Origin of the sequence: Mesorhizobium sp. LCM 4576 (assembly GCF_001854815.1) — a bacterium.
Classification (GTDB): domain Bacteria; phylum Pseudomonadota; class Alphaproteobacteria; order Rhizobiales; family Rhizobiaceae; genus Mesorhizobium; species Mesorhizobium plurifarium.
Genome location: NZ_MDDT01000030.1, coordinates 1 through 57,671, shown reverse-complemented (window position 1 = coordinate 57,671; position 57,671 = coordinate 1). Strand labels below are relative to the sequence as shown.

Annotated in this window: 51 protein-coding genes and 1 pseudogene (1 of these 52 running past the window's edge); 25 read left to right on the top strand and 27 right to left on the bottom strand. The window is 61.7% G+C overall.

Translation table 11 applies throughout. The features are described from left to right. A protein-coding gene (locus LCM4576_RS19320) for a TAT-variant-translocated molybdopterin oxidoreductase (RefSeq protein WP_071033899.1) crosses the window boundary here: on the bottom strand, nucleotides 1-2,399 show its 5' portion. 559 nt of this gene lie to the left of the window's left edge; the window shows 2,399 of its 2,958 coding nt (coding positions 1-2,399); the start codon lies at nucleotides 2,397-2,399; its stop codon lies off the left edge, out of view. Continuing rightward, nucleotides 2,383-3,039: a cytochrome c3 family protein gene (locus LCM4576_RS19315; protein ID WP_041005282.1), complete on the bottom strand. Its 657-nt coding sequence runs from the start codon at nucleotides 3,037-3,039 to the stop codon at nucleotides 2,383-2,385. The genes LCM4576_RS19320 and LCM4576_RS19315 overlap by 17 nt, the downstream gene beginning before the upstream one ends. Before the next feature lie 689 nt (nucleotides 3,040-3,728). Between LCM4576_RS19315 and LCM4576_RS19310 the strand changes: the two genes are divergently transcribed. Next, nucleotides 3,729-6,116: a membrane-bound PQQ-dependent dehydrogenase, glucose/quinate/shikimate family gene (locus LCM4576_RS19310; protein ID WP_198540269.1), complete on the top strand. Its 2,388-nt coding sequence runs from the start codon at nucleotides 3,729-3,731 to the stop codon at nucleotides 6,114-6,116. A gap of 142 nt (nucleotides 6,117-6,258) precedes the next feature. Here the strand turns inward: LCM4576_RS19310 and LCM4576_RS37740 are convergent, their stop codons facing one another. The 3 genes from LCM4576_RS37740 to LCM4576_RS19300 form a co-directional block, all read right to left on the bottom strand. Continuing rightward, nucleotides 6,259-6,447, bottom strand: a complete 189-nt coding sequence (locus tag LCM4576_RS37740; RefSeq protein ID WP_407067385.1) for a ComEA family DNA-binding protein — start codon at nucleotides 6,445-6,447, stop codon at nucleotides 6,259-6,261. Nucleotides 6,448-6,559: 112 nt separating this feature from the next. Beyond that, nucleotides 6,560-6,721, bottom strand: coding sequence for a hypothetical protein (locus LCM4576_RS36550; protein ID WP_157900459.1), 162 nt, complete (start codon nucleotides 6,719-6,721; stop codon nucleotides 6,560-6,562). Between the two features lie 348 nt (nucleotides 6,722-7,069). Next, nucleotides 7,070-7,276 (bottom strand): hypothetical protein, encoded by a 207-nt coding sequence (locus LCM4576_RS19300; RefSeq protein ID WP_071033897.1) that lies wholly within the window; start codon nucleotides 7,274-7,276, stop codon nucleotides 7,070-7,072. Nucleotides 7,277-7,630: 354 nt separating this feature from the next. On the opposite strand from LCM4576_RS19300, the gene LCM4576_RS19295 reads away from it, so the two are divergent. Beyond that, nucleotides 7,631-10,465 (top strand): EAL domain-containing protein, encoded by a 2,835-nt coding sequence (locus LCM4576_RS19295; protein WP_071033895.1) that lies wholly within the window; start codon nucleotides 7,631-7,633, stop codon nucleotides 10,463-10,465. Nucleotides 10,466-10,880: 415 nt separating this feature from the next. On the opposite strand, the gene LCM4576_RS19290 is transcribed toward LCM4576_RS19295, so the two are convergent. The 4 genes from LCM4576_RS19290 to LCM4576_RS19275 form a co-directional block, all read right to left on the bottom strand. Then, nucleotides 10,881-12,425 carry a Do family serine endopeptidase gene (locus tag LCM4576_RS19290; protein WP_071033893.1) on the bottom strand — a complete coding sequence of 515 codons (1,545 nt, stop codon included), beginning with the start codon at nucleotides 12,423-12,425 and terminating at the stop codon, nucleotides 10,881-10,883. Between the two features lie 212 nt (nucleotides 12,426-12,637). Further along, on the bottom strand, nucleotides 12,638-13,597 hold the full coding sequence (locus LCM4576_RS19285; RefSeq protein WP_071033891.1) for an ABC transporter permease: 960 nt from the start codon (nucleotides 13,595-13,597) through the stop codon (nucleotides 12,638-12,640). Next, on the bottom strand, nucleotides 13,581-14,522 hold the full coding sequence (locus LCM4576_RS19280) for an ABC transporter ATP-binding protein (RefSeq protein ID WP_071033890.1): 942 nt from the start codon (nucleotides 14,520-14,522) through the stop codon (nucleotides 13,581-13,583). The genes LCM4576_RS19285 and LCM4576_RS19280 overlap by 17 nt, the downstream gene beginning before the upstream one ends. Continuing rightward, complete coding sequence (locus tag LCM4576_RS19275; RefSeq protein ID WP_083361436.1) at nucleotides 14,519-15,736, bottom strand: NEW3 domain-containing protein; 1,218 nt, start codon at nucleotides 15,734-15,736, stop codon at nucleotides 14,519-14,521. The genes LCM4576_RS19280 and LCM4576_RS19275 overlap by 4 nt, the downstream gene beginning before the upstream one ends. Nucleotides 15,737-16,365: 629 nt before the next feature. On the opposite strand from LCM4576_RS19275, the pseudogene LCM4576_RS35880 reads away from it, so the two are divergent. Further along, nucleotides 16,366-16,503 (top strand): annotated as a pseudogene (locus LCM4576_RS35880) (sigma factor); the annotation flags it as partial. Nucleotides 16,504-16,747: 244 nt separating this feature from the next. Here LCM4576_RS35880 and LCM4576_RS19265 read toward each other — a convergent pair. Next, entirely contained in the window at nucleotides 16,748-17,626 is an 879-nt protein-coding gene (locus LCM4576_RS19265; RefSeq protein ID WP_244510848.1) for a 3-keto-5-aminohexanoate cleavage protein, read from the bottom strand. Nucleotides 17,627-17,684: 58 nt separating this feature from the next. On the opposite strand from LCM4576_RS19265, the gene LCM4576_RS19260 reads away from it, so the two are divergent. The 4 genes from LCM4576_RS19260 (at nucleotide 17,685) to LCM4576_RS19245 (ending at nucleotide 23,622) form a co-directional block, all read left to right on the top strand. Next, on the top strand, nucleotides 17,685-18,569 hold the full coding sequence (locus tag LCM4576_RS19260; RefSeq protein WP_071033886.1) for a MurR/RpiR family transcriptional regulator: 885 nt from the start codon (nucleotides 17,685-17,687) through the stop codon (nucleotides 18,567-18,569). Then, nucleotides 18,566-19,912 (top strand): aspartate aminotransferase family protein, encoded by a 1,347-nt coding sequence (locus tag LCM4576_RS19255; protein ID WP_071033884.1) that lies wholly within the window; start codon nucleotides 18,566-18,568, stop codon nucleotides 19,910-19,912. The genes LCM4576_RS19260 and LCM4576_RS19255 overlap by 4 nt, the downstream gene beginning before the upstream one ends. Before the next feature lie 44 nt (nucleotides 19,913-19,956). Next, on the top strand, nucleotides 19,957-20,925 hold the full coding sequence (locus LCM4576_RS19250; RefSeq protein WP_041002630.1) for a TAXI family TRAP transporter solute-binding subunit: 969 nt from the start codon (nucleotides 19,957-19,959) through the stop codon (nucleotides 20,923-20,925). 87 nt (nucleotides 20,926-21,012) lie between these two features. Continuing rightward, nucleotides 21,013-23,622, top strand: a complete 2,610-nt coding sequence (locus LCM4576_RS19245) for a TRAP transporter permease (RefSeq protein WP_071033882.1) — start codon at nucleotides 21,013-21,015, stop codon at nucleotides 23,620-23,622. Nucleotides 23,623-23,994: 372 nt separating this feature from the next. Here the strand turns inward: LCM4576_RS19245 and LCM4576_RS19240 are convergent, their stop codons facing one another. Then, nucleotides 23,995-24,387: an EF-hand domain-containing protein gene (locus LCM4576_RS19240; RefSeq protein WP_244510847.1), complete on the bottom strand. Its 393-nt coding sequence runs from the start codon at nucleotides 24,385-24,387 to the stop codon at nucleotides 23,995-23,997. Between the two features lie 511 nt (nucleotides 24,388-24,898). Here LCM4576_RS19240 and LCM4576_RS19235 point away from each other — a divergent pair. From LCM4576_RS19235 to hxsA, 4 genes are read left to right on the top strand one after another with little or no spacing between them, the layout of a single operon-like run. After that, nucleotides 24,899-25,174 carry a hypothetical protein gene (locus LCM4576_RS19235; protein WP_131803267.1) on the top strand — a complete coding sequence of 92 codons (276 nt, stop codon included), beginning with the start codon at nucleotides 24,899-24,901 and terminating at the stop codon, nucleotides 25,172-25,174. Then, the gene (gene hxsB / locus LCM4576_RS19230) at nucleotides 25,171-26,580 is read left to right on the top strand and encodes a His-Xaa-Ser system radical SAM maturase HxsB (protein ID WP_071033879.1); all 1,410 of its coding nucleotides are present in this window, start codon (nucleotides 25,171-25,173) and stop codon (nucleotides 26,578-26,580) included. Before LCM4576_RS19235 ends, hxsB begins: the two co-directional genes overlap by 4 nt. Continuing rightward, entirely contained in the window at nucleotides 26,577-27,686 is a 1,110-nt protein-coding gene (hxsC, locus tag LCM4576_RS19225; protein ID WP_071033878.1) for a His-Xaa-Ser system radical SAM maturase HxsC, read from the top strand. The genes hxsB and hxsC overlap by 4 nt, the downstream gene beginning before the upstream one ends. Beyond that, nucleotides 27,683-28,237, top strand: coding sequence for a His-Xaa-Ser repeat protein HxsA (hxsA, locus tag LCM4576_RS19220; protein WP_071033876.1), 555 nt, complete (start codon nucleotides 27,683-27,685; stop codon nucleotides 28,235-28,237). The genes hxsC and hxsA overlap by 4 nt, the downstream gene beginning before the upstream one ends. Nucleotides 28,238-29,472: 1,235 nt before the next feature. Here hxsA and LCM4576_RS19210 read toward each other — a convergent pair. Continuing rightward, a complete protein-coding gene (locus LCM4576_RS19210) occupies nucleotides 29,473-30,141 on the bottom strand; it encodes a DUF1236 domain-containing protein (protein ID WP_041002644.1) in 669 nt (222 codons plus the stop codon). Nucleotides 30,142-30,364: 223 nt separating this feature from the next. Here LCM4576_RS19210 and LCM4576_RS19205 point away from each other — a divergent pair, with 223 nt between their 5' ends. Together LCM4576_RS19205 and LCM4576_RS19200 are read left to right on the top strand one after the other, a co-directional pair. Further along, nucleotides 30,365-30,715 carry an antitoxin Xre/MbcA/ParS toxin-binding domain-containing protein gene (locus tag LCM4576_RS19205; protein WP_041002646.1) on the top strand — a complete coding sequence of 117 codons (351 nt, stop codon included), beginning with the start codon at nucleotides 30,365-30,367 and terminating at the stop codon, nucleotides 30,713-30,715. Nucleotides 30,716-30,726: 11 nt separating this feature from the next. Beyond that, nucleotides 30,727-31,221 carry an RES family NAD+ phosphorylase gene (locus LCM4576_RS19200; protein ID WP_041002648.1) on the top strand — a complete coding sequence of 165 codons (495 nt, stop codon included), beginning with the start codon at nucleotides 30,727-30,729 and terminating at the stop codon, nucleotides 31,219-31,221. 245 nt (nucleotides 31,222-31,466) lie between these two features. On the opposite strand, the gene LCM4576_RS19190 is transcribed toward LCM4576_RS19200, so the two are convergent. After that, nucleotides 31,467-33,671, bottom strand: a complete 2,205-nt coding sequence (locus LCM4576_RS19190) for a glycogen debranching N-terminal domain-containing protein (protein ID WP_071033873.1) — start codon at nucleotides 33,669-33,671, stop codon at nucleotides 31,467-31,469. 315 nt (nucleotides 33,672-33,986) lie between these two features. Beyond that, a complete protein-coding gene (locus LCM4576_RS19185) occupies nucleotides 33,987-34,880 on the bottom strand; it encodes a LysR family transcriptional regulator (RefSeq protein WP_071033872.1) in 894 nt (297 codons plus the stop codon). A 111-nt stretch (nucleotides 34,881-34,991) separates the two neighbouring features. Between LCM4576_RS19185 and LCM4576_RS34910 the strand changes: the two genes are divergently transcribed. Next, a complete protein-coding gene (locus LCM4576_RS34910) occupies nucleotides 34,992-35,405 on the top strand; it encodes a cupin domain-containing protein (protein ID WP_157900460.1) in 414 nt (137 codons plus the stop codon). A gap of 1,036 nt (nucleotides 35,406-36,441) precedes the next feature. Here the strand turns inward: LCM4576_RS34910 and LCM4576_RS19175 are convergent. Further along, nucleotides 36,442-37,704: an MFS transporter gene (locus tag LCM4576_RS19175; protein WP_244510846.1), complete on the bottom strand. Its 1,263-nt coding sequence runs from the start codon at nucleotides 37,702-37,704 to the stop codon at nucleotides 36,442-36,444. Continuing rightward, entirely contained in the window at nucleotides 37,694-38,356 is a 663-nt protein-coding gene (locus LCM4576_RS19170; protein WP_071033869.1) for a peroxiredoxin-like family protein, read from the bottom strand. The genes LCM4576_RS19175 and LCM4576_RS19170 overlap by 11 nt, the downstream gene beginning before the upstream one ends. Before the next feature lie 105 nt (nucleotides 38,357-38,461). On the opposite strand from LCM4576_RS19170, the gene LCM4576_RS19165 reads away from it, so the two are divergent. Continuing rightward, nucleotides 38,462-39,352, top strand: a complete 891-nt coding sequence (locus LCM4576_RS19165) for a LysR family transcriptional regulator (RefSeq protein ID WP_071033867.1) — start codon at nucleotides 38,462-38,464, stop codon at nucleotides 39,350-39,352. 136 nt (nucleotides 39,353-39,488) lie between these two features. Next, nucleotides 39,489-40,394 carry a LysR family transcriptional regulator gene (locus LCM4576_RS19160; RefSeq protein ID WP_071033865.1) on the top strand — a complete coding sequence of 302 codons (906 nt, stop codon included), beginning with the start codon at nucleotides 39,489-39,491 and terminating at the stop codon, nucleotides 40,392-40,394. Here LCM4576_RS19160 and LCM4576_RS19155 read toward each other — a convergent pair. From LCM4576_RS19155 to LCM4576_RS19135, 5 genes are all read right to left on the bottom strand, one after another. After that, nucleotides 40,378-41,082, bottom strand: coding sequence for a peroxiredoxin-like family protein (locus LCM4576_RS19155; protein ID WP_071033863.1), 705 nt, complete (start codon nucleotides 41,080-41,082; stop codon nucleotides 40,378-40,380). The two genes, LCM4576_RS19160 and LCM4576_RS19155, sit on opposite strands and share 17 nt — an antisense overlap. 140 nt (nucleotides 41,083-41,222) lie before the next feature. Continuing rightward, nucleotides 41,223-42,569 (bottom strand): NAD(P)/FAD-dependent oxidoreductase, encoded by a 1,347-nt coding sequence (locus LCM4576_RS19150; protein WP_071033862.1) that lies wholly within the window; start codon nucleotides 42,567-42,569, stop codon nucleotides 41,223-41,225. A 19-nt stretch (nucleotides 42,570-42,588) separates the two neighbouring features. After that, the gene (locus tag LCM4576_RS19145; RefSeq protein WP_244510845.1) at nucleotides 42,589-43,983 is read right to left on the bottom strand and encodes an NAD(P)/FAD-dependent oxidoreductase; all 1,395 of its coding nucleotides are present in this window, start codon (nucleotides 43,981-43,983) and stop codon (nucleotides 42,589-42,591) included. A 32-nt stretch (nucleotides 43,984-44,015) separates the two neighbouring features. Then, nucleotides 44,016-45,167: a patatin-like phospholipase family protein gene (locus LCM4576_RS19140; protein WP_041002660.1), complete on the bottom strand. Its 1,152-nt coding sequence runs from the start codon at nucleotides 45,165-45,167 to the stop codon at nucleotides 44,016-44,018. A 22-nt stretch (nucleotides 45,168-45,189) separates the two neighbouring features. After that, nucleotides 45,190-45,972, bottom strand: coding sequence for a 3-hydroxybutyrate dehydrogenase (locus LCM4576_RS19135; protein ID WP_071033860.1), 783 nt, complete (start codon nucleotides 45,970-45,972; stop codon nucleotides 45,190-45,192). A gap of 252 nt (nucleotides 45,973-46,224) precedes the next feature. Between LCM4576_RS19135 and LCM4576_RS19130 the strand changes: the two genes are divergently transcribed. Beyond that, nucleotides 46,225-47,136 carry a LysR family transcriptional regulator gene (locus LCM4576_RS19130; protein WP_071033858.1) on the top strand — a complete coding sequence of 304 codons (912 nt, stop codon included), beginning with the start codon at nucleotides 46,225-46,227 and terminating at the stop codon, nucleotides 47,134-47,136. 56 nt (nucleotides 47,137-47,192) lie between these two features. On the opposite strand, the gene LCM4576_RS19125 is transcribed toward LCM4576_RS19130, so the two are convergent. From LCM4576_RS19125 to LCM4576_RS19100, 6 genes are all read right to left on the bottom strand, one after another. Next, the gene (locus tag LCM4576_RS19125; RefSeq protein WP_041002666.1) at nucleotides 47,193-47,657 is read right to left on the bottom strand and encodes a DUF302 domain-containing protein; all 465 of its coding nucleotides are present in this window, start codon (nucleotides 47,655-47,657) and stop codon (nucleotides 47,193-47,195) included. Nucleotides 47,658-47,699: 42 nt separating this feature from the next. Beyond that, complete coding sequence (locus LCM4576_RS19120) at nucleotides 47,700-48,902, bottom strand: MFS transporter (RefSeq protein ID WP_071033926.1); 1,203 nt, start codon at nucleotides 48,900-48,902, stop codon at nucleotides 47,700-47,702. 92 nt (nucleotides 48,903-48,994) lie between these two features. Then, the gene (locus LCM4576_RS19115; protein WP_041002668.1) at nucleotides 48,995-49,477 is read right to left on the bottom strand and encodes a cupin; all 483 of its coding nucleotides are present in this window, start codon (nucleotides 49,475-49,477) and stop codon (nucleotides 48,995-48,997) included. 190 nt (nucleotides 49,478-49,667) lie between these two features. After that, nucleotides 49,668-50,582 carry a LysR family transcriptional regulator gene (locus LCM4576_RS19110; protein WP_071033925.1) on the bottom strand — a complete coding sequence of 305 codons (915 nt, stop codon included), beginning with the start codon at nucleotides 50,580-50,582 and terminating at the stop codon, nucleotides 49,668-49,670. A gap of 198 nt (nucleotides 50,583-50,780) precedes the next feature. After that, nucleotides 50,781-51,056: a hypothetical protein gene (locus LCM4576_RS19105; protein WP_071033856.1), complete on the bottom strand. Its 276-nt coding sequence runs from the start codon at nucleotides 51,054-51,056 to the stop codon at nucleotides 50,781-50,783. A 189-nt stretch (nucleotides 51,057-51,245) separates the two neighbouring features. Continuing rightward, nucleotides 51,246-51,521, bottom strand: coding sequence for a hypothetical protein (locus tag LCM4576_RS19100; protein WP_071033855.1), 276 nt, complete (start codon nucleotides 51,519-51,521; stop codon nucleotides 51,246-51,248). A gap of 203 nt (nucleotides 51,522-51,724) precedes the next feature. On the opposite strand from LCM4576_RS19100, the gene LCM4576_RS19095 reads away from it, so the two are divergent. From LCM4576_RS19095 to LCM4576_RS19060, 8 genes are all read left to right on the top strand, one after another. Continuing rightward, the gene (locus tag LCM4576_RS19095) at nucleotides 51,725-52,582 is read left to right on the top strand and encodes a patatin-like phospholipase family protein (RefSeq protein ID WP_071033853.1); all 858 of its coding nucleotides are present in this window, start codon (nucleotides 51,725-51,727) and stop codon (nucleotides 52,580-52,582) included. A gap of 234 nt (nucleotides 52,583-52,816) precedes the next feature. Then, the gene (locus tag LCM4576_RS19090; protein ID WP_052467677.1) at nucleotides 52,817-53,086 is read left to right on the top strand and encodes a DUF2282 domain-containing protein; all 270 of its coding nucleotides are present in this window, start codon (nucleotides 52,817-52,819) and stop codon (nucleotides 53,084-53,086) included. Between the two features lie 45 nt (nucleotides 53,087-53,131). Then, complete coding sequence (locus tag LCM4576_RS19085) at nucleotides 53,132-54,166, top strand: DUF692 domain-containing protein (protein WP_083361434.1); 1,035 nt, start codon at nucleotides 53,132-53,134, stop codon at nucleotides 54,164-54,166. Continuing rightward, nucleotides 54,153-54,950, top strand: coding sequence for a DNA-binding domain-containing protein (locus LCM4576_RS19080; protein WP_071033852.1), 798 nt, complete (start codon nucleotides 54,153-54,155; stop codon nucleotides 54,948-54,950). Before LCM4576_RS19085 ends, LCM4576_RS19080 begins: the two co-directional genes overlap by 14 nt. Continuing rightward, nucleotides 54,947-55,423, top strand: coding sequence for a DoxX family protein (locus LCM4576_RS19075; RefSeq protein WP_041002678.1), 477 nt, complete (start codon nucleotides 54,947-54,949; stop codon nucleotides 55,421-55,423). Before LCM4576_RS19080 ends, LCM4576_RS19075 begins: the two co-directional genes overlap by 4 nt. Before the next feature lie 26 nt (nucleotides 55,424-55,449). Further along, the gene (locus LCM4576_RS19070; RefSeq protein ID WP_198540268.1) at nucleotides 55,450-56,145 is read left to right on the top strand and encodes an NAD(P)H-dependent oxidoreductase; all 696 of its coding nucleotides are present in this window, start codon (nucleotides 55,450-55,452) and stop codon (nucleotides 56,143-56,145) included. A 177-nt stretch (nucleotides 56,146-56,322) separates the two neighbouring features. Beyond that, nucleotides 56,323-56,634 carry a hypothetical protein gene (locus LCM4576_RS19065; RefSeq protein WP_041002680.1) on the top strand — a complete coding sequence of 104 codons (312 nt, stop codon included), beginning with the start codon at nucleotides 56,323-56,325 and terminating at the stop codon, nucleotides 56,632-56,634. Nucleotides 56,635-56,690: 56 nt separating this feature from the next. After that, a complete protein-coding gene (locus LCM4576_RS19060) occupies nucleotides 56,691-56,972 on the top strand; it encodes a hypothetical protein (RefSeq protein ID WP_131803266.1) in 282 nt (93 codons plus the stop codon). Nucleotides 56,973-57,671: the final 699 nt, after the last annotated feature.

Here is a 57,671-nt window from a genome sequence, read left to right as displayed (position 1 = left end):
GGCTGGAACAGTGTTTCYGGTGCCTCCGGCGGTCCGTGATAGTAACGGTCGACGCGTAGCCAGTGCATCTCATGGCCAAGGGCACATTGGTCCGGCCCGACTGTCGGGATGTTGTTCTCCGTCTGGCACGCGGCGACACAGGCCATGCACCCGATGCAGGCCGACAGATCGATCGACATCGCCCAGGCCTCTTCAGGATAGGCCCAATCGGGGTAGACGGATTCAGTCGGTGGCGGCGGCACGCCGTCGCGCACGAAATCCGGTGCCTGTTTGAAATGATCCAGCGAGGCAAAGCGCACGATCGCGCGYCCCTCCATCGTCTGATGCTCCTGCGTGGTCACGAGGGGAGCAACCCGTTGGCCCACGGTCATCGTAATGCCCTGTGCGGACCAGGGTTCGCCGGCCGTCCGGAACCGAAACGCGTCATAGCCCCCCGCCATCGCCGCTACGCCGCCCAATGGGAACTGGCCGCGGCCGAGCGTAAGGGTCACGGTATCAGTGGGCTGACCCGGCATGATCCATGCCGGCCCTTCGATCGATTGCGTATTGCTTTCCAGCCTTATCGTCTGCCCGTTGCGAAGCCCGAGCTTACTGGCGTTGGCCGGGGCGATCATGACCACGTTGCTCCAGACGACTTTCGTCAGGGGATGCGGCAACTCCTGCAGCATGGCGCAGTTGGCATGTCGTCCGTCACCCAGATACGGATCGGCGACTATCYGGACCTCCAGGCCGTTGGCGAGGGATTTGCCGCCGGGCGGGGGAAGGGCGCCTGACGTTGAGACGGCTATCGGCGCCGCCGCCGTCGCCGCGACCACCCCATCGCGGAGCGTCTTGCGCCAGGCTTCGTCGTCCAGCGATGTCGCCCATGTCGCGCGGACCAGTGACAGCGGGTTGGAATTGAAATCCCCCTCCAGGGCGGCAACGATTTCGTGGAACGTCCTGCCGCCGAACAGAGGGGCTATCAGCGGCTGCATAATCGAGGCGGTGCCGTCATGAGCTCGCGCATCGCTCCATGCCTCGAGGTCGTGAGCGGCCGGAATGTGCCAGTGGGACAGCATGGCCGTGGCGTCGCGATAAAGACCGCAATGGACGAGCAGGGTCAGGCGCTTGAGGGCCTTCACAACGTCGATGTCGGCCGGGGCCGTCGCCATGGGATTGGCGCCAAGCACGAAAAGCTCGCTCACCGAACCGGCTTCGATGTCCCGGCACATAGCGGCCAGGTCACCGGTCACCGGCATTGCATGCGGGGCATCGATCAGGTGGACAGTGCTGCCCAGCGCGCCAAGACGAGCATTGATCGCCAGGGCGACGCTGTGGACATAATTGCTTTGCTGCTCGCCGGCGACAACGAGAGCTCGCGCTCCGGCGGACCGGAGTTCGGCGGTCGCATCGGCAAACCATGGAGGACGTTCCACATCGGGCGTGTTGCTGGTGGGTGYGACGCCCATGGCGGTGGCAAGCGCTTGTGAAAGCGCTTCCACCCGGCTTGGCCGGACGGCGTGATGGTGATCGGCCGCCGCCGCCGTGATGCTCGGCGTCGTGGCGACAGCGAAAAACCGGCTCATCGGGTCGCCGGGGGCGCGTACGCGCCGCCGGGAGACGAAATCCGCTGCGTAGGCGAGACGACCGGGACCCTGCGCGAGGAAGTCGGAGTCCAGCGACAGGACCACATCGGCCTTGTCGAAATGGTAGACAGGAATGCAGGCTCGGCCGAACAGGGATTGCCCCGCTTGTTCGGCACCGGGCGTGGCCAAGGCATCGTGACCATAGATTCGCAAAGATGGGTAACGCGAGCAGAGCCGCTCGATCTGGGCTTTGAGCGTGGGAGAGGTTGTCGCCCCGATCAGGATCGCGCAGCCTTCTCCCTGCCTCGTTGCCAAGCGCGTGCCCAACGCGGCCATGTCGCGGAGGAAGTCGCCATACGAGGCGGGATCCCCGTCTTTGAGCGGCGTTCGCGATCGCTCGGGATCGAACAGTTCCAGGACAGAGGCTTGCATGAGGGCGTCGGTAGCACCGCGCGAGCTCGGATGATCGGGATTGCCCTCGATCTTGGTTGGGCGGCCCTCGTGGCTCTCGACGACGGCACCGATCCCATAGCCCTGGCTCGACAGGGCGGTCGCATAGTACAACKGCTTGCCGGGGATCACGATTTCCGGCTGGCGGACATAGGGCACGATTTCCCGGGCCGGGCTGCAGGCGGCCAGCCCCGCGAGCGACAGCGATGCGCCCATCAGCTGCAGCAGGGTGCGCCGGTCGACGTCTACCGGGAGACTGCGGGCGAGCGACGGGAATTCCGCCTGTAGATAGGCGTCCAGYTCAGCCGTTCCGGCACGCTGCTCCAGGCTGCGCCACAGCCRCTCGTTCTCCCGCGCAGCGGGTTCGCTACCGATGGCAGACATAGCAATCCGTCATGGTGTCGGGGTGAATGCCAAGAGCGCTGATGAGCTGCTTGCGAATGGCATCGATGTCCTCGGGTGCCTTCCAGTGCAGTAGAAAGACATCGCCAGGAGGACGAAGGTTCGGCCCGGGATTTCTATGGCAGCCGAGACACCATTCCATGGACAGTGGCTGCGCCTTCGCCATCAACGGCATGTCGTCGACCTCGCCGTGGCATGTTTCGCACGCAACGCCTTTGGCGATGTGGATGGAGTGATTGAAGTAGACGTAGTCCGGCACGGAGTTGACGCGATGCCACCGCAAGGGCTGGCCGCTGGCCAAGCTTGCCCGGACCGGCGCAAGCATGGCGGCGTTGGTATAGAGCTGAGAGTGGCAGGTCATGCAAACCTCCGTGGCTGGAAGGCCAGCCGAGGCGGAGGTCTCGACGCCGTTGTGGCAATAGCGGCAATCGATGCCCAGCTCTCCCACGTGATGCTTGTGGCTGAAAGGCACAGGCTGCGCCATCGCTTCCCCCACTCCCGTCACAAAGTGCGATCTCAGCCATGCGGTCCCGAGCGTCGCCGCCGCCATCGATGCCGCGAGCGTGCCCCACAGCACGAAACGCACGGCGCCGTCTGCGCTTCTGGCGAAAACCTGGGGCATCCCCTCCGGAACCTGAATTGCTCTCCGRCTCCCGAACTTCGCAATCGCTCAGGAGTTCCAAAAAATCGCCCTGCGTTCACGCATTGGTGACTAGGCAGGCAGAACTGGCCGCAGCGCTGTTCGCCCTCTTGACTGTGTCAGCTCGTCAAAGCGGCACTGGGGCGCGCCGCAAATTTCAAAAGGCTCCCTTGGTCTTGTGAGCCTCGAGCCGGGCGAGTGCCGGGGTGCACGCCACACGGCGAGGTACCCATGCGCTTGAGCTCGCGGCGGCCTCGAGCACGGCATTCCCTTTCGAGCCTTTGGCGAACCTGGCGAGATGCGTTTCGCTCGCTACCGGCAAGAGCAAGGAACCTTATGATGTCGGCGCGGTTTGGGGCAGGGCTGCGAAAGGACGAAACTCGGATCCAACGGCATGCGCTTCACGGCCTGCGGCCTGGCCCGATCCGAGAGTGCCCCCAGACAAAAACGGAGGCAAGTCGGAAGGGACGTGAATCCGATGGCTACCACCGCGCGAGCTCGGGCCCGCCCTGTGTTCGGTGGCTGCTTCGCAGCTAGAAGATCTGCGGTCGGCGGGGGCCAGCGATAACCGCAAACCCGCAAAGTCGGGACACCACGGTTGGCGGTCCCGCAACGCCTGCGCTCCTGTTCATAGGAGGGCAATTGCGCCAACCGGAACGATGGAGGTTATGATGSGCGCCCGATTCCTGAGCCTTACCGGGGTAACAGGCCTATTGGTCGCTTTAATTGGCGCCGTGCTTGCGGTGGGCGGTGCTGATCTTGTGTGGCTCGGCGGCACCATCTACTACGTCGTGACCGGGCTCCTGCTGATCGCCTCGGGAGTCTTGATCCTTCTGCAGCGACCGCTCGGGTTTTGGCTCTACGGGGTCGTCCTTGCCTTCACCCTGGTCTGGTCCCTTTACGAAGTCGGCCTCGACGGTTGGGCGTTGCTGCCGCGGCTGGTAGCGCCAGCAGTCTTGGGTCTGTGGATAGCGATGCCCTGGGTCGCCGGACGGCTCAGACTTCGCGCGGCACACCGCTGGATCGGCGCCGGCGTGTGCGTTGCGCTGATCGCGCTCGTGTTCGCCGCCGGCTGGATGACAACCGCCCAACGGTGGCGGCAGAACGGCCAGATCGCATCGGCCTCGGCCGTGAGCAATCCCGACTTCGGGATCGCGCCTGGCGACTGGATGTATTACGGCCGCACGGCTGACGGGCATCGATACTCGCCTCTGACGCAGATCAGCCCCGCCAATGTCAACCAGCTTAAGGTCGCCTGGACTTTTCACACAGGCGACATGYCCCGCCCTGGGGAGAACGCTCATGGCCACGAGTTCAACTTCGAGGCAACGCCGATCAAGGTCGGCGACACCATGTATCTGTGCACGCCGCACCGCGACGTCGTGGCGCTTGACCCCGTGACCGGTGATCAGCGCTGGCGTTTCCACCCGCAGAACGACACCAGGTCCAATATCTATCTCGCCTGCAGAGGCGTCGCGCACGCGACGGTCGGCCCGACAGGGGACACTTGCTCCGAGCGGATCATCTCGACGACAGCCGACGCGCGTTTGTTCGCATTGGATGCGCGGACGGGCCAACTCTGTCCGGATTTCGGCGAGAACGGCTATGTGGACCTGAGGCAGGGCATGGGTGTGGTGCCACCCGGTTTCCACTTCATAACCTCGCAGCCGATGATCGCCCGCGGCAAGATCATCCTTTCCGGCTGGGTTTACGACAATCAGACGGAGGGCGAGCCGTCGGGCGTGATTCGTGCCTTCGATGCCCGCAGCGGAAAGCTCGCCTGGGCCTGGGACATGGGTCGCGCYGATCCGACCTCGCCCCTCAAGCCCGGCGAAATCTATACACGCGGCACCCCGAACGGCTGGGGCGCATACACAGCGGACGACAAGCTCGGGTTGGTCTACGTGCCCATGGGCAATGCCACGCCCGACTACTGGGGCGCCAAACGACGGCCGTTCGACGAGAAGTACAGCTCCGCCATCGTGGCGCTCGAGATCGACAGCGGGCGTGAGCGTTGGCACTTCCAGACTGTCCATCACGACGTGTGGGATTTCGATCTGCCGATCGCCGGCAGCCTTGTGGACCTGCCTGACGGCACGCCTGCGATGGTGCAGACCACGAAGCATGGCCAGCTGTTCCTGATCGATCGTCGCGACGGCCATCCGCTCGCCGCCGTTGAGGAGAAGCCGGTGCCGCAGGGCGGCCTGCCCGGCGACAGGCTCTCTCCGACCCAACCCTATTCCGTGGGAATGCCAAGCCTGACGCCTGCCAGGCTGACGGGTGCAGACACCTGGGGTGTGACCCCGATCGATCAGATGCTGTGCCGCATCAAGCTCGCCGGCAGCCGAAACGACGGGCTCTTTACGCCGCCGACGAGGAAAGGCTCCATCCTCTACCCGGCTTTCGACGGCGTGATCGACTGGCAGGGCGGAGCTATCGACCCCGCGCGCCATCTATTCATCGCCAACACCAGCTATATCCCTTTCACCTCCAAAGCGACGCCGCACGATGAGGCAGTGAAGAAGGGACTGATTTACCCTTGGGCCGGGTGGCAGAGCGGCCAGCCTTATCCGCAACCGCCTGAATTTGYCAACGGTCCGCAATATGGCACCCCTTACGAAGTCACCGTGAAGCCCTGGCTCAACGCGCTGGATGCCCCATGCATGCGGCCGCCCTGGGGCAAAATGGTCGCGATCGWTCTCTCCACCCGCCAGATTGTCTGGGAGAGGCCCGTCGGAACCACACGCGACATGGGGCTGTTCAAGACCCACTACGACCTGCCRTTGCCGACCGGCATCTTTAACATCGGCGGCTCGTCCATTACCGCGGGCGGGCTGATCTTCGTCGGAGCCTATGCCGACGATTACATCCGCGCGATCGACGAGCGGAATGGCAAGGTCCTGTGGCGGGCGCGGCTGCCGGCTGGCGGGCAGGCGACGCCGGCGGTCTATCAAGGCCGCGACGGTCGCGAATATATAGCGATTGCCGCTGGCGGTCATGGCGGGTTGGGTACGCGCAACGGCGACGCCGTGATTGCGTACGCATTGGCCAGCAAATGAGCGTGGTCGACACGGGGTACGGCAACGGCGCGGCTCCGGTCGGGTCCTCACCGGCCGTGCGTGCCGTGCGCATGGCGGTCTTTCTGCTCAGGACCAGCTACCCGCCTTCAGCGACGCCATCGGGCAGCTCGACGAGCGGGAGCTAGAGCGTTCGAATCTCTAGTCTGCCTGCCTTCAGGCGACTGATCGTTTCCGGGTCAAATCCGGGGAGCTGCGCAACTTCGCCCCAACTCGCAAGCGGCCTGGCCTCGATAACTGCATTTGCCTGCGCAAGGTTGAGCCCTCCGGCCGCCATCAGTTCGTCAATGGTCGCTGAATTTAGATCGACCACTTCTCCGGCGTGATGAGCCTCGCGCGTTTTCGGACCTGACAYTGCCACTGCTTTCGTCGTTACCAACGTGCAACCAACCCACTCAGAAGAAGTTCCGCGCGCTTCGAACRCACTAGTAGTCGGCGCTCAACAGCAGCCGGTAGTGGATCGTTTGAAGGCGGATCAAACCGTCTTGAATGAAAAAGGTGTCGGCACCGTCTGCAGCGTCGAAGCGCTCGGAGGTCGCACGCCAGATAAGCAATGCGAAGCGTTCACGCACTTGCTTCTTGATCAACTCGAACTTCCCGTCAGGCAACTGTTMCCTCAACCTTCTTGCCGAGTTCCTCAGCGCGTCATGCCCACAATCATTCGAATTGACTGTAAGGAGAACAACATCAGTAGCGTAGTTGCGCGCCAGATCCTCCTCGAGACGACCTTGCAGCCTCAGCCGGAGATGATCCTCAAACACCTGTTGGGCCGAACGTGTGGACAGAGGCGAAGTAATGAGGGAGGGGGCCATGCAAAGCCAAACTGGGTCGCTGTGACAAGGTTCCATCAAAGGAGCTGTTCGTACCGGCTCCGCTGAATGACCTTCGACATGACCGGCTGCTGGGCGGCGACATCATGCCGGCGATTGGAGGTGTTATTTCCCGTATCGCTGCTCCAAGGCCTCGGCTATGTGCTCGCAAATCAGCTCCCCGGTGGCGATGGTGACGTGGAGACGGATGCATGCSCCTTGCTGATCGATCACCGTGACCACCGCGCCGCGGTCGGAGTATTCGAACGTGTCAAGAACGTTGTGAACGAAGAAATCAGGCTTGTTGGGCACCGAGCCGGCCKGATCTTCCACGGCCTTCCTCCATCCAAAATCAGTGGGTCATGGCTTAGTCAGCAGTCGTGTTCCAGGCTCTCCTCCGACAGCTGCCGTTCATTAAATTTGTAGCGAAAAGCCTCAGCGTCCAGAAGAATACTAGCGTAGCTCGCGCAACCCTGTTGAGCGGTGAGTATTCTCTTTTCCCAAGGGGGGTAACCGGAAATTGTTCTGGCGCTGCATCATTGAAGGCAGACGATGACCAGCAACAAATTGCGCTAAACGTCGCCTTAAGTGAGCTTTAATATTGTAGCGCGAGTCTGGCGAGGCGCCTCCAATTGACCGCTAATCGTGCCTGCGGGTCGGACTGAGCTTATCAGGTCAGCGTTCATAATGAAATGGTTCAGGGACGTCAGTGTCGGCAGCAAGCTCTCGCTGGGTTTTGGGTTGGCGTTGCTTTGCACRGTGACGGTTGGTGTGTTTGGGGTCGCGCAGCTGCGGTCGCTCAACAAGGTGACGAGCGAGATCACCGGAATTTGGTTGCCCCAGGTCCAGATCGTCGGCGAGATGAAGCGCAACCTGGCGGAGCATCGGCTTTTCGCTAGCCTGCGGGTGCGTAACACCGATGCTCACCAAACGGCTGACATCGACAAGGAAATGGCGAGAGAGAGCGAAGAAATGTTCCGAGATCGCCGCGCCTACCGCAGGAGTGCCGGATCACCGGCCGAGCAGGAGCTATTCGATCAATTCGTCAATCTGTGGACGGCGTATCAAGACTCCCTGTCGTCGATCATTCCGCTTCTCGATACCGCGGCGCGGACGAAGGCAGCTAACGAGTTCGAGGCGGTTTCGCTGCCCACGGTTGCGGCCGCGGCTCAGCGGCTCGACGGCCTCCTGGCGCTCACCGATCAGCGCAGCACGGCTGCCGCGGCCATGGCGGACCGCACCTACGCCTTCGCGCAGCGRCTGACCTGGGCCGCGATCGTCTTTGCCGCCGTTTGCCTCGGCGTGCTTGTCGCCTGGATTCGCTCGTCGATCATTCCGCTTCTCGATACCGCGGCGCGGACGAAGGCAGCTAACGAGTTCGAGGCGGTTTCGCTGCCCACGGTTGCGGCCGCGGCTCAGCGGCTCGACGGCCTCCTGGCGCTCACCGATCAGCGCAGCACGGCTGCCGCGGCCATGGCGGACCGCACCTACGCCTTCGCGCAGCGGCTGACCTGGGCCGCGATCGTCTTTGCCGCCGTTTGCCTCGGCGTGCTTGTCGCCTGGATTCGCCATAATGTCAGCAGGCCTATCCTCGAGGTGAGCGCGGCGATGCACCGGTTGACGCAGGGCGATCGTGCCTCAACGCTCGTTGCGCTGAAAAGCGACCGACGCGACGAGATCGGGCTCCTGTTCTCCGCCTTCGCCGGTTAYCGCGCCAGCCTGGAGCGCAACGAGGCCCTGGCTCGCGAGGCTGAATCGGAACGGCAGCATTTGGTTGCCGCTGCCGCGAATATGCCTGTGGGCCTGTGCATGTTTGATGCCGAGCGGCGGTTGATTTTTTGCAATCAGACCTACGCCGATCTCTACCACTTGCCGGCGAGCATGACTCGTCCAGGCTCTCATTGGGCCGATTTGATGCGTTTCCGGATCGCGGCGGGGCTTTACGTTGGTCATGACCCCGAAAAATATCTGGAAGAGCTCTCGGCGACGATTGACCGCGGCAAGCGGGTTGTGAGYCTTGTCGAACTCCGGGACGGGCGCACCATTGATCTCATTCACCAGCCGCTGCCAGGCGGGGGATGGCTTGCCACGCATCACGACGTGACAGATTTGCGGCGCAGCGAGGCTCGCATCTCGCACGTGGCGCGCCATGACGGGCTTACCGAACTTCCAAACCGCATTCTGTTCCGCGAACGCGCCGAGGAAGCCTTGGCCGAGATGGCTCGCACGGATTGCAAGGTAGCCTTCCTTTGCCTGGATCTTGATCATTTCAAGACCGTCAACGACACGCTGGGACACCCGGTCGGAGATGTGTTGCTGYAGGAGGTCGCCGCAAGACTGAGGCAGGTCGTGCGCGAGGACGACACAGTGGCCAGGCTTGGCGGCGACGAGTTCGTGATCATTCAAAAGGGGAGCGATCAGCCGATCGAGGCCACCGCCCTTGCGCAATGCGTCATCCATGCGCTGAGCGCACMCTATATCGTTGACGGCCATGGCGTCACGGTCAGCGCCAGCGTTGGCATCTCGATTGCGCCGGACGACGGCACAAACGCCGACCAGCTGCTCAAGAACGGCGACATGGCRCTTTACCGGGCAAAGGCCGAGGGCCGCAGAACATACRGGTTCTTCGAGCCGGAAATGGACGCCCGTATGCAGGCGCGGCGGTTTCTGGAGCTTGATCTGCGCGACGCCTTGGGACGGCAGCAGTTCGAGATCTATTATCAACCGCTCCTTAATCTCGAAAACGGCGAGGTCAGCTGTTTCGAGGCGCTGCTGCGCTGGCATCACCCGGTCCGGGGAATCGTTTCGCCGTCTGAGTTCATCCCCTTGGCCGAGGAGATCGGCCTGATCGTCCCGATTGGGGAATGGGTGATCAAGCAAGCTTGCCTCGACGCGGYAAACTGGCCCGAAGGTATCCGGGTTGCCGTGAACCTGTCGCCGACGCAGTTTCGCAACGCTCGCTTGCTTTCCACGATTGTCGCAGCCCTGGATGCCTCTGGATTGCCCGCGAGCCGTCTCGAGCTTGAAATCACCGAGACCGTGCTGCTGGCCGACACCGAGGCCACTCTCGCGATGCTGAAACAGATCCACTTGCTGGGTGTGCATATCGCGATGGACGACTTCGGAACCGGATATTCGAGCTTGAGCTACCTGCGCTCGTTTCCATTCGACAAGATCAAGATCGATCAGGCCTTCATAAAGGATGCCGGGGGCGTCGACAGCTCCGTCGCCATTATTCGGGCCGTCACAAGCCTCGGCAGCAGCCTCGGAATGGAGACCACCGCCGAAGGGTTCGAGACAGCCGAGCAACTCGATCGGGTACGACGGGAAGGCTGCACCGAGGCACAGGGTTTCCTGCTCAGTCGGCCCCTGCCTGCCCGGGAAATCCCCGCCATGCTGGAGCGGGCGCGTGCAGTTGTGGCGGGCGAAATCAGCGAGCCTGCACCCGAAATCACAGGCGAGCGGAACGAAAACCTGATTGCTGGCGACCGGCGAGCCAGAAGTGCGTCTTCCCGGGCTTGAGGGGCAAAGGCGCCCCGCCCGCCGAACAAACCGAAAGCTGCTCGTTCTGATCGTCTGCGGCGAGCGCGCGGCAATCAAAGGCAAGTGTCAGYCGCAGCTTCCGAACCAGGCCGGCGAGCGCCTCCGAAAGCCAGCCCGCCTTTCCTCTGTCAGGGAGAGATATTGCTGGCCCCTGGAACCTCTCGCGAAAGCAGGTGTCGAGTCGAGTTAGGGGGATTGAGCCCTTCCTGGAACAGCAAACTTTGCCCTCTAGCATTTCTGGCCGRCGAACCCTGTCTGGTGGCGAGGGCCGCGAAGTCAACATCGCGACCGTCGGCAGTGACCTGGAGGAGCACAGAGCGAATCCGAACTCCGTTTCCCGGCGGCGACGCGAGGTGGTTGATATCGCCGCAGGGAAAATCTGAACGCTGATGCCTCAGCCCTTGCCGACCGGCAGCGCCACGAAGCGGTTCGAATCGTCGCGGGTGATCTGCATCAGCACGGCCTTGCGGCCGGCCTTGGCGGCATCGGTCATCGCCTTGGAGACGTCGTCGGTGGTGTTCACCTCGTGAGAATTGATCGAGGTGATGACGTCGCCGGGCTGGATGCCGCGGTCRGCCGCCTCGCTGTCGGGATCGACATCGGTGACCACGAGACCCTTGCCGTTGTCGGACTTCGTGACGGTCAGGCCGAGATCGGCGAGCTTGTCGGGCTTGGCGGCGGGCGCCGACTGCTTGCTGTTGTCGTCGTTCGAGGCCTGCTTGTCGCTCGCGGGCAGCGTGCCGAGATCGACCTTGACCGTCTCGTTCTTGCCGTTGCGCCAGACCGTGACATCGACCGATTTGCCCGGCGCGAACGCACCGATCATGCGGGCGAGCTCCTTCGGCGAGGCGACATCCTTGCCGTCGACCTGGGTGATGACGTCACCGGCGACGATGCCCGCCTTCTTGCCCGGCCCGCCATCCTGGGCGCTCGACACCAGCGCGCCCTTGTCCGACTTGAGGCCGAGCGACTCGGCGATGTCCTTGGTGACCGGCTGGATCTCGACGCCGAGCCAGCCGCGCTGGACCGAGCCGTTCTTCATCAGGTCCTCGACGACCTGCTTGGCCGTCGAGGCCGGGATGTCGAAGGCGATGCCGACGCTGCCGCCCGACGGCGAGAAGATGGCGGTGTTGATGCCGACCACCTGGCCGTTGAGGTTGAAGGTCGGACCGCCCGAATTGCCGCGGTTGACCGGGGCATCGATCTGAATGAAGTCGTCATAGGGACCGGCGCCGATGTCACGRCCGCGGGCCGAGACGATACCCGCGGTGACGGTTCCGCCGAGGCCGAACGGATTGCCGACGGCAACCACCCAGTCGCCGATGCGGACCTTGGAATCGTCGGCGAAGTCCACATAGGTGAACTTGTTGCCGCCGCCATCGACCTTGAGCACGGCAAGGTCGGTGCGCGGGTCGGTGCCGATCAGCTTGGCGTCGAACTCCTTGCCGTCATTGGTGGCGACGCTGAAATCGGAGCCTTCCGACACGACATGATTGTTGGTGACGAGATAGCCGTCCTCGGAGATGAAGAAGCCCGACCCTTGAGCGATCGGACGCGGCTGGCCATTGCCATGGTCGCGGTGGTTGAAGCGACGCATGCCGAACTGGCCGCCCTGGTCGCCGAAGCCGCGGAATTCCTTGAAGAAGCGGCGCAGCTGCGGGGGCAGGTTGTCGAAGCCGTCCTGATCGTCCGAGCCGTCATCGGCGGTCGGCTGGATCTTGGCCTTGACCTTGACGCTGACGACCGCCGGCGAGACGTGCTCGACGAGATCGGCGAAACTCGGCATCTGCGGGGCTTCGACACGCRCGGCATCGGCCAGCACGGGGGCGGTGCCGGTTGCGAGCACGCCTGCGCCRACCGTGCCGACAATGGCCAGGGAAGCGACGGCGGCCATCAGGCGCTTGCGGGTGCTGGAAGACATACTGGGGGAGTTTTTCATGATCTCGTATCCTCTTCAAGATGTGCCCTGAAGGGCGTCCTGTTTAGGAAGAATAGAGAGGGGAACATTACGATCTCATTTCCAACGCATGAATCTTTAGTAAGGTTTGCTGACGGATCCGTAGAGTACAGGCCCTAACATGGTCTGGCTGCGGCCATTCATGCAGGGATCATAAGCTTCCATCTGAGACAAAGCCCGTTCATCAGCGGCTCTTACGCTCTAATCTCTTGCCTCTGGAATGAAACGTAGGCGATGGTGAACACCACCAGAAGTGCTGCGATCATGCCGGCGAGCTGCGGCCAGATGAGGGCGACGCTCAGCGAGAAGGGCAGGGGTGCGCCCATCAGGGCCCCGCTCAACTGATCGGTAAACAGCAGACCGAGCGAGCGCGTTGCCGGATTGAGCAGGGCCAGCGTGGTTTCGCCGTAGAGGGTGTTGGGCGAGATGCGGGCGATGGCCTGCTGAACATCGATCTGATGAACTGCCGTCAAGGGATCGAGCGGATCGACCGGCGCGACGGCTCCGGCAATCAGCGGCGCCAGCATGGGCCAGAACACTGTGAACAGCAGCCATGCCGTGAGGGCGCAAAGTGCCGAAGTCGCCGGCGATTTGACGATTGTGGAGAAGGCCATCGCTACCGCCAGCCAGACGCCGGCGTAAACAAATGAGGCGAACAGGAAGGCAAGACCGCGGGCGATCTCCTCACCGCTCGGTGRCAGCCCCAGCAGGAGCATRYCAAGACCRGTCACCAGCAGCCACAGAGCCAGCAAGCATATGGCGATCACCAACAAMCCGCCCAGGAACTTGCCGGCAAGAAGCGCGTCGCGATAGATCGGCTGTGACAGGACGCGCGACAGCGTGCGGCGATTATATTCGCCATTGATGGCGTCAAAGCCGAGCGCAATAGCCACCAAAGGCACAAGGAAGCCGAGGAAGAATACGAAGGATGGCAACGGTTGCTGCGCGGTGGTGAAAAGGCGCAGGAACAGGAACTGGTCCTCGCCGACTGTGGCCTTGATCTGCCCGATTGCGCCGTAGACCGAGCCRATGGCGGTGAGGAGCACCAGAACCATCACCAGATGAATGCGAATGCTGTTCATATGATCGGCTGCTTCCTTGAGCGCGACCGTCGACAGGCCAACAAACGGCGATCCTTCACGCCGCGACGTCATGGCTTTCTCCCTCGAAAAAACGAACATAGACCTCGTCGAGTGTGGCCTGGCGCATGGTTATGGAATGAAGGGCTCCGCCGGCGCCAACGATACGATGCGCGACATCGGCCCTCACATCCGCGTCGGCGTCGATGCGCCAGCGACGGCCCCGCAAGCGCGTCAGGCCGGACACGTGCCGCACCCCGGCCAGGACCTTCACCAGCTCCGCATTCTCGGTTTCGACTTCGATCCTGAACGTGCCGCCGAGGACGTTGGCGGTGAGATCTTCGACCCGGCCGACGAGGCCGACTTGGCCCCTGCGGAAAAGAGCCACCCGGCCGCAGATCGTCTGCATCATCGCGAGTTGATGGGAGGACAGCACGAACGTCACGCCCTCGCCCGCCAGCTCGCCGATCAAGTCCAGCAGTTCCTGCGTCGACTGCGGGTCGAGACCGGAAGTCGGCTCGTCGAGAATGGCGATCTCGGCCCGTTTGACCAGCACCTCCGCCAGCCCGAGCCGCTGGCGCATGCCGCGCGAGAAAGTCGCGACGCGGCGATTGGCGACCTCCTCGAGCCGCACTCTCCCGAGGGCGCCGGCGATGCGCTCGTTGGCCTCTTTCGACATGAGGCCGGCAAGCCTTGCGGTGTAGGCGAGATTTTCCCATGCGGTCAGATGATCGTAAAAGCCGATCTGGTCCGGCAGATAGCCGACCCGCCTCTTGACGGCGAGCGGCTGGCGCAACGGATCGAGCCCGAGCACGCTGCTCGAGCCCGCAGTCGGTTCCGTGAGGCCGAGAAGCAAGAGGATGGTGGTGGTCTTTCCTGAGCCATTAGGGCCTAGCAAGCCGAACACCTCGCCCTTCTCGACCGCGAGGTCGATGCCGTCAACCGCTGCAAAACGGCCGTACCGCTTGGTAAGGCCGAGCGCTTCTATGACCGTTGTCATCGGCGTCCATACCGCGTTACGGCAAAGGCGAGCATCAGCGCAGAGGCGCCGATAACCCCGAGGCCAGTCGCGCCCCAAAGCGTGGATGTGCGCACCGTCACCCGGAAATTGGCGCTATCGGATGCCCCATCTCCATTGGCACGGACCGAGACCATGTAGTCGCCAGCGATCGCCTGGGCCGAAGGTGTCATCGAGACGCCGACCTCGGATGTTCCGCCTGGTGCGATCTCCTCGACCTTCTCAGGATTGAAGGTGACTTTCCAGYCGGACGGCGGGCTCGCCGAAAGCTTCAGATCGCGGACAGGGGCCGACCCGCTGTTCGACAGTGTGAATGTGAAGGTACGCTCCTGACCCGCCGTTGCGTCGCCCGAAAGCCGCCCCTGCGGCCCTGAAAGAGAAACGGATGGCCTGCCGGTGATGTCGAGCAGCAGTTTGGTGTCGGCGTTGGCGGCGCCGCCGCTGGCGGCCACGGCCACCGGATACTGGCCCGCCTCAGCGTTGTCCGGCGGCTGGACGCTGACGGACAGCGTTTTCGATTCTCCCGCCTTTAGCGGCAAGCTTGTCAGTTCCTGCGAGCCATAGCCCTGCTTGAAGGTCACTTGGAAGCCGGGTGGCGCCTTCGACAGTAGATTTACAGTCGAATCCTCTTGGCCGTCGTTCTTGATATCGACCTGGAAGTCGAARGCCGATTTGGCGGTGCCGCGCAACGCTGGCAGCTTTGGCTCCAGCGTCAGCTTCGCAGGCTCGGTCTTGGTGAGCGTCATCGCCATCGGCAATTTCAAAGCCTCTGTAGAAGCCTTGCCGGACACGGCAAAGTTCACGGCCTTGCCGACGTCGCCCGGCGGAGRCTTCAACTTCAGCGTGAGGCTGACCGTGCCGTCCGACCCGGCAATTGCCGCGGTGACGGGTTTGCCGCCGCCGTCGATCTCCCACTTCCAGCCATCAGGYAGGCCATCGACACCGAGCTCGACGCGTTGCGGCGGCAGTCCGCGGTTAGCCAGGTTCAAGGGCACGCTGACGTTCTTCCCGGCCTGGGCCGAGAACTCCGGATAGGGCGTGGTCAGCCACAAACCGCTCGGCGACTGAGCAGCCGCACTCGCGGCCGACTGTGCGTATGCCTGGGGTGCGGTTGAAGCGAGCCCGATTGCGATCAGGGCTGCTGTGATACAGGTCGTCSGGGTCGAAAAGGGCGCGCGAATACCCGCAGGAACCATGGATACCTCCCGCTCATAAATCGAAAATTGTCGTTTTCTTGCAAAGCCTTGGAGGCATTTGCAGGGAAGAAAAAATGGACCCTTCAATGTGGCACGAGTTGGGCAATTCCAGGCCGACCAGGCCATGTTCACGGATTTGTGCCTGTCTTGTAATAACGCGTGATGACGGCGACCAGTTTCTCTCTCGCCGAAAAGGCGGAACTGGTCGTGGAGAAGAACACTGCGCAACGACGAATTGCGGTAACCGCGACCTCACCCCGCGGCAGGTGCGGGCAAACCACGTCTGATCGGTCTCCGCCGGAAGAGCAGCAGGAACCGGCTACGCGGCTTTCGGGTAGGCGCTAGAGGTTTCGGCAAGTCTCGCTCCCCGACGGTAACTGGCGCTTGTTTAGAGGCAAAAAGTACAAGTTTCGAATATTGGAAAATCCTTTATCCTACTTCTACATGATTCACACACCGATCAGCACCAGAACCTCACGCTGATGGGACGGCAGTTTCTGGATGGCTTGATGCACTTCCCTGCTTTGGACGCACCAATCCTGCGACGGCTCCGAAATTGGCCGGCTGGAGGCGCAGTCAAGCAGCCCAGGAGCCTCCCTGGCGGCGGCTTTGATGCGCGTGTAATGGGCGATCTCGAGCAGGAGACATTGGCCAAGGGACTTGCCAACCTGGACAAGTTCGAGCCGGGCACGCGCCTGAAGTCCTGGCTCTTCACGATCATGCGTCGCACGATCAGCGCCCCCGGCGAGCTTTCCCCGAGGAACTCCAGAACACCCGCACGGGCACGGTTAAGGCGGCTTTTGACGGTGCCGACGGCGTCAATTTTCGGATGACCATTCGGATATTGGCGCGCAAGACGCCAGGACCGCCGAAACCTACCTGGCTGACCTCCCCTCATTGGCTTGCCCTCTCTCGTCGAACGAGGCCGAATTCAGGCCGAGTAGAGTTGAGCGCCTTCGCTTCGGTGGTGCCCGTCTTTGCGACAGAAGCAGAGTGGCCCGGCAATGCCTTTCAAGGCGGTTCGTCGCCATCTCCAGCCTCCCAGTCGTGGCGCAACGAGGCGGCGGACCGGATAGAGCGGCCAAATCCCCGCAGCTGCTGCGCCACGGTATGGACCAGAACCGCATTCGATGCCGCCATGGAACCGTCCGGTAGTAGGAGATTGTTTTCGAACCCGACCCGGACGTCTCCACCAAACAATGCTCCCGCGCATACGCAAGCAGCCTCGTCACGGCCGAAGGCRCAGACCATGAACGACCGGAAGCGTGGMATGCCGGGCGAAAGAAACGGCAGCAGATCGTTCGGGGCAGACTGCTGTGACGCCGTATAACGGCCGAGAACCAAAAGCACGGGAATGTGGTCCCAGGGGATCAGGCCGCGCCGGTGCATGTCGAACAGATACAAAGCCTCGTCAGGCTCATAAAGGATGATCTGCGCCATTATGCTTTCACGCTTCAGCCAAGCCAGGAATGCCGCAAGATCTGGCTCGGCATCTCTGCTGGGGACAAGCTCACGCAGCGCGAGCGACACCGCCTCGGGCCTGGTCTGGCGCACCACGTCCATCTGCTTTCCGGCTTCGTATGMGCCAAGCGACTCGCTTGTGATCTGCACCAACATCGCGTCGCCRACTGCCTGGCGAACGGCAAGAATGGCAGCCCGATAGGCGTCAGGATCGAGAATGTGCTGGCCGTGTCGGTCGCGCACGTGCAGGTGGATCATTGACGCGCCCGCATCGAGGCATTCGGCCGCCGATCGAGCGAGCTCGGCAGGCGTCATGGGCAAGGCCGGATGGTCGGCCTTGGTTCGCCGGCCGCCATTCGGCGCAACGGCAATGGCAACCGGCCTATCGGAGGATCGGGACATCGTACCGTGACCAGACAATTGGATCATTACGATATCTTGTGAATCACTTGTTGCAAATAGGATTAAGGCGCGCCAGACTGCCTTGATGGGTCAGGGGCCTTTGACGGAACGCATCATCGCAGAGTTCGACGGCATGTCGACGCAGCTGCAGGCCGCAGCGCGCTACATGCTCGATCATCCCAGCGACGTGGCGCTTCTTTCGATGCGCGAACAGGCGCGGCAGGCAGGCGTGCAGCCGGCCACGATGACGCGTCTCGCCAAGCATCTCGGCTTCGAAGGCTACGACGTCATACGCGACACCTACGCGGCAGCGGTTCGGAGCGGATACCAGGGCTTTGCCGGAAAAGCCGGAATCCAGGTGCTCAGCCAGAAGCTCAGGGGCGATCGCGGCCAGGCAGCCGAGATGATGGATGCGCTCGCCGCCCATATCGACCGGCTTTCGAGACCGGAGGTTCTGGATCAGATCGTGGCGGCCGCGAGTTGCCTCTCGTCGGCGCGGCGGATCTATTGCCTCGGCCTGCGCTCCAGCCACCCCGTCGCCTGGCACGTGCACTACGTCCTGTCGCTCGTCGGCGATCGATCGGTGCTGCTCGACGGCGTGGCCGCAACCGGCGCCGATGCGATAGGCCGCGCCACCCCCGACGACGTGCTGCTGGTGGCGAGCGTGCTCCCCTACACGCGCCAGACGGTGGAGATCGCCGAATATGCCGCCAGGCGCGGTGTCCCCCTCGTTGCGATCACGGATAGCGAGGTAGCGCCGCTCGCTCAGATCGCAACGAACGTGATCCTCATCCCGACGCAAAGTCCGTCCTTCTTCCACACCATGGCGCCGGCCTTTGCTGTCGCGGAAATCCTGGCTGCGCTCCTTGCCGGCCACGGCGGCGAGCAGGCCTTGGCGGAACTGCGACGTACCGATGAGCATCACGCAGCGCTTAACGTTCACCTCAAACCGCGTCTGGGCAAGAAATGACCCATCTGCTCCACCGCACCGTCAAAGGCTCGCTCCCCCCCGCAGTGGGCGGCAAGGGCATCCGCATATTCGACAGCGACGGCCGCGCTTACATCGATGCATCGGGCGGCGCGGCTGTCTCGTGCCTTGGCCATGGCCATCCGGATGTCATCGCGGCGCTGCGTGATCAGCTCGACCRCATTGCCTATGCCCATACCAGTTTCTTCACCACCGAAATTGCCGAGCGGCTGGCCGACCGCCTCGTTGAAGACGCCCCCGCTGGCATCAGCCATGTCTATCTCGTCAGCGGCGGATCAGAGGCTGTCGAGGCCGCACTGAAGATGGCGCGGCAGTATTTCATCGAGAGAGGCGAGCCGCAGCGCCGCCACGTGATTGCCCGCCGTCAGAGTTATCACGGCAACACACTCGGCGCGCTCGCTGCGGGGGGCAATGAATGGCGGCGGCGACAGTTCCAGCCGCTGCTGATCGAGACCCATCATATCGATCCATGTTTCGCCTATCGCTCTCAGCTGCCTGGCGAAAGCGACGCCGACTACGCGGCACGGGCGGCGCAGGCCCTGGAGGACAAGATACTCGAACTCGGCGCCGGCGAGGTCATCGCCTTCGTCGCCGAAACGGTGGTCGGCGCGACTGCCGGAGCCGTGCCGCCGGTGGCTGATTATTTCAAGCGCATCCGAGCGATATGCGACCGCTACGGCGTCCTGCTCATCCTGGACGAGGTGATGTGCGGCATGGGCCGCACCGGCACCCTCCACGCCTGTGAGCAGGAAGGCGTCGTTCCCGATCTCTTGACCATCGCCAAGGGACTCGGCGGAGGCTATCAGCCAATCGGCGCCGTGCTGCTCGGCCGGCATGTCTTCGATGCGTTCGCGAACGGCTCCGGCTTCTTTCAGCACGGCCATACCTATATGGGCCATCCGATGGCCGCGGCCGCTGGGCTTGCCGTCCAGGAAGTGATCCGCCGCGACCATCTGCTCGACAACGTCAGGGCGATGGGCCTGCATCTGGAGCGGCGCCTGAGGGAACGTTTCGGTAATCATCATCATGTCGGAGACATTCGTGGCCGCGGCCTGTTCCAGGCGATCGAACTCGTGGCGGATCGTGGTTCGAAGGAGCCTTTCGATCCGGCGCTGAAACTCAACGCGCGCATCAAGCGCGAAGCGATGCACAACGGATTGATGGTTTATCCGATGGGCGRCACGATCGATGGCGCCCGCGGTGACCATGTGCTGCTCGCGCCGCCCTTCATTTCCACGAGCCAGGAGATCGACGCCATCGTCGAACGGCTCGGCGATGCCGTCCATGCAGCCTTGCGCGCTCCCGATTTGGCGGGGCGCGCCTGACCAGAGCCCGGCGCAAGGCCGGGGCACCACCAGGAGGAAGTCGAATGCGTCATTTGCTGAAAACGTTGATAGCCGCCGCCACGGCGGGATGTCTGCTGGCGGCCACACCTTCGTTCGCGGAGCAGAAATTCGTCACCATTGGCACCGGCGGCGTGACCGGCGTCTATTATGCCGTGGGCGGCGCCATCTGCCGGCTCATGAACAAGGACCGGCAGAAGACAGGCATACGCTGCTCGACCGAATCGACCGGCGGCTCCGTCTTCAACGTCAACGCCATCGCTACCGGCGACCTCGATTTCGGGCTCGCCCAATCAGACGTTCAGTTCCAGGCCTATAACGGCGCCGGCAATTTCGAAGGCAAGGCAATCAAGGACCTGCGCGCGGTCTTTTCGGTCCACCCCGAACCGTTCACCGTGCTGGCGCGTCCGGATGCCGGCGTGAAGGTCTTTGAGGATTTCAAGGGAAAGCGCTTCAACGTCGGCAATCCCGGCTCAGGCACCCGCTCCTCGATGGAAGAGCTGCTGAAACAGATGGGCTGGACGCTGAAGGACTTTTCGCTCGCCGCCGAGCTCAAGGCCGACGAACAGGGCAGCGCACTTTGCGACAACAAGATCGACGGCTTCTTCTACGGCGTTGGGCATCCGTCCGCCGCGATCCAGGATCCGACCACGGCTTGCGGCGCCAAGCTCATTCCGCTGACCGGTCCCGCAGTGGACGCGCTCGTCAAGGCGCATCCCTATTATTCCGTCGCGACCATTCCAGGCGGCATGTATGCCAACAACCCAGATCCCACGACGACGTTCGGCGTGCGCGCCACCGTAGTGACCAGCGCCAAGACCCCAGACGACGTGGTCTACGAAATGGTCAAGGCGGTTTTCGAGAATTTCGACGACTTCAAGAAGCTGCATCCCGCCTTCGCCAATCTCGACCCGAAGGAGATGGTCAAGGCCGGCCTTTCGGCGCCGCTGCATCCGGGCGCCGAGCGTTACTACAAGGAGAAGGGCTGGCTCTGAACCTTCGACATGGCGGGCTGCCTTGGACGGCAGCCCGGCTGCAAAACGAAACGACCAGGATGAAAAAATTCGGTCGAGGGGAGAGCGATGACAGATCAGTTCCGCCAGGCGGATGCGCCTGAAGACGTCGACCTCGACAAGCTCAACGAGATCGTGGCGGAGGCCGATACTGGCGGGCGCAAGCCGACGGGACTCGCCGCGTATCTTGTTATGGCTGTGTCGCTGGCCTGGTCGTTGTTCCAGCTTTGGTACTCTTCGCCGATCCCTTATATCCTTGGCTTCGGCGTCGTCAGCGACGGGATCGCGCGCGCCATCCACCTGTCCTTCGCACTGTTTCTGGCACTCGTCACGTTTCCCGCCTTCAAAAGCTCCTCGCGCAGTCGTGTTCCGCTCCCTGACTGGGTGCTGGCCGTCGCCGGGGCCGCCGCAGCGCTCTACCTCGTCATATTCTACAGCGACATCGCAGCGCGGCCCGGGCTTCCCACGACGCCGGACCTCATCATCTCCATCGTTGGCATTGTCGTCCTGATGGAAGCTGCCCGGCGGGCGGTCGGCCCGGCAATCACCGTCATAGCCGGGCTGATGCTGGTCTACATCTTCGTTGGTCCCTACATGCCCGGCCTGCTGGCGCACAAGGGCGCCACTATGTCGCGCGCTGCCTCGCAGATGTGGCTCACCTCGGAGGGCGTGTTCGGCGTTGCCCTCGGCGTCTCGACCAATGTCGTTTTCATGTTCGTCCTGTTTGGAACGCTGTTGGAACGAGCGGGGGCAGGTGGCTACTTCATCCTGCTGGCCTTCTCGATCCTCGGCAAGTATCGCGGTGGCCCCGCCAAGGCCGGGGTCGTGGCCTCTGGCCTGACGGGAATGATTTCCGGATCGTCGATCGCCAATGTCGTCACCACCGGCACCTTCACGATTCCCCTGATGAAGCGTGTCGGCTACACGCCGGTCAAGGCCGGCGCCATCGAATGCGCGGCCGGTGTCAACGGCCAGATCATGCCGCCGGTGATGGGGGCGGCCGCCTTTCTCATCGCCGAATATGTGGGCATTTCCTATGCCGAGGTGGTCAAGCACGCCTTCTTTCCAGCTTTGCYCACCTACGGCTCGCTCTTCTACATCGTCGACATCGAAGCGATGAAGATGGGACTGAAGGGCCTGCCGTCGCGCAGCCGTCATCCCGCCTTGCAAGGCGCCATGCGCTCGCTGATGGGCATTTGCGCGTTCGTGATCCTGGCCGGGCTGATCTACTATGGCATCGGGTGGACAAAGACCGTCTTCGGCAGCGCCGCGACATGGATGATCGTCGCAGCCCTTGTCGTCGTCTATGTCGGCCTTGTCGCCTACAGGGCAAAGCATCCCGATCTGCCCCTGGAGAGTCTCAAAGGCGACATTCGGGAAATACCCCATTTCGGCGAGACGGCACGAACCGGGCTGCATTTCCTGCTGCCGGTCGTGCTCCTCATCTGGTGCCTGATGGTGGAAGAGCTTTCACCGGGCCTCTCCGCCTTCTGGGGTTCCGCCGCGCTGATGGCGCTGGTCGTCACACAGCGCCCGTTGACGGCGTTCTTCCGCAAGGAGCGCCAGCTTGCGCCGCGTTGGCGGGAAGGCTTCATCGATCTCATCGAGGGGCTGTCGGCTGCCGCACGCAATATGACCACGGTCGGCATTGCCACGGCAACGGCCGGCATCATCGTCGGCACGGTGCTCCTGACCGGCGTCGGTCTGGTAATGACCGAGCTTGTCGAATTCATCTCGGCCGGCAGCTTCATGGTCATGCTGCTGTTCACCGCCGTCATCTGCCTTATTCTGGGAATGGGCATGCCGACCACGGCAAGCTACGTCGTCGTGGCGACGCTGATGGCTCCGGTGATGGTGAATCTGGCGGCGCAGAACGACCTGGCCGTGCCGTTGGTAGCGGTRCACCTTTTTGTCTTCTATTTCGGGCTGATGGCCGACGTGACGCCCCCCGTCGGTCTTGCTGCATACGCAGCCGCCGCGATTTCYGGCGCCGATCCGGTGAAGACCGGCTTTCAGGGATTCAAGTACGAAATCAGGACGGGGCTGTTGCCGTTCATCTTCATCTTCAACAACGGCCTGCTTATGATCGACCTGCAGGGACCGCTGGATTTTGTCCTCGTCGTGGGTACATCCGCGCTGGCAATGATCGCCTTCGTTGCAGCGACGCAGAACTGGTTCCTTGTTCGAAATCGGTGGTACGAGGCCATAGCCCTCTTGCTGATCTGCTTCACGCTGTTCCGGCCAGGCTACTGGCTCGATCTGGTCGATGAGCCCTTTGTTGAAAAACCGGTGTCGCAGTTGAACCGGACTGTTGATGCGACGCCGGCGGGGCAGGCRGTCCGCCTCAGGTTGAAGACGGTCAACATCAATGGYGACGAGATCGAAAAGCTGGTCAGGCTCGATCTCGCCGAAGGCAAGAATGCCACGGAGCGGCTGGAGAACGCTGGACTGAGCGTCAGTGAGCTGGGTGATACCATGACGGTCGGCATCGTGCGGCTCGGGAGCCAGGCGGCGAAGTTCGGGCTGCAGCCCGGTGACGAAATCACCGGGGTGATGGTGCCAAACAACCGTCCATCGCGCTACTGGTTCGTGCTTCCCGCGCTTTGCCTGTTCGGTCTGGTTTTCTGGCTACAGAGACGCCGAAAGCGGGCCGGCTTGCCAGTTGGYGCCGCTCCCTGAGGTGTTGCCATGTGCTTTATTTGAATGGCCATACCTCAACGACGCCGTGCGCGACAGAGCAGGGGTCGTGCGAGATTTTGTCGATAGYGTTGCCCCAGGTCAGCAGCTTCGATCACGCTGGCGTCCCCGCCCTMCCTGTCAGGGCGCCTTCCGAGCGCAACCTCTCGTCCTGTTCATGGGCGGCAYCCCTGACGGATTGCAGCGTGCGATCGTATCCGGCCCGATCGCCATACAGGACTCGTAACGAATTTCGGCATTGCAAGGTCCCCTTTCGCGGGACGTGAAGCTCAGGTGAGGACCTAACTCGGGCATGACGAGACTGGCACGACTCCCTCGCGAAGAGCCGTCTCGGCCTGGTCGCCGTCAGATCTCCTACTGCATGTCTTCGCCGCCAGAACCGTGCAAGAAGGACTGGATCTCGTCCATGTCGACCTTCCCGTCGCCATTCTGGTCGATTGCAGAGAAGATGCGCCCGACAGCATCCTGAACCTCGTTCTCGGACAACGATCCGTCGCCATTGGTGTCCAAGAACGCGAACATCAGTCGCATTCCGGCCCCGCGCATCATCATACGCGGGCCATGGTGTCCAGCCATCCTGTGCTCGCCGGCCGGGCCGCCATAGCGGTTTTTATGCCACGGGGCGCCATGACGATCTGCGCTGTCCTGAGCGTCGTYATACTCGTCTTGACGATTGTTGGCGACCTCAGAGCTTCGATCCTGCTGCATCCGCTCCTGGATGGCCTGGTCAATCATCTGGCGGATCATTTCACGCGTTGGGCCTCCCGGTTGCCCGTTCRCATCCGGCAACTGTCCGGCGCCAGGCTGTTCGGTCGCCGGGGTAGGGGCAGGGGTTCCGTTTGTCTGGGCGAGAGCAGGGAAAGTAGCGAAAACAAGAACGGCGGCCGCAGCCGTCGTGCAGCGAGGGTGTCTCATGACATGCTCCATTTGGTTGGCCGTGGTCTGCCTCAAGCGCATTGGGCTGCCCAAACTGGCGGTATGCTCGATTGTTCCGGCCGGCGTTCTTGGGCAACAGGGCGTGAAGGGCGGGTTGGGCAAACACGGTCAGAGCGATCGAGATCCGGAGCGTCAGGTAGCTCGTTGTGACGTCCTAGTTTGGAACRCTGATACTTGAAACGGGTATTGTAGCGGACTTTGCAAGTAYGGGCTGGAGCCGGGAATTCGAAAACGCCGCAAGTGAAATCGATTCTTAAAGCGTCTCTCAAATACCCCGTTGATTGTTTATTCCGACCCGCGCATTATCTCCACGGGTGGGGACATGACGAAATTGCCAGACGCTACTGATGCCGRCTTTGTGGTGGAGATTCCGCCACACTTCGAGGAATATGCCGATGCCGCGATGCTTCGGCTGCGGGCACTTTACCCCGCTTGCCGCATCGCGAGGCAAGACGGTGAAATCTCAGTAAGGTCATCCGGCTGCTTTGCCGAAGATCAGTTTCGCAAAGATGTTCTGCACTTCGTCTATCGCGAGAAAATCTATTCGGAAACTCTGACGTTGCGCCAGGCGCTCGTCGCCGCGGTCACGACCCGATGAACGTCTGGCCGCTGAAGTTCCGCGACATGCCGGACGGTTCGGTATTGTTCTGCGACGATGCAGGCGGATTTTTCAGGTCGAGCCACGGCTTCCTGGATCGCTACGCCGCCGATAGCCTGACTACCGTCGACGAAAGCTTTCTCAGGGAAGGCAATCACGGTTTCGATCGGGAGTTCGATCTCCCCTGGACATCGTTCGCCTACAGGTGGGCGCGGCGGCAGGCGAGGCCGACGAGAATGRACTACGTCATCCTCGTGCCGACGCTTAGGTGCAATCTTGCTTGCGGTTACTGCCAGGTTTCCCGGGTTGCCCAGACGGCTCGCGGCTTCGACTGGTCGGTCGAGACCCTTGACGGCGTCCTTTCGTTCCTCGGCCGCTTGGACAGTCCGGATGTCAAGATCGAATTCCAGGGCGGCGAGCCCTTGCTGCGGATCGATCTCCTGGAGGCCGTTCGGGATTTCTGCCGCGGAAGGTTTCCGCAATCTCGATTCGTCGTCTGCACGAACCTGCAAGCACTGGACGAGCGTGCATGGGCTTTCCTGGATGCGGATGACACATTCATCAGTACCTCGCTGGACGGAGACCGGGCGACGCATGAGCGTCAGCGGACCCACAACAGTGCGGTCAACGATGTTTTCTTTCGAAATCTCGAAGCGGCCGTTTCCCGCTATCCGGAAGGGAAGATCTCGGCCCTGCCCACGGTGGATGTCGCCAACCCGCCCGATTTCAACGCGCTGCTGGACAATTACGAGCGCTATCGAATCAGATYCGTTTATTTGCGCCCAATGAACCATCAAGGGTTCGCGCGCAAGATTCAGCAAGGCGACAACGTCCTCGCGCGCTGGAATCGTCTCCATTCCGAGTTCATCGACCTCCTCATCGCCCGCAACCATCGGACCGGGCGCTTCATGGAAGAGTACTACTTCAGCCAGTGCCTGAAGCGTGTGCTCCGGTTCGATGCCGACAACCATGTCGACATACGCAACCCGAACTTCTTCGCCTCCGACTATGTCGTGATAGATCACGATGGCCGTTTCTATCCGACTGACGAAGCCCGGATGCTGTCCAGGATCGGCCACATCGATCTCAGCATTGGTGACATCGGAACTGGCATCGACCGGGCGAAGGTCGACCTTCTCAATTCGGCGGCATTCAACCACTTCGATCCGGATTGCGTCCACTGCGCCTTCCAGCCGTTCTGCGGCACTGACGTGATCGACGACATCTCCCGGTATGGCCGGATTGACGTTCCGCGGCCTGACACATGGTTCTGCGGCCGCCACTTGTCGCTCTTCGACAAGGTCTTCGAGGTCCTCTACCGAAATGACGAGCCGACGCGCGCTTCCCTGGCCGCCTGGCYCGGGCTCGGCCGCTGGGACGACAGCATGGCGTCGACACACCAATGATACCCTTGCGCATCAAGGTGGAGGCAAACRCTGACCAGCCTTTTGTGGTCCGGCTTCGCTCGCTTGAGGCCGATGGCCGCGAACAGAAGAGTGAGCAAATGAGCCCTTTCGACGTGGTGCTGGACCGCATCGGTCCGGAAGGCRCCCACTACGTCGGCGAGGGCGGTCCGATACGAATTCTTGGCATCGATCCTGCCAAGGTCGATGGAGACGTGCTGCTCGTGAACCCGCGGCGCGGAACCGCGGATCGCCTCATCCGCAGTTCGTCGCAACACAACACGTTCCTTGTGACGGAGCGCTGCGACCAAGTCTGCCYGATGTGCTCCCAGCCGCCGAAGAGACACCACGTCGACCTGTTCCCATATTTCGAGACCGCGGCGTTGCTGGCTCCGGAAGGCGCAACGATCGGCATTTCCGGCGGTGAGCCAACCCTTTTCAAGGGACAGCTTTTCGATTTCTTGCAGCGGGTCTTGGCCGCGCGTCCGGACCTTTCTTTCCATGTCCTGACGAACGGCCAACATTTCGGCGAAGGCGACCGGGAAGCTATCAGCCGTATCGATCGGGGCAGGGTGGTTTGGGGTATACCCCTCTATTCCCGCGATGCCGCCGTTCATGACGAGATCGTAGCGAAGGCGGGCGCGCACGAGCAGCTGTTGGAGAATCTCGCGCTCATGTGCCGCCTGGGCACTCAGGTAGAGCTCCGCACCGTGCTAATGCGTCCGAATGCGGACGAGCTGCCTAAACTCGCAAGCTTCATCGCCGCCACTCTGCCGTTCATCCGGACGTGGGCAATCATGCAGATGGAGAACATCGGCTTCGGTCRCATGAACTGGAAGACCCTCTTCTATGACAGTTCGGAAGGCTTCGACGTCGTCGGCCGTTCGATCGATCTCGTACGGAGCCGGGGAATAGATGCCTGGCTTTACAATTTCCCGCTCTGCACCGTACCGGATCCATATCGACATCTCGCGCCGGCCACGATCTCCGACTGGAAGCGTGCGTACCGGGAGCGGTGTGACGGATGYTCGGTGAAGGTTCGGTGCGGCGGATTTTTCGAGTGGCATCCGGCGAACCACGGATACCGCAAATGGGGGGCTGTCCAATGAAGAAGYGGCTTTTCGCGATACCTTCGCTGCTCGCGGCGGRATTCTTGCCAGCCAATGCGCAGGCGCTGCCGACCAAGCCAACATTGGACGGCGATGTKGGAAAGACGAAATCGCTCTTCGACATCTTCAAGCTCGACCACCTGTATACGCTGGCCGGACATCGAAGCCACAGCAGTCACAGCAGTCATAGTTCGCACTCGAGCCATAGGTCGTCGACGGGCGGCTATTCCTACGTCCCGCCGGCGCCGAGCGAACCGGCTCCGTTGTATAGTGCCCCTTCGACGCCGACGCCGAGCTACCAGACTCCGGCGATCGCCCCGACGCCTGCGCCGCTCAAGACGCTCCCGGGCAATGCCTATAAGTTCAAGGAGATCGTCCAGGAGGTCCAGTTCGCCCTGCTCGCATTCGGCTACTACAGCGGCGAGATAGACGGCGAGATGAATCCTGAATTGAGGGCCGGGCTGTTGCGCATGCAGGCGGACTACTCGCTCAGGGTCACCGGGACGATCACGCCGCAGACGCTGACTGCGCTGAGGATCGAAGCGCGCTAGGTCCCCGCACGTTGCAGAGCCAGTCTGCATGGCGGACTGGTGGTGAGCATAGGAGTTCCGTTCCCCGAGCCGTCAATCCTCGGCCAGTGCCCGATCCGGGCGACCTCAGCCCTTGCCCCAGCCGCAATGAGCTTCGCCTCCCGCATCAGCGAGTTCCAATTCAGACCGATCTGGAGAGCAAGTTCGTGCGCTTGCGCCTCGGTAATGCCGGTTTGTTCAACGAGCCTGCGATGTCGTCTGGTTCTCATCTGATATTGGCTGGCTCCATCCAGCGCCCCGGTCTGCCGCAACATCTGAACCTTGATCTGGTTTCCGTAAAATCGATGAAAAGAAAAAGCCCGACAGGGGGCTGCCGGGCTTGAGCTTGGGCTTTGCAGCGGCGGGGACTAGACGCGGGGGCGTTGGGGTGCCGCTGCAATGAGACTGATTTTCATGATATCGGAGGGTCGTTGGCAATCATCATCAAATCGGATGAGGGCCGAATCGTCTACCCTGCGACTCGACCCTCACAGCCCGCAGCGCTTTTCCAAGGAGTTTAGGGACACCTAAGCGCGCCGGCTGGTGGTCAGGATAGGAATTCCGTCGCTAGGACGTCAACAGAAAGGCCAAGCCGATCAAAAAAGTGTCCCAATCTGGAACGAATTCACGGCGTGGCGATTTAGAAGATGCAGTCGATCCGCCGAGGTGTAGCTGCTCTCTCCGTCGCAGAAAAGCCCGTCGCGTACGCTCATTAGCTGCGGCGGGTTTTGCTTTGCTGGGCCGAGCCGGATTCAGTTCCTACGAGTTTGCGTCCAACTGCCGAAAGGTCCGGGCAGACTCGTCAAGCGTGGACCTTGTGCAGACGTATCCAGCAGGACGGTCTCATGGGCGGAACTCGCCYGGAAGGGACGTTCCCAGAGGGAATTTCCTTGGGAGAACGTCCACCAGCCCAAGTCCACTCTAAACCCAAGCACCCGCCGTCGGGTCAAGGGTCGCRGGAAATCACAAAGGCCTGTGTGAAACAGACGAGGCCGAATCGTGTTGACGGCCCGACCCTCCGAGCCCGGCTCCGTCAAGGAGGGCCCCCCAGTGGCGAGCTGGCGGGAGGATAGCAGATTGTGGACGAAGAAAAGCGGGCCGACCGCTAGGGCAACGACCGGCCCTCTTCCATGAAAGCCTCTCAGCTCTAGCACGGGCGGCTCGGGGTCGAGACCGCTCCTGTGCTGTCACACTATTTTGTTTGCCGATTGGCACGTTCAGCCTTCCACGTAGACGATGCGCCGCGTCGACGGCTCAACCAGCACCGGTCGGTCGTTCACATAGACGTATCGGTACCGGTAGTTTGGGATCTTCTGCAGGGCTACCGTCGCAGGCAGGGTCGCGCCGGTCACAACCTTTCCTTGAAGGTAAACAGGCTTGACCCGATGCTCGCTGATATAAGTGCGCACCTGTTCGGGGGGAGTGATCACGGTGCCAGCCGCACCGCCGCCGACGATCCCCGCTGCGCCGCCCACAGCAGCGCCAACTGGACCACCGATGATAGCGCCGGCGATCGCTCCGGTGGCGCCGCCGGCGACTGCTGCGGCATTAGCTTGATCGCGAGGAGCTTTCACGATCGCGATGCCGGAATTGGCCGGCCGCTCGGTCAAGACGACCCGATTGCCGCCAAATTCTGCAGTGAGGTAATCGGAATAGACCCAGCCTTGACCGCCGGCCTCGGCGACGGTGCACCATTTCGAGTTTTGCAGGCAGCCGTTCAGCGTGGCCGTCTGGCCCGCCCGCAACACGCCGATCACCGGATACTGCGAGCCCGGACCGGCGCGAACGTTAAGGTTTGTCGCGGCGGATACGGGAGTGTCGGCAAAAGCTGCGCCAGACCAGGCGACAAGCGCGCCTGCCACTGCAGGTAACAAAAGCCTTCTCATCGTTCGTCTCCGTTCATGGTTCCCTTCAGAGCCAAAAACGAGGAAGACCGATGTGCGTTCCGCTGCCGGAATTGCTGAACGGATAGCATTGGCATCGCTCTGCTGCTCCTGCTTGGTCGACATATGCTCGTCATCGAAGCGGTCGATCTCGCCGCTCTTGAAATAACGGCATTGCTGACGCTATATAGCGTCATATTTTCTGGCAGTGCACGGAGTTGCTGCGATGGACCTAGCACAATATGCGGATGACGGGTTGTTCGCACCCAAGAAGATTGCGGACGCTTTCCGCACCACGAGCGAGGAGATTGCGCGCACCGCTGGTCTGGGCAAAGACGCGGTCCAGCGGCGGGAGCGGGTGCGCTCAGACAAGACGCAGCGTCGCCTGCGCGAAATGGTGGAAATCGTGAACAAGGTCGAGCCGCGATTTGGCTCCGCACTCATGGCCTATGCCTGGTATCGGTCCGAGCCGCTGCCGGGATTTTCGGGGCAGACGGCGATGCAGCTCGTTCGAGAGGGCCGAGCCAATGAGGTCCTCGACTTCATCGACGCGGTCGATGCGGGGATTTACGCCTGACGATCGCCGCCATCACCTATTCGGGCCGGCTCTACCGCGCCCTGAATCCGGTGTATGCCCGCCAGCCCATGTCGGGACGCGGTGCCGAACTCTATGGAGGGCGTTTCAACCCCAAGGGCATGGCGGCGCTCTATGCATCGACCTCGGTCCTGACGGCTTTGCGCGAAGCCAACCAGGTTGGCGATCTGCAGCCGACGACGCTGGTCGCTTATCGTGCCGAGATCGAGGCCGTCTTCGATGCGGGCGACGGCACTGCTCTTGCAGCAATGGGTCTTGATGCGACCGTCCTCGCCGACCCGACATGGCGCGATCAGATGAGAGACCATGGCGAGGCGCATACGCAGCGATTTGCCCGTGAGCTGGTCGCGCAAGGCTATAATGGCCTGCTCGTGCCGAGCTTTGCCAAGGGCGCGGCAATCGGCGACTTGAATCTCGTTCTGTGGCGATGGGGTCACGCTGCCCCATCCAGGCTCGAGCTGATCGACGACGAGCACCGGCTCGGTTGATCCAGCTGGCCACTGCCCGCGTTGGCGCGGCAGCGCCGCGGCATCTGGAGCCTGCGGTTTGCCTGGAAAGCCATCCTTTCGCAGTTCGGCGTCCATTATCCGTTCGGAAAGGACCTTCTACAGATCGTCCGGCAAGCTCTTCTTAGCAAACAGATCCTGCGGACCGTCGCCCCGCAAGCAGTTGGCCACCCTTCAAAGGGTTGCGCAAAGCAGTTCAAGCTGTGGATTCGGCGTCAGATGACATTTTAATACTTAGCCTCAGGCTCGCTCAATTCGCCGGGAGTCCGGCTCACGTCAAGCTGGTCGCAAGTTGCACAGCTCCGCTCCACCACCAACGTGGGGTCGCCAGCTGTGACCTTCCACTGCGTGGCGGAATTCTCCAGCCAGAATTGAATGTCGAGCCGGTGCTTTCCGAAGCGCATGTTTTTCAGCCTGAGGTCAGGCATCCAATCTGGCAACTTGGGGTCGAAGTAGAGCTTGCCGTTGGGCGCGTCCGGCTGGAAGCCGATAATTGCCTGTAGAAATGCAAAGCAGGAACCCGCAGCCCAGGCCTGGGGCACGTTGGCCCTCTTATACTGCACTGGAAATGTCGTCGACGTTCGCGCTGATCCTGCATAGAGCTCCGGCATCCTATGTTCCATGAAATAACTCGCCGCTCCGCTGACGTCGCCGGCGATACGGGCGGCTTCTTCAAAGAAGCCATAGCGTCTGAAGCCCAGTGCGATCAAACCGTTGTCGTGCGGCCAGACAGAGCCATTCTGATAGGAATTGGGATTGTAGGCAGGATGACGGTCTGAAAGCGTGCGAATGCCCCAGCCGCTCCACATATCTGGCTCCATCAGCCTCGTTACCACCTTCGCTGCTCGTTCCCGGGGGACGATGCCCGACCAGAGACAATGGCCAGGATTGGAAGCGATGCTCAAAACCGGCTTCTTGTCTCCATCCAGCGCGAAAGCATAAAACCCGAGAGCCTCGTCCCAGAAAACGTCGTTGAAGCGATCGAACAAACTCTTGGCCTTGGCTCTCAGCTTGGCGGCCGGATCGTGGTCGCCCTTGGCGTCATAGATTTCAGCCATGCGTTGCCATGCATCGTAGACATAACCTTGCAACTCGCAGAGGGCTTTGGGTCCCTTGACAAGGGTACCGTCAGGGTAGACCACTGCTTCGGCCGCATCTTTCCAACTCTGGTTCTCGTACCCGAGCTTCGAGCGCGTTTCGTACTCCTGAAATCCGTCCCCGTCCCGATCGCCGTAGCGGTCGATCCAGTCGAGGCATTTCTCGGCAGTTTCCAAGTGCCGATCGATCAGGCTGGCGTCGCCCGTACAGCGCCAGGCATTGTGGAGGACGATCAGATAAAGAGGGGTCGCGTCGGCGGTGCCGTAGTAGGGGGTGTGGGGAATGAGGTGGAAATGCGCAAGCTCTCCTATCCGGAGCTCGTGCATGATCTTTCCGGGCTCCGCGTCTCTGTAGTCGTCGCGAGACGTGGCTTGAGATCGCCCCAACACGTCCAGCGCACCCCGGGCAAAGTCGGGATACACCAGGGCATTTTGCAACGAGGCGATCAGGCTGTCGCGGCCGAACAGACCCATGAACCAGGGCAAACCCGCAGCCGGAACATATTCCAATTCATCGGTGCCCTCGATCGGAAGGCGCAGTGCCGCCATGTCTTCGATCGCCTGGACATACAACTGTCGAAACTCGTCGTTCGAACTGCTGAACTCAGACGCGTTCCGGCTCCAGTCCACCACTCGGTTGGCGGTCTTCGATTGTAGGGATTGGTCAACACAAGTGCGAGGAGCATGAGACGTCGTCTGATCGTTTCCGAAGTCATACAGAAGGCACGCATGCCAGGTTGCGCCTGGTTCAATCTTGATGTCGAAGCTGATCCGCCCGTTGGCGTAGACAGGCTTCGTGAGCGTTCTTCGAATGGCAATTGCGATTTCGCGCCGAAAATCTTGGTTGACGTAAGATGTCCGAAGCCGCGAACTCCTGTCGTCCCATTCGGTGACTATCCTGCCACGACGCACTATCGCGCCGGCCTTGACCTCGAACAGGTCGGCGAAATCGCTCCGGATCCCGAGCTCCAGGTTGAACTGGATAGTATCGCGACCATAGTTCACAAGGTCCAGATCCTCGTGCAGTCCTCCCTCGTCGAGAGCGCGACCGACTATCAGCCCCAGGTCGCCGGCCGGCACCGGCCCGGCCTCAGTCGCGAAGGCGCGGTTAACGAGATAAATCTTGGCTGCGAAATGGGCGATATTTCCGGAGTTGAGCAGATCCCAGCTCTCTCCGTTTGCGAACAATTGCCAACTGGATATGAGCCGAGTGTCGGAGGCGTAGAGGCCTTGATGCGTGGGCCATTCGATCTGACCGTCCTGCTCTGTCACCAAAAAGTTGATGCCGTGATTGATCGCCAGGCGTGGCGGACCGATCGCAATCTTAAGGCTCATTACAATATGCACAGCTAGAGTCGACAGGTATGTATCTGGCGCGACTCTGGTGCCCGGCAAGCGATCCTCTTYGAAGGTCGCGCTGTCGTTGGCCCGGTGCGCCCGCCCRCAAACGCGTCCGGCAACAGATTCGCGACCACGCTCCGCCAACCGGCRCCAGCGTCAGGCCGAGATGGACGTGGCCGAAAGCGCAGATCACACCGGACGACTTGGTCGAAGGCCCGATTACGGGGGCGGGTCCGGCAGCGACGGCCTGAAAACCCAGCTATTCCGACGATGGCTGGCCAAGCCCGGAAGAGGTGGCCCGAGCTGCCGTCATCCGATCAAGGCAGTCCTTAGTGCCGGTATGTCATCAAGTACATGATCGACGAACGCGGCGATTCGAGGCGTCTTGCGCAGATCCGGGTGCGTGAGCAAATACCAGCTTCGCGTGAGCTCCTCTACCGGCGGAAGGAGCTGAACGAGTTTTTCCTCCGCGTCGCCGAGGGTAGTTGGCAGCGCCGCCACCCCAATTCCTGCCTTCACCGCCGACAGGGTGCCGAGCATGCTGGTGTTGCGGTTGACGATCCGCGCACTAGGCACCGCGACCCGCAGCCATTTCGCAACCCGATGGTTCTGCATGATCCCGTCGAACCCGATCATTGCATGGTTGGCCAGGTCGCCGATGCTCATCGGGCGCCCGTGCTCCTGGACGTACGTCCTGCTGGCATAGATCGCCCAAACGGAATCGCAAATCTTGCGACCGACGAGTTGTTCGTCTACCGGCTCGCCCGAGCGGAAGGCAACGTCAGCCTCTCCTTTCCCGAGATCGAGATACCGGTCGCTGGTGACGAACTCTACAGTGAGGCCTGGATAGCGTTCATAGAAGCGGTCCAGCAGGCCGGTCGCTGCTATGCGCGATACGGTTGGCTCCGGACAGGTGAGACGGATCACACCCTTGAGATCATGCTTCAACGCTTGCAGTTGACGCTCAAGCGCGTCGACTGCAGCCTCCACAGCAAGCACGTAGTCGATGACCGCCTCGCCGAGTTCCGACAAGCCGTAGCCACTCGGGTAGCGTTTGACGAGCGTCAGGCCAATTCGGTTTTCGAGTTCTGGCAGCCTTCGATGGACCGTAGATTGGTTGACGCCCAGCGCCTTTGCCGCAGCCAGAGTGCTGCCATGGCGCGACACGGCAATGAGATGGCGCAGGTCGTTCCAGTCGAACATCGCACTGTTATGCGTTTTTGCACGCAGGTTTGGCAAACTCGCCGCTGCCGCCCGGATAGTCGCCTTGCTAACTTTGGCACAACTCTAGTGTCTGCCAACAGGGGAGCAAAGATGCACACAAAGAGCAGCGTCGAAACCATGATAGCCGGATTGACTGTGGGTCTCACCTTGAGCGCCGAAGACCGCGGAATCGCGAAGCTGACGCCGCTCCACCGCGAGATCGTCCACGGGATGCCCAACTTACCTGACCAGGAGGTGCGGGTGCTCTCCGCAACTCTGCTTCCGGGCGATGTCACACCGCATCATTCACACCGGTTTCCGGTGACAGTTCACATGCTCGAAGGCACTTTCACACTGGAGCTCGAGGGACGGAAACCCGTCGCAATCGAGGCAGGACAGGTTTTCATCGAGCCGGCCGGCGTCAACATGACCGGGTTCAACAAGGGGGACGTACCCGCGCGCATGACGCTCTTTTACGTGTGTGAGCCTGGAGTTCCGTTTGCCGATCCAGCAAGCACGGCTTAGCTGCAGGTAGAAAAATAGCTGCCAGCGGACTTACAACGAGAAGTCCGCCCGTCAAGTTCTACGGGCCCGTGTTGAGCAAGACCGTGAAGATCGCGGTCAATCGCCTGGGGCGTCGTCGATCTGGTGCTCGCCTATTGGATGGCGAAGGGCTGGGCACGAGCCGACGCTCGTCGAGAAGGCACCCTCGGTTGCAGAGTTGCGTTATCTCGAACCGAGAAATGAGCAGCCGCGGGACGAACTCATCCATCTGACCTAGCTCGCCGCGGGCCCAGATTTTCCCGGCTCTCATGCGCAAGGGCGGCAACCTGTTTCTGTTCATCTTCCGCGACGAGCTGCTTCAAGGGCCTGGCAGGGCCGGCAAGCAATCAAAATCGCTTTCCAATGCAAACGAGGGTCGAATCGCCTAAGCGGYGACCCGACCCTGTTGAAGCTGCAGCACTGTTCCAAGGAGAGGGACGACTTCAGTCTGCAAGCTCGCGATTATGAGCTTAGCGAGACGATGTGCAAAAGGAAGAGGGGCGGCGCCTCGAAAGCGCTCGCAACAGGTCAGTTTTGTCGATGGGTGTCCTCCTCGAAAAGTCGGACAATTTCCGTAGCCAGGAATTCACACCTGTTTCCGGTCTTTCTTGGCGAGGCGGCGCTCATCGCACAAGGGACCCAGATCACAGACAATACATGCCGCTGCATGCGATTCCGATCTTCCCGCCGTCTCGGTGCGACCTATTTGGAAAGCACATACGAGTTCGGACGCGAAAATTGTCGCGCTGTGGAATGGACCACGGCTTGGTGGTTGTGCAGTGAGCGGTTAATGTCCTCCAGAGATCGCCGCTCTTGGGATGCCCGTCGCCAAGCTCTTYGGCTGCGATGGGCTTTTCTCGTACGGGAGACCGRCATCGCCGAAGCTCAAGCGCGTGACCTTATCGATATGCTCGGCAACAATCAAAAGACTGGATTATTCATGTGAATCAGTAGCTTATACTATGTTTTGTAACGTTTTGAGGCCAATAAAAGGACCCTAAAAGCCGGGACCGAACCTCTATCTAAGGCCATGCGCTATTGGCCGCGCGCTCGGCATTCGCCGAAGAGCTATCATAGCGACAACCCCGAGCAACGGACCAGGCGCCAGGACCAAAAAACTCCAGCGCCATCCTATCGTCTCCGCCATGAATGACACCAGATGGATAGAGCAGAAGGTGAGTGCGATGCCGCAGCTTAGCTGCAGGGAAAGCGCTGTGCCCACGTAGCGTTGATCGCTCAGTTCGGTTGCCATGGCCGAGAATTGGGCGGAATCGCCGATGACGGTTGCTCCCCACACGATGGCAACGATAGCGAACAGCCAAAACGGACCGGCGAAGGTCAGGCCGATCGTCAGTGCGCAGAAGCCGGATACAACCATCATTGCAGCCGCCGTTGCGGTGCGGCCAATGCGGTCCGCCATGATGCCGCCGGCAATCGAGCCGATCCCACCCGACGCCACGACGAAGAACGCCAGAAAGGAGGCAGCGCCAGGATCCCCAATGCCCAAGCCGGGGCCACCTGCCCTGATGTAAGCCAGCATCCAGCCCCACATTGCGTAAAGCTCCCACATGTGGCCGAGATAGCCAAGATTGGCGAGCATCAGAGCGCGGTTGCGCACCAGCGCTTTGATGTGGCGAGGGTCGAATGCCGATCTCGCGAAGGGATGGGGTCCTTCCTCCCCCAGCCAAAGGATCAACAAAGCGCCGATTAGTGCTGCGACAGAGGTGGCCAAGATGACGCTTTGCCAAGCCAATTCGTCGACTCGGGCTGATACCAGATGAGGAAAGGCAGAACCAAGYGTTAGTGCCGCAAGAAGGACGCCAAGCGCCTTTCCCCGTCCGCGACTAAACCACGTCGATACCAGTTTCACCGCTGGTGGATACACGCCCGCCAGGGCCAAGCCGGTGACAAAACGGGCGACCAGCATCAAGCCGACGGAAGGCGCGAACAAAAGGCAGAGGTTGGCRGCGGCCACCGTCAAGGCACTGACGCCGATCAGCTTGCGAAGCGAAAACACGTCCGGAAGGCCTGCTATGCTGGAGGCCAACGCGCCGATGGCAAAGCCGATCTGCACGGCACCGGTTATCCACGCGCCCTGCGCCGGAGAAAGGTCCCACAGCCGCGTCAGCTGCGGCGCGATCGCCGTTGCGGAAAACCATGTCGTCATCGGCAGGAAGGCGCCGATTGAGACCACGATCAACATCAGCCAGCGCCGGGTGGCACTGGCTGCGGTGACGTTGGAGGYCGCGATGTGGTCCATATCCATCGGTTCAGGCAGCAACAGAGCCCTGCAGTCGCTTAAGCACCGGAAGAAGGTCGGCCGGGTCGGGTCTGCGGGTGTAGTCCGGGCTGACTTCGGCATAGCCGATGATGCCGTCTTGCCCGACCACGAAGCGAGCAGGCATCGGCAAGGTCCAGGAACGATCCTCATTGATAAGCGRCAGGTCGATGCCGAAGCCGCGATACAAGTCGATCAGATCGTCGGGCAGGCGAAACCGCAAGCCGAAGGCATCGGCGACCCTGCCGCCGGCATCGCTCAGCATCKGGAATGCTATCTGCTTGTCGAGCTTGGCCTTGCGGCCGTTCGCCAGCGACTGCGGGGATATGGAAACCAGTTGTGCCCCGGTAGCCTGGATTGCCGGCCAAGCTTCCTGCAAGGCGGCAAGCTCGATGTTGCAATAGGGGCACCAGACTCCGCGATAAAAACTGAGCACCAAGGGACCGCGGGTAAGCAGATCGCTGGATGCGACAGACCCGCCATCAGCCTCCGGCAATGTGAATGCTGGCGCAACGGCGCCCGCCTTTAGGGCCTTGGCGGCCTGACCCGATGCTATGAGCTCGGCGGTTGCACGGTGCATGACCTCAAGCGCTTGCTTGGGGGCCTTGCTTTCAAAGTCGGCTTTGAAGGCATCGAGCTTTTCCTGAAGAGACATGAGACACTCCAAATCTTGACCGCGTGGCTCGCGGCGGAATGTCCTCGCCTATTTCCAGAAAGGGGGGTAGCTTGCCAAAAAGCATAGCAATCATCTGGAAAGCGAATGGCTGATCGACTGCAGGAGCTCGAGGTTTTCGTGCGGGTGGCGGAACGGGCAAACCTTTCCCAGGTCGCACGTGAGATCGGGCTGTCRCAGCCGTCCGTGTCGCGAATCCTGAACGATCTTGAGGCGCGCATCGGTGCCCGCCTGCTCATCCGCACCAGCCGCAAGGTCGGGCTGACCGAGGCCGGGCAAGTCTACCTCGATCAGATCCGGCCGCTGCTGGCAGATCTCGGGGCGGCGGCCGACACCGCAGCAGGCAATGAGGAGCTGYGCGGAGTTCTGCGCGTCGAGTTGTCGGTAACCTTTGCTGTGCGCGCGCTCATTCCTCGCCTGCCCAGCCTTCTCGCCGAGCATCCCAACCTTTCCGTCGAGTTGATGATGGACGATCGCCGGCGCAGTCTCGCTGAGGAGGGTGCCGATGTCGCGATACGGCTTGGGCTGCTCGACAATTCCAGCATGATGGCACGCAAGGTCGGGCAGACGCCTCGGCTGCTCGTCGCGGCGCCGGACTACATCGCCTGTCACGGCGAACCAAGTAGCCCTGCGGAGTTGGCGCAGCACCAAGTGATCTTCGGACCGTCCGACAGTTCCGGCGCGACCTTCCAGGAGCTGATCGATCCGCAGGTCCGCTTTGTGCTGCCCGAAAGTCCTYGCATCAGGGTCTCGAGCTCGGCCGGGGTTACGGCATGTGTTGTGGCTGGGCTTGGCGTGGCATTCGGTTCGGGCTGGATGTTCAATGCAGAACTCCAGGACGGCCGCCTGCGCCAGCTGCTGCCGGATTTTCCGCTGCCGACCATACCCATCCACGCTCTGTTCCCGGCAGGGCGCCAGCCGAGCAAACGGGCCAGAGGATTTGCCGACTGGTTGAGCAAGTCACTTGGTTCGTCATGATAAGTCRCTGCCACTGGCCAGCGGTATCACACCCCTAGTCCGCAATGCGCGCCACTTTGCCCAACGCGATCAACTGGGTTAGTCTCGCAATATGYGCCGTCGCTGATAAACCATTTCGCTGAGGGGGCGAGATTTCATGGAGATGCAGCAGGTCCGATATTTTCTGGCCCTGTCTAACACGTTGAATTTCACGAGAGCGGCCGAGGAGTGCAACGTTACTCAGCCGGCCCTTACGCGTGCCATCAAGACGCTTGAAGAGGAGCTAGGGGGAGAGCTTCTTCGGCGCGAGCGTCAGCATTCGCATCTCACGGAACTCGGGCGCCGCATGCTGCCTTTGTTGCAGCAATGCTATGATGCGGCCACTTCCGCCAAGTCGCTGGCCAAGGCCGTGCAAAGCAGTGATGTTGCGCCGCTCAACGTCACGATCTCCAACAGCATCAACATTGCGCTTCTGGTTTCGCCGTTCACCGAGCTCTTCCGGGCCTATCCCGGTGTGCATCTCAAGATCCATCGTGGCTCGCCGGCAGCTGTGATAGAGGCGCTGAAAGGCGGTGAAGTGGAGCTGGCGATAGCCGGTCCGCTCGGACAGGCCTGGGATCGCCTGGACACATGGCCACTGTTCCAGGAAGCAATCGAGCTCGCCGTAAATTCAGATCATCCGCTCGCCCGGCGAAATGAGGCTGATGTCGCGCTGGCGCAGGTCGCCGCCGAACCTGTGCTCAGTCGGATCGATTGGGAGACGAGCKAGGAGCTTGCGCGCTGCCTTTCCGCCAAGGGGTATACGCCTCGGACCGCGCATGAAGTCGAGACGGACCAGGATCTGCTCGCGCTGCTCGAGGCCAATGCCGGAGTGGGCTTTGTCACCCTTACTRCTCCGCGATCTCCGACCACACGCCGGCTCAAACTTCGCGATCTGGACGTGTCGCGGATCGTTTCGGTTTATGCGGTTGCCGGCAGGCATCRCTCGCCGGTCGCGACAACCCTGCTCAACCTTTTGAGGGCGGCCGACTGGTCGTCCTTCGGCGTCAGCGAGCCCGYCTGAGCGCAGCGATCAGGTCGTCGATGTCCATGCGACGGCGGTAGTCCGGATCGACAAAGCGATCCCTGATGATCCCATCCGTTCCGACGATGAAGGTGGCTGGAATGGGCATAAACCAGCTGCTGTTGCCCTGATAGTTAGGGATGTCGAGCCCCAGGCCCATGAGCCTTTCCATTTCGGCGCCGACCCAGATCGCGAGGTTGAGCGACAATGCATATCCATTGTCCATGTCGATCAGGAATGGGAACTGTGCGCCGACCAGAGCCTTCATCGCCTTGGCGAATTTGCGTCGCTCCGGCATGATCGCGACCACCTGTCCGCCCATTTCCGCGATCTCGCGGTGCACCTCGACAATCCCGATGGCGTTCAAGCGGCAATACGGACACCAATGGCCGCGCTGAAAGGTGATGACGRCTGGCCCCTTGGCCAAAATCTCGGCGAGGCTGACTAGYCTGCCCTGATCATCAGGCAACAGGAAACCAGGCATAGTCTCGCCCGGTGCGGGGGCCATTGTGCCGGCACCTTGCTTCTCAAGGCGGTCCACCAGTCGCTCGACCGCGTCAGCGAATTCCGAGTTTAGGCGGCGAACCGCCGCGGCAACGACTGCCAGCCGTTCATTGAGGGGCGCATCAAGTTCGATGGCTGCCTGGACGGACTGCTCGAATGTCATTGCCTGGTCGTCGGCGGCCATGTCTGCACTTTCACACGTCCCGCATAGCCTACCACCGTAACCCCGCGGCAATTGCCATGCTTTTCCTGCATGGTTTTGATGCCCTGCGTGCATCGACACATGCCGTGCCTCCGTCTGCTTCGCTGACCCGGGCCGAAGCGTTACACCATGTTCCTGATATCCGCTGAAAAAGTCGGGAAAGCGCAGACCATCTCAGAGAGGTCTCGCGCGGTGATGCCGTGCTTCATCGCGAGCGCAAAAATGTGGATCAGCTCTTCGCCGGCATGCCCRACCAGGTGAGCTCCGAGGATCCTGCCTGTCGTTTCCTCGACGATGATCTTCGACCATGCGACCGGCTCCGCGTAAGTCCTRGCGGAGAGCCAGCCCTGCATATCGTTCAGGTGGACGTTGACCATGAAGCCGCGCTCCCTCGCCTGGGCCTCGGTCAAGCCGACGGCCGCCACGGCCGGGATGCTGTAGAGCGACGCGGGTATGTGACTGTAGTCCGGCCGATGCTTCGGTCCGTCGACTATGTTGCGACCGACGATCGCGCCTTCATAGGTCGCCACCGGCGAAAGCTGCGGCGAGTTCCACATGGCGTYGCCGCAGACATAGACGTCTGGATTGGAACGCGAGCGCAGATGCTCGTCGATCTCGATGCGGCCTTCGCGATRCACAATGACACCCGCCCCGAGATCGAGGCCCTCGACATTGGCTACGCGCCCCGCGCAATTGACGGCCCGATCCGCGTCAACGCTGCATTCGGCGCCATCCTTCGCAAAGCTCACCCGCAGTCGCCCGTTGGCCTCTTCGATCTTTTTAACCCAAGCCTTGGTATGGATGCTAATGCCCAGGCGCTCGCTCTCGCCGCGGAGTTGAGCAACGGCATCAGTGTCGAAGCCTCCCAGAAGTTGCGGCAGCGCCTCGAGGATAGTGACCCCGACGCCGGCGCGCGCATAGACGTGGCCCAGTTCGAAGGCGATAACACCGCCGCCAATGAACACCACCGCGCGAGGCAACACAGGATCGCTCAGCACATCGTCGGATGTGGTCAGGAATTCTGCGCCGGGGACCGACAGCGGGCGCGGCTTCGAGCCGGTGGCGATGACGATGTTTCTGGCCTCGATCTCTCGGGTGCCGACGCGGATGGTATTGCTGGCCGTAAATGCAGCCTCGCCGTGGATGACGTCGACGCCTCGCTTTGCCATCAATCCGGACAGCCGGGCTGGGATATCCGCGATGATGCCCTTTTCCCGCTTGATCAAGGCTCGCCAATCGAGCCTCGGCGGTTCGATCTCGATTGCATGATTGCCGGCTCTTGCGATCTCGTCGAGCGCGTGGGCCGCGGCAACCAGCACCTTCTTCGGCGTGCAGCCGCGATTGGGGCATGTGCCGCCAAGATCACGAGCCTCGATCATGGCGACGGAGAGCCCGGCGGCACGCGTCGCGACCGTGRCACCCATGCCGGCATTGCCACCGCCCAGGATAACGACGTCATACTTTTCCATCGCAGCGCCTCCGCCGACCTCAGTGAAGCTTGATTCGCGGTCTCGCGCGCCTGACGACCATCTCGCCGATCGAAGCAAGCGTTGTCTTGGCGAGCCCGTGCACCGCCATGAGATGCATCTTGTGCAGCGAGCGGTAGACGAGCCTAGCAACAAGGCCTTCGATCTTTAGTCCGCCGATCAGGCTGCCGAACGCACCGTAGTCGGCGAGTGAAACGAGCGAGCCGTAGTCACGGTAGCGATACACTGGCGTGGCACGCCCTGCGAGACGTGCTGCAATCACCTTGGCCATGTGATCTGCCTGCTGATGAGCCGTTTGGGCACGCGGCGGCAAGGCGCTTTCCTCGCCCGGAATCACGCAGTTCGCGCAGTCACCGATCGCGAACACATTCTCGTCGCCCACCGCGCGCAAGTTTTCGTCGACGATCAGGCGATTGATGCGATCGGTTTCGAGCCCATCGAGGCCTTTCAGGAATTCCGGCGCCTTGATTCCGGCCGCCCAGACGACCAGTTCGGCAGGCACAAAGAGCTTGTCGCYAAGCCGAATACCGTCTTCGGTCACTTCGGTGACCTTGATCCCGCATCGTATCTGGACGCCCAGCTTGATCAGCAAGCGTGCCGTTGCGCTCGCCATTTGCTCAGGCAGCGCGGGCAGGATCCGCGGCCCTGCTTCGACGATGGTGATGCGGATCAGCCTTTCTAAATCGATATTGTCGAGATTGTGCGACGCAATTTCGCGCATCGACTTGTGCAGTTCCGCCGCCAGTTCCACGCCGGTGGCGCCGGCGCCGACGATGACRCAATGGAGTTGGCCCGGCGACAGCTGCTCATATTGCGCGTTGGCGCGCAGRCATGCGTCGATCATGCGCTTGTTGAACCGGACGGCCTGCTCGGCGGTGTCAAGCGAGATGGCGTGGCGCGCGGCACCCGGTGTGCCGAAATCGTTGCTGACGCTGCCCACGGCCATGACCAGCGTGTCGTAACCCAGAACACGTGGCGGTATGACTTGGCGGCCGTCGTCGTCGAAACTGGGCGCGACGAAAACCTGGCGCTTGGCACGATCGATGCCGAYGATCTCGCCAATGCGGTATCGATACCCATGGCGGCTGGCATGGGCGATGTATTCAACCGCGTCGTGCGACGCGCTCAAGGCACCGGATGCCACCTCATGCAGAAGCGGTTTCCAGATATGAGTGCGGTTACGGTCGACAAGCGTGACGGAAAGCCGCCGGTTGCCGAACTTGCGGCCAAGGCGTGTCGCCAGCTCCAGGCCGCCGGCGCCGCCGCCCACAATGACGACGCGGTGCAGTGACTTGTCCGCGTGCGAAGGGGTCTCCGGGATCGTGCGGAAGAGCGCCGCGTCGTTGGYGAGCACGGCTTCCGGAATCAACCGCATGCCGGGGGTGATGATCTGCATCGGTATCTCCGTATCTTCCTCGGCGTGGCGCATCACTCTTGGGATTCGTGGATCACGATGCCCTGAAGCATGTCGACCTCGCATTCCCAAGGCTTGTCGGTGAGGACGCGCTGCCCGTGCTCGTATCCTGCTTGCCAGCGCGTGCGGATTCCCGAGCGGGTGAAATCGATGTCCTTGGTGTGGTCCTCGCCGTCCAGTCGCGGGGAAAGCAGGCGGACGAGGTGCATGACCGACGGACAACCATAGGAGGCGAGTTCCTTGAACATCGGATCCTCGCGACGCTCCTCGGGCACGAGCCTGCCCATTTCCCGCACGACATGCCGCAACCGATGCAACTGCTCCTGCCGCGCAACGTGGCTCCGGCCGCGGCTGGCGTATTGGAGATCCTTCTGCCGCCCCATGACCTGCCAGATCGATTTCGGCTCGGTTGCGCGGGGCTGCCACATGTTGACGGCAAAGATCAGCGCGTCTCGCCTGGGTCGCGCATCGAGCACCACCTCGATCGGCGTGTTTGAATAGATGCCGCCGTCCCAATAGGGCTCGCCGTTGATGCAGACCGCCGGAAACGCCGGCGGCAAGGCGCCTGACGCCATGATATGCGCCGCCGACAGGATCATCTCGCGCGTATCGAAGTATTTGAGCTCGCTGGTATTGACGTTGACCGCCCCGACCGTCAGCCGCGTGTGGCGACCGTTGAGGTAGTCGAAGTCGACCAGGGTGTTCAGGGTCCTTTTGAGCGGATCCGTCGTGTAATAGGAGGCATTCTCGACACCGACCTCGCGGTTCACTCCGAACATGGCGCTCGGGTTCGGTTCGAAGAATCCCGGAATGCCGCGCATGACCGTGCCCATATTGGCAAAGATGTTGCTCGGCACCATCATCCGGAAAAACTCGTCGAATGGACTGCTGCGGCTGACGCTGTCCCAGAATTCCTGAAGCCTGGGCAGGCGATCGCCGGGCTTGTTCCCGGCAATCACCGCAGCGTTGATGGCGCCGATGGACGTGCCTATGACCCAGTCCGGTTCGATGCCGCCCTCGACCAGCGCCTGATAGACTCCGGCCTGATAAGCGCCGAGCGCGCCGCCGCCTTGAAGGACAAGGACGGTCTGACGTTTGACGTCGCCCTGGTGCCCAGTCGCCGGTTCTGGTAGCGGGGCGGATAGGTTTTGCGTGATCTTGTTCATGGCCTTCGCTCCTCGTGCAGGTCTAGTGAGCGGTCCAACCGCCTTCGATCGGCATCACGGCGCCGGTGATCGAGGCCGCCTCGTCCGACGCCAGGAACAGACACAGCGCGGCAACCTGCTCGACGGTGACGAATTGCTTGGTGGGCTGCGYGGCCAACAGGACATCCTTGATCACCTGCTGCTCGGTGATCCCACGGGCCTTCGCCGTGTCGGGTATCTGCTTCYCGACAAGCGGGGTGAGCACGTAGCCTGGGCAAACGGCGTTGACCGTGATGCCTTGTTCGGCGACCTCCAGCGCGACGGTTTTGGTCAGGCCGGCGACGCCATGCTTGGCCGCGAYATAGGCAGACTTGTAGGGAGAGGCGACGAGCGCGTGCGCCGAGGCCACGTTGATGATGCGACCCCATTTGCGCGCCTTCATCGCCTGCAACRCACGCCGGATCGTGTAGAACGAAGACATGAGATCGATCGCCACGACCGCTTCCCATTTCTCGACCGGGAAGTCATCGATCGGAGCGACATGCTGAATGCCGGCATTGTTGACCAGTATGTCAATGGCGCCGAACTCGGCGATGGCCTTGTCCATCATCGAGGTGATCGCGTCGCCCTTGCTCATGTCGGCATTGTCGTATCGAACGGCGACCCGATGATCGGCGGCGAGCTTTGCCCGAAGCCGTTCGATCTCGGCGGCGTCGCCAAAGCCGTTCAGAACGATGTTGCAGCCCTTGGCCGCGAAGGCTTCGGCGATACCTTGCCCGATGCMGCTGGTCGAACCGGTGATGAGCGCTGTCTTGCCTTTGAACATCGTCTTTTCCTTCTGGTTGCGCGGCCACGAGCCACGGCGCGGGCTCGCTCTGGATCTGAGGATTAGTATGGTGAACCGCCGCAAGCTGYGGAAATGCCGTTGAGACATGGATTCGATAGCTGACGGTCAGATCGTTGGCTCCGAGCCCGGACGCCGATCGACCGGTCGGGTTGTTTGACGTAAGGGCAGCTAGTAAGATTGCGCCGCAATGCGGGCGGTGCCGTATGYGCGTCCAGTGAGGGGGAGCGTGCAGTGGAGATCAGCCAGGTCYGATACTTCTTGGCCGTCGCCAAGGAGCTCAATTTCACCAGGGCAGCCGAGCAGTGCAATGTCACGCAGCCCGCGCTGTCGCGCGCGATCAAGCTCTTGGAAGATGAATTCGGCGGGCCGCTTTTCCACCGTGAGCGCCGCTTCACACATCTTACCGAGCTCGGCCGCATGGTCGAGAGCTATCTCGAAGGCGTCTTCGAGAACTCACGCCAGGCAAAGCAGATTGCCGAGCAATATGTGACGCTGAAGAAGATGCCGCTCAAGGTCGGCATCATGAGCACGATCGCTCCGGACGAGATCGTCGAGCTTATCGCAGCCGTGCGCGAGCACCATCCCGGCGTCGAGTTGCATCTTTGYGATGCGGGCGCGGTGAGYCYCAGGAAAAGGTTGATCGAGGGTGAGCTCGAKGCTKCCATATACGCGTTGCCCTCAGACGTTCCCGATGAAGAAGTGCACTCCCTGCCGCTGTTCCAGGAGCAGATGGTGATGGCTGTGCACCTGGCCCATCGTCTAGCCAACCAGCGCGTTGTGCGGGTGAAGGATATGAGCAACGAAAGCTATATCCACCGCAACAACTGCGAGTTCGCGGGCTACGCCGATGCCATCCTTGCCGAGCAGGGCGTTACGGTCAGCCCGGTCTATTGGAGCGATCGCGACGACTGGACATTGGCGATGATCGCTGCGGGGCTGGGGTTCGGGTTCATGCCCGAACATACCGCCAAGCATCCCGGCGTGGTGCCTCTGCCGATCACCGAGCCGGAGTTCTGGCGCGAGGTCAATCTCGTCACGGTGCGCGGCCGCAGGCATTCGCCCGCGGTCGGCGCATTGGTGCGCGAGGCCACGCAGAAGAAATGGTTCGGTGAGCGGGTGAAGGCGCTGTCCGCCGCCGAGTAGGTTTGTCGGGCAGCATCGTCGCATGCCTACGCGATACCCGGCTACGTGCCCGTCCGTCAGTTCTTCTTGACCGTTGAGGTGACCGACTGAATGACCTCGGTCGCCATCTTGAACTGTGCGGGACGATCCGTGATGCCATGCCGCTTGGCGATCCAGTCGAAATCGCTGTAGGCGGCGTAAACCGAACCGTCGGCAGTCTGGTAGACCAGCACGCGCACGGGCCAGTCGAGCCCGGCCTCGGGGTTGGATGTGATGAAGGTCGTGCCGAGCGCCGGATTGCCGAACATGACGAGCCGTGACGGCCTGACGTCGTTGCCCGCATTCTTGCCAAGCTGTGCCTGGTCGATGACGCCGAAGAACTTGATGCCTTTCTTGAGCACATCCTTCTTAATCCGGGCGACGGTTTCAGCGACGGAATAGTCGCTCTTCACCGTGACGACGCCGTCCGAAGCGGCAGCCGGCAGGGCAACAGCCATCAGCATGGCGGCGCCTGCAAGCAGAGTTTTGAGATGGTTGCTCATGTCGGTCTCCTTGGTTGAATAACTGAGTTGCGGTTTTTGGTTTCAGGGCTTGGGCGTTCGCAGCACGCGCGCGATCGCGATCGCACCGGCGAGAACCGCGGCAAGGACGGCCACGCATGCAGTCCAGCCGACACGGTCGTAGATCTGTCCGATGAGGAAGCTGCCAGCGAGCCCRCCCCCATAGTAGGAAGCCAGATAGATGCCGCTGGCAGCGGCGCGATCGCGCGATGCGGTCCGGCTGACATGTCCCGTGGCTATCGCCTGAGCCAGGAAGGTGCCGACGGCAACGAGCGCCATCCCGACGAGAACGATCGGAAGATTTGGYACAAGCAGTAGAAGCAAACCGATGATCGCCACCGCAAGCGTCGCTCCGATCCCTCCCCTGGGGCCAAGGCTCGCTGCGACTCGGCCGGCAAGCGGAGTGGTCAGCATCGATGRCAGGAAAACGAAATAGACTGCGCCMAGGGCCATCGGCGTGAGCGAAAGCGGGACCGCGACGAGCTGGAAATTCACGTAAGTGAACGTGCCGATAAAGACGAACAGGATCAGAAAGCCGATCGCGAAACAGGCGCGCAGCTCCACATTCCGCAACGGGGCTTTCCAGGCCGTGCGGGCAGGCTGGCCGTCCAGGTCGGCGCGCATCATTGYCGAGGTCTTTTGCAACGTGAACCAGACAAGAGCGGCGCCGAGCAGATTCAGTGCGGCGAAGGTCAGGAAGTTGGTGGAGATGCCGAACGTGTCGGCGACCGCCGCCGACATCAACCGGCCGAAAAAGTTGCTGGCCACATTGCCGGTCACGTAGGCCGCAAGCGCGCTCGTGGTCTGCCGCGCTGAAAAATGCTCGGCCAGATAGGCCATCGTCAGCGTGAAGGCTGTCGACATGCAAAGGCCCTGCGCCACGCGCAGCAAGGCGAAAACAACGATGTTGTCCGTCTGCGACAGCAGCGTTGTCGGTAACGCCAGGATGACCAGGCTGATCCAGATGCCGTTGCGGCGATCGATACCGCGCCCAAAGAGCGCGACAGCGATACCGGCCACCGCCATGCCGAACGTGCTGGCGTTGACGGCGAAGCCCATGGTGGCGCGGCTGACGCCGAATTTCACCACCAGCGACGGCAGGATGGCCTGGGTGGCGAACAGGTCAACGAGCGTCAGGAACGCAATCAGCGCGATGAGRCCGAAGCGCCAGCTGTCTGCTGCAAAAATGCGAACCCTTGTCGGTTCGGTCTGTTCACTCGTCGTCATGACAGGCTCCGTCGCCATTTCCTCGGGCAATCGCCCGAGGATGGACCTTTGGCTTCCTATGTTGGGATCACTTCACCGCTGCGGGCGGCGGCTCACATCATGTGGTCATCGTGCATCGCGGGCGGCAGCACGTCGGCCGAATAGAGCACGGCCGGAACCTTGCCGTTGTTCTTCCACCAGTGGGCGAGCTGGCCGAACTCGGCGGTCACGTCGCCGGCCGGATGCTCGATGCCGACCTTGCAGGTGCTGCGGTATTCGGTGATCGAGCCCTCGACGACCAGAATATTGGCCGGGCGGACATTGTGCTCATGCCACGGCACGACGCCGCCGGGCTGAACGACGAGCTTGCGAAGGCGCAACATGTTGCCTTTCCAGGCTTCGCCCTTGCTGCTTAAGTCGATTGCGGAAAGCACCGTGTCGGTGACGCCGACCGGCTTGCTGGGATGTTCCTGGACATCGGTGGTGGCGGCCTGCCCGGCAGGGCAGTCGCCTGCGAAAGCCGGAGCCGCCGAAAATGCAGCGGTCGCGGACAGCATGCCCAGGGCGAACGCAAGGTTGAGTTTCTTGGTAGCCATCTCGTATTTCTCCTTTGTCGGTGCCCATTCGCGGAAGGCGGGGCATGACGAGGAGAGTGACCGGAGCCTCGTCGAAAGAGAAATGCTGACTGGCTCTTAAATCGATACCTGAAAACTATCGTGGTTCATTTATCGGCGCGAGATTCCGAGCCACGACATAACGCGTGGCCCAGTTCTTTTCTTCGATTTGCTATGCGGCCGTTTTCCTTACCGACAGATCGATGCCGCTTTCGGGCCAGCTGTGTGCCTTGACGCTGTTGACGAAGGTTGATGTAGCCRGCGAAAACCGGCGCCCGGCAACAACGACAAGCGATACCTCTCGCCAAACCTCCGGATCGATAACGGGCCTGATCTGCAAGCCGGGGATGACGGCGCTGAATTCCGGGATGAAGCAGATACCCAGTCCGCCGGAGACCATGTTCTGAATCCAGTCTTCGCGTTCGCTGGCGTAGGAGATCCTGAGCTTCACACCGCGTTCATTGCAAAGGCCTGCAAGGTAGTCGCGATACTCGCAGTTCAAACGCCTGAGATAGTTCTCGCCGTCGAGTTCCGAGATGGCGACATTGTCGTTGCGGGCCAGCCGATGCCCATTGGGAAACGCAAGCACGAACCGCTCGCGATAGAGCGGCGTAACATCGAATCTCTCGGGAAAACTGTTGCTGGACGCCATGATGGCGACGTCGATCTCGCCCGCTTCCAGCAGCTGCGACAAGGATGYCGGCACGCCCTCGACAAGCTGCAGCTGGATGCCTTGCTGGCGCCGGTTGRAATCCGCCAACAGACCGGTAAATCGTCGCGGACCGATTGTGCACATCACCCCAACCTTGAGATTTGCATTCTCCAGGCAGAGGAATCTCGACGCCTCCTGGCGCACGCCGGTCACCTCGTCCAGGATTTGCTGAAATCGGGGGCGGAGCAAAGCGCCCAGATCGGTGAGGTGCGTCAGGTTCCGCTCGCGGCGAAACAACAGGCCGCCGACCTCGTCCTCGAGCTGCTGGATGGCGCGCGACAACGCCGGCTGGGTGACGTTGCACTTCTCGCCGGCGCGCGTGAAATTCCGGGTCTCGCAGACGGCGAGGAAGTAGCGGATGTGATGGATGTCCATGCGTATCGTCCTCAGCTGCATAGATGTATTTGCATGCTCGAAGAGTGCCGCAATGGATTTCAGCTCGCCAATGCAGGAGGGCTATGAAGTCTATAGCAATCGGTCATGCATCCAGCGGATGTGGTTGTTCTTGCCACCAAAAGGGGATGGCGGGCCATGCGCCCGCCATCCTCCTGGTGTTCCGTCGCAGTTCGCAGGTCAATTGGAGYCGCGGAGGGCATAGAGCTCGGCGCAGAATTCCGCGTGCGGCTTGCTCATCGCTGCGTCTTGGCACTCCTTCATCATAGCGCCCCGCTTCTCCTTCGACATTGCTTCCCAGGCCTTCTTGAATTCGGCCTTGGGCTTCATGGTTTTCATGCTGGCATCAGTGAAGAAGGGCCGCATGCTGTCCGGCTCGTCGAGTATGCCGGCGAAGGAAACGCCGCTCAGGATGGAAAGCGCGAAAGCGCCGAGGCAGATAGCTTTAAGGTTCATTTTGAAGTCCTTCTCTGGTTTGGTAGTCGTCCAATCGACAACCGTTTGATTGATTGACAGCAATTCAGAATTACTGGTTTCCTCCTTGCTGACTCGAACCTTGCCGCAATCACCTACCTACTCGCCAATGCCATCTGCGTATGAAGACTATGCCGGTTCTGCATCCACAGATGCTTCCTGGCAAGGGCACTAGTTGACTCCGCTCAAAGCGAGGACATTGGCACAGAATTGGGCATGGGGCTTGCGCATCGCCGGGTCGTCGCATGCCTTCGTCATCTTTGCCCGGTCATGCTTCGACAGGGCGAACCAGGCTTTCTTGAATCCAGCCATCGGTTTCATCGTCTTCATCRTGGCGTCCGTGTAGAAGGTCGGCAATGCGGYGAGGTCGGTAAATGGATTGGCGGACGCCGGGTTCGCGCCAAAGGCGATGGCAAACACGGCCACGCAAGCAAGCTTTCTTCTCATCGTTGATCTCCTTTGCACTCCGGGCGCGGCTTGGGTGAACGGCGCCAAGCCTGATCGAGAACAGAGTGCGRCGCGCGACGACGGGCAGCCAATGCAATCTGCCTATGGACTTCATGCCACCTTGGCATTTCGGCTGAACAAGAAGATGCGGCAGTCTCTCTCCAATCGCCCTTGCCGGCGACCTTGGGGATGGAGACCAGATCATGCTTGCCCAGTCGGAAGTGAGAACAGTCGCAGCCGCCACGCCGACAGCGCATCTTGGTGTCGAAGATCGGACGATCGACATCGTGCTGGCAAACGACGCGCATGCTGCTTTCGTCTGGGGTGTGCTCGACCGGCTGCTGGACGAGCCGAACTGCAACGTGAGCCGAGTTACCGCGTCGGGCTTCGCAGCGATGCAAGCGGCGGTCTTTGCCTATGGGCTGAGCGWCGGCGGCAGGCGCGGCGGGCGGACGGCGCTCGCCAATTTCTGGCGGCGCGTCAGYCACGCCTCGATGTTTGCCATCGACAGAACGAGCCTGCTGCGCTCGATGCTGGAACAATCGATCGACCTCAAGCGGATCCGCGACGAATGCTGCCCCGTGAAACTGGACGTCCTGGCCATCAATGCTCGAACAGACGCTTTGAAGATTTTCTCGGGCGGGCAGCTGTCGGTCGACGCTATCGTGGCGGCGGCCACTGTTCCGTTCCTTTCCCCGGCCATTGAGATCGACGGCGACCTCTATTGGGGCGACGGCGAGATCTCGCAGTTTTCGTCTTCGGCATCAATCGGAGCTCAGCAACGTGTTGTGGTCACCGGCAAGCCATCGATATTTCTAGCACGGTGTCCGGATCGCAGCCTCGCCTCTACCCATTGCGCGACCGGATGTGYCGCGGTTCACGCGATCTTCGACAGCCAATATCGAGCTGCAGCTCCGCTGCTTCTGAGACCCTGGATCGACTGGGGCGAGCTGACTGACATTCGTGACGGGGGACGGCAATCTGCCGACGACTGGCTTGCGGCCGATCTTTCACGCGTCCATGAGCGCCCGACTTTCGACTGCAGAACCCAATTCATCTAGGCGCTTCCCTCCCGCCTAGCCGCGCCTGCTTCGCATACTCCCGAATGCAGGCGCCAGGCCCTCCGGTTCCCCGGCCGGAGGGCCTTTTTCGCACTGCTCTTCAGAACATAGTGGCCGCGTATCAATTCCATGCCGAGACAGCATTTCAGCTCGACATCGCGATCGGAGAGACTGATCCGCAGACGGGCCTCTAGGCCGGTCTTTCTCTCGAAACGCCAACCAGGAGACAAGCCGGTGATCAACACCAAGACCCTCATCGGATCGGCCCTCGCGGCCGCCACCACGCTCGCCGCGACGGCGGCATACAGCGGCCCGGCCGCCAAGCCCGGCTTCGCCTTTGAGAAATGCTACGGCGTCGTCAAAGCCGGCCAGAACGACTGCCAGACCGCCACGCATTCCTGCGCAGGCACGTCCACCGCCGACAACCAGCCGGATTCCTGGCTCTACGTGCCTGCCGGCAGCTGCGCCAAGATCACGGGCGGCAGCGATAAGCCGAAGGCCTGACCAACCTTCCACCTCGAGCCAACCAGACCAGAATGGAGGAGACCGATGTCCGTCATGTTTTCACCTCTCGCAATCCCCGCATCGGCAGGCATCGGTCTTCGCTCGCCTCACATCGCCGAGATGCTCACGCGGCGCCCTTCGGCTGGCTGGCTCGAGGTCCACGCCGAGAACTACATGGGTGACGGCGCTGGCRTCGAGGCGCTGGAAAGGCTGCGCCAGATCTACCCGCTGTCCGTGCACGGCGTCGGCCTGTCGCTCGGCAGCGCGCAAGGCCTGGATCGCGATCATCTGGAGCGACTGCGCAAGGTCTGCGAGCGCTTCGAGCCCGATCYGGTCTCCGAGCATCTCGCCTGGAGCGTTGCGGACGGGGCCTATCTCAACGACCTCTTACCACTGCGCTATGACGATGAGGCGCTGGCGATCGTTGCCCGCAATGTCGGGACGCTGCAGGACACGCTGAAGCGGCGCGTGCTGATCGAGAACCTGTCGGCATACCTGGCCTTCGCGGACTCCTCGATGAACGAGGCGGAGTTCCTGGCAGCGCTCGTGGCACGGACCGGCTGTGGTCTGCTGCTCGACGTCAACAACGTCCATGTTTCCGCGCACAACCTGCAATATGACGCCAAGGCTTTCATCGACGCGTTGCCTGCGGAGGCCATCGGCGAAATCCACCTTGCCGGTCATGCGACCAACCAGGTCGGGACCGACACCGTGCTGATCGACGATCAYGGCTCGCGCGTGCCGCCAGTGGTCTGGGCGCTCTACCAGCATGCCATAGAGCGGCTCGGGCCGCGCCCAACCTTGGTCGAGTGGGATACCGACGTTCCCGTTCTCGATGTGCTGCTCGGCGAAGCGATGTGGGCCGACATGCTCACCGCTTCGATCATGTTCAGCCGCAAGCAAGCCGCGCGACGTGACCAAGCAACCGAAGCGCGGGCTAGGCCTATCCCAGTTTCTTTCGAGCGCGAAACGGCGACCAGCATGCCCGTCCTTGCGGCATTCGCAGCTGCCAGGGTTGCGAAACCCACCGTTTACTTGGCGCCGCCCTCGCTTGAAGAGATATACCATGCTGCCGCTTGAGCACTTGCAGACCAACATGGCGCGCACCGTGCTGGCCATGGAACCGACGATCGCCGCGAAAGCGCTGACCGCCGGCAAGGCCGACCCGCTGGCACGCCTGCGCATCTACCAGAACAACACCCGCAGCTCGCTGACCGCCGTGCTGATGGCGGTTTTTCCGGTCACGGTTCGCCTGGTCGACGAACGTTTCTTCCGCTACGCAGCGAGCGAGTTCATTCGACGCCATCCGCCGGCGGAATCGCGACTGGCGCGCTATGGCGCCGGCTTCCCGCGCTTCCTCAAGTCAATTGACACGTTATCCGACATGCCGATCGTCGCTGAAACGGCGCGGCTCGAATGGGCCATCGCCGAAGCGCTCGATGCGGCTTCCTTGCCACCCCGTAGTCTCGCAGACTTCGAGAATACGGATCTGGGCACATCTCCCGCCATCCTGGTGYAGCCATCGCTTAGGCTGATCGTTTCGCATTGGTCGATCCTGTCCGTGTGGACGGCGCACCAGCAGAACGCCGGCGATCGGCATGGCGGCTGGACAAGGCGGGCCGAACGCGTGGCGTTGTGGCGAGCGGGAGACAGCATCCGGCTCGTTCAGCTCGATCGCGCGAACTTCGCTTTCCTGCACTCCCTGAAGCATGGCCTCGGCCTTGAACATGCCGCCGGCCGCGCGCTGGCRCTCGATCCGGGTTTCGATCTCGTATCCGCGCTCGTGCGTCTTTTCGGCGACGGGCTCGTCACCAACGTGCGAGCCGTCGCGAACTCCCACTCAAACCCATGGAGACAGTCATGACCGCAATGTCAGATCATTCCTCGTCCAGCGCGATCGGCCTTGTCGGCCTCTACAGGCGCATCATCAAGCTGCCCGAACATATACCGTTTTCGCTCCTCCAACTCGCCGCTCGCGTCGCGGTGGCGCATGTCTTCTGGCAGTCGGCCCAGAGCAAGCTAGCGTCCTGGCCAGTGACGCTGCAGCTGTTCGCCAACGAATACAATTTGCCCTTCATCGACCCGTCGATTGCGGCGCCTCTGGCAACGACGGCGGAAATCACCGGCTCGGTTCTGATCTTCCTTGGATTGTTCTCGCGGCTCGCAGCCCTGATGCTGCTCGGCGTCGTGTCCGTCATCCAGGTCTTCGTCTATCCGGAAAACTGGGCCGAGCATCTGCTCTGGGCCTCGTTACTGCTTCTGGTGCTGACACGCGGCGCCGGCGTCTTTTCGCTCGACCACTTTGCCGAGCTGACCCTTTCAGCATCCAGAAAATAGACATTCCGGTTAGGTGGAAACGAAAGGTGCGCGTCTTCATCGTTCACGCTCACCCTGAGCCCAACAGCTTCAACGGCGCGCTAACGCGCGCGGCCGAGCAAGCGCTGGTTGCGACCGGGCACGAGGTCGTTATCTCCGACCTTTATGCGATGGGCTTCAATCCGGTGTCGGATCGCCGCAACTTCACGACCGTGCGCAATGCGAATTACTATCGCCAACAAGCTGAGGAGGCGAATGCCGCCGTTCACGATGGATTTGCCTCCGATATCYAGGCGGAGATGGACAAGCTTTTCTGGTGCGGCGCCTTGATCCTCCAGTTTCCGCTCTGGTGGTTCGGGCTGCCGGCGATTCTCAAGGGCTGGGTTGACCGCGTGTTTGCATCGGGTGGCCGCATCTATGGCGACGGCAAATGGTATGATCGCGGCGTCTTCGCCGGAAAGCGCGCAATGTGTTCCGTCACAATCGGCGGTCCGGCGCCGATCTATTCCAACGGAGGGCTGAACGGCCCGATCGGTTCAATCCTCTTCCCGATCAATCACGGTATGCTGTATTTTGTCGGCTTCACCGTGATCGAGCCTTTCCTTGTGCACGCGCCAGCGCGCATCGGCGACCGTGAACGCCAGCTTTTCCTCAATTTTATCGCGAAAGGGTTCTTAGCCTCGCGCATGCTCCAACCATCGACTATCCAAAGCTCGCGGACTTCGATGCCACATATGTTCTGAAATCCAGATTTCTGGTTCACCAGACATGACGCCGCGTTGACCCTGATTCCGAATTGGGGCGTTAGGATCTCTATTTCCCCGTAGGCGCTGGAGGACGAGAACGCGCGGCTGCGCGGGCTGGCCGACCCCACCTTCGCGAGCGAGGTGGCAAAGGGGCGCAGTTGGAAAGACACGGTGATGCCCCTAGCCGCCGTTTATATCCAGCAGAAGGGACAGGTCCGTTCGCTGTTCGCCAGCCGCTTGTCCGATCCGGCCAGGGATTTTCAGATGCATCTGCAAGACTGGGGGCGGGCCCGCGATGACCCGCTAGCCAGGTTGGACACCATTGACGACGAATTCTGCCCCTGGTTTGCCGCCCGTCAATTCACTGAGATGTGCCATGACGGGTCGGGATGCGCCGGTGCAAGGACGCTGCTCGCCGGTGGGCGGGACCGTTCCGTCCGTGAAGATACCCGCAACGAGTTCCCGATCCTGAAGCCGGCCGTTTAGAAACGTACTGCCGGGGGTGGATGTCCGATCACATCATAATTGATTGTGGCATACACATGTTTGTCGCACTCTTCGCGCTTGGTGGCTTTCGAGGAGGAAAGGCTATGTTGTATCCCGGCCAGGTCGTGACGAATGACGAACTCGACATGCTCACCCGCGTCTACAAGACTATCAGCCAGGAGCGCGGTCTTCCGGCTGACAGCCCTCGGTGCGAGAAAGTTGCCGCCCACATCATCAAGCTCTTCATGAACGGGCTCACGGACGAGGATGAACTGCTGTTTGCCGTGCGCAATCGAGGCCCGCTTGTACCGACCCACCAGATCGAGCGGGGCTTATAAACGCTTGTGATTTTCAAGGACGCCCGAATCGACGATACATAGGTTAAGGCCTCCGCAACGCAGTTTGCTGACTCTATGGCCTCTTGYACTCCGACGACCGTCGAGCCGCACAACGCCCCGGCCCCCGTTCGGCGGTCGTCTTCTTCCCTCGGCTGAAGGCAGGGAACACCCAGGCCTGAAAGAGCTCGGACGTATCGCGGAAAAAGCTCGCCACTACGAGCCGGCGAAAATACTTAGAGTCCTGCTATCCCAAAACATTAGGATGCGCATCGTGCTCGCTGCATCAGGAACGACAGGCGAGGGGTGGACAGTCTGCGCCAAGGACTCATGCATGGTTTTCGGGGCTGCGGCCGATGACCCCGTGGTGCTTCAGAAGTGCGAGAACTCGACCCAATAAAACACCTGCCTGCAAGCATGGACCACCTCATGCGGACGATTGACCCGGCATCAGCGGCCCGCAAGGCGRCAATGCGGGCGAYTGGACAGACGCCGAAATCCTCTCCGGCAGTCACAAAGCCCCTACACGAACATCCCGCCTGACCTGGGGCTTTCGCCCGGATGGGACGGCTGGCAATGACGGTAGTGGAGATGCGGCCGCTATAGWTTCTCGAACCTACTGCAAGTGCGGCACGCGGCAGGACTATGTGGATTCGTGAGCCGTCAGGAAATCGGCCCGGCAAGGCGCGAAGCTGTCGACCA

Coding starts and splice junctions, on each gene's coding strand:
- LCM4576_RS19260 (WP_071033886.1), top strand. CDS start 17,685: ATGGGTCAGGGGCCTTTGACGGAACGCATCATCGCAGAGTTCGACGGC.
- LCM4576_RS19315 (WP_041005282.1), bottom strand. CDS start 3,039: ATGCCCCAGGTTTTCGCCAGAAGCGCAGACGGCGCCGTGCGTTTCGTG.
- LCM4576_RS19185 (WP_071033872.1), bottom strand. CDS start 34,880: ATGTTCGACTGGAACGACCTGCGCCATCTCATTGCCGTGTCGCGCCAT.
- LCM4576_RS19190 (WP_071033873.1), bottom strand. CDS start 33,671: ATGAGCCTTAAGATTGCGATCGGTCCGCCACGCCTGGCGATCAATCAC.
- LCM4576_RS19250 (WP_041002630.1), top strand. CDS start 19,957: ATGCGTCATTTGCTGAAAACGTTGATAGCCGCCGCCACGGCGGGATGT.
- LCM4576_RS19060 (WP_131803266.1), top strand. CDS start 56,691: ATGTTTGTCGCACTCTTCGCGCTTGGTGGCTTTCGAGGAGGAAAGGCT.
- LCM4576_RS19115 (WP_041002668.1), bottom strand. CDS start 49,477: ATGGCTACCAAGAAACTCAACCTTGCGTTCGCCCTGGGCATGCTGTCC.
- LCM4576_RS19205 (WP_041002646.1), top strand. CDS start 30,365: ATGGACCTAGCACAATATGCGGATGACGGGTTGTTCGCACCCAAGAAG.
- LCM4576_RS19065 (WP_041002680.1), top strand. CDS start 56,323: ATGCCCCTAGCCGCCGTTTATATCCAGCAGAAGGGACAGGTCCGTTCG.
- LCM4576_RS19125 (WP_041002666.1), bottom strand. CDS start 47,657: ATGAGCAACCATCTCAAAACTCTGCTTGCAGGCGCCGCCATGCTGATG.
- LCM4576_RS19280 (WP_071033890.1), bottom strand. CDS start 14,522: ATGACAACGGTCATAGAAGCGCTCGGCCTTACCAAGCGGTACGGCCGT.
- LCM4576_RS19140 (WP_041002660.1), bottom strand. CDS start 45,167: ATGAACAAGATCACGCAAAACCTATCCGCCCCGCTACCAGAACCGGCG.
- LCM4576_RS19210 (WP_041002644.1), bottom strand. CDS start 30,141: ATGAGAAGGCTTTTGTTACCTGCAGTGGCAGGCGCGCTTGTCGCCTGG.
- LCM4576_RS19075 (WP_041002678.1), top strand. CDS start 54,947: ATGACCGCAATGTCAGATCATTCCTCGTCCAGCGCGATCGGCCTTGTC.
- LCM4576_RS34910 (WP_157900460.1), top strand. CDS start 34,992: ATGCACACAAAGAGCAGCGTCGAAACCATGATAGCCGGATTGACTGTG.